We start from the raw sequence: 56,301 nt of genomic DNA, 5'->3' as shown, positions 1-56,301 counted from the left end.
CGATGGCACCCTGGACCAAAAGGCACTGCGCCGCGCTGCCGGCAGAACGTCGCTGGACTTTGCCGGCAGGGAAAGCGTGGAGGCCATGAAGCGGGAATGGCGTGACGAGGGCCTGAGCCGCCTTGCGGCCCGAAAGCGGACACGGGACTTCATCAATACCACGCTTCTGTCCGACGCGCGCCGCCGGGCAGAAGGCGTGCATGCGCTCATGCGTGAGGCGTCTCTTCCGGGCAGCGGCTTTGTCTATGACAGGACGCGCGGCATGGTCATGGATACCGGTGCCATCTTCACGCCCACCACCACGCCCGGTTCGCTGATCAACCGGGTCAACGTGGCGCATCCGCTTTCCCTGCGCCTGCGGCTCATGCACAATAACAGTCTCACGGTATGCAATGCGGGCCAGGGCTGCTATCAGGTCCTGCTCAAGGGGGGGCTTGCCGCATCCATCGGGGCCACCATGAAAAGCAGCATCCCCGGAAGTGCTGGCAAGGCCGTGGTGGGCGGCAACATAGGCCACAGAAGCGAACATGGCCTGGCCCTGACCTTTTCCAGCGCCGGAGATTGCGAGGCCTTTCTCAACGTCTTCATGCGCCCGGATTCCGGGATGCACCTGCATTCGTCGGAGCGCCCCGACATGTCCACACTGCTGGCCGCCACGCAGATACGCTTCATCGACGGCAGCACCGTTTCCGCCGATGTGTCCACCGGCATTACCTCGACGCTGTTTCAGACAGCGCTGGGGCACGGTTCTGTGGCCTCGCTGGCAGGCACGGCCTCGCTGGCTCTTGCCGGCGAGATGACGCGACAGGTGGAGCAGAATGCCTGGGGTGAAACCACCACCTTCAGCCTCAAGGGGCGTGCATCGCTGATGGCCAGTGCTTCTGCGGGCCTGATACACGACACGACCATGTTTTCCAGTCGCAAGACCACCGTGGCACGGAGCCTGTCGCTGGACCTGGAACAGCGCTTCAAGCTGGCCACCGGGCCGAAGGGCCTGCAAACCTCCTGCTGCGCGGAGACGGAATGCCAGGTCGGTTCGTTGCAGGGGGGGATCACCCGGGACGTGGCGCGCCTTCTGCTGCTGCCCTCCGCCGTGCGCCAGCGCATGGAGCAGGACCCGGTGTTCTGCAGCGCGTTTGAAAAACTCCTGCGCGGCCTGCCGCCGACGGCCAGGCTTACGGTACACCGCGATCTGAAGCCCGCCGTGCTGGAAAAGGCGCGCGGCCTGTTCATCAGGGCACGCATGGCCACGGATGACACTACCCGTGACGTTGCGCTGAGGGCGGCGCACGATCTGCTCGCCTCCCTGGATTCCTACACGGCCACGCGTTTGAGCGTCAAAAATGTCACGCCCGCCGGCATTGCCAGAAACTGGTCGCCCGGTCTGGGCATATTCCAGTATGCGCGCCATACGTCGCTGGCGCGTTTTCGTACCGGAGAAAGCCTGAATATCCCGCTGCCACAGGCCGAATAATACCGCAACAACAGGAATCTGCCATGTCTTTGTCCACGGTGAATGCCCTTCTTGCCCAGGCCCTGCCCGGCGCCGGACTGCCCGCTGTTTCCCTCAATGCCTCGGGCATGGCCGAAATTACGGTGCGCGGTCTTGCCGTCGCGCTTGAGTACAGGGAGGCGGAGCAACGGCTTGTGCTCTATTGCAGCCTGGGACGGCTGCCCGCCGATGCCTCGTCCGGTCTCTGCGAATTTCTGCTGGAAACTAGCCTGTTCGGCGCCAGACTGGGGGGAGGCCATCTGGGCCTCTATCCCCCCACACGGACACTGCTGTTTTCCGTCAGCCTTGCAGAAGCTGATCTGACACCAGCCCGCCTTGGCAATGCCCTGCAACGCTTTGCGGAACAGGCGGCCAGCCTGATTGCCGATGTGGAACAACACCTGACAGAGCAGCGTGATACAAGCGACATGGCATCATTTGCCGGAACCATGCTCTGGGTGTGATTCCTGGATGCGGGCCTGCGGAGCCGCCGGAATCTCCCGGCAGACCTCACCCGGCGCGACCGGTGCGGAAGCGGCCAGCGGGAGCTGCCAATACTTTGAACTGCTGCGCCAGGAGCAGGAAGAATACAGAGTTTTTGACGGAAATGATATCGTGGCAGATATGACCCGCTTTCACAGTACACACTTCTTGCCGGGCGTCTCCGCAAATACCGATGGGAACAACATGGTGTCATGTGATGGGAACGGCAATCCCGCCCTGTATGTGAAACGCTTTTCGGAAAATTACGCCAGCATGAAAACAGAAGCGGGAAACAGTCACGGCAAGGTCTTTGAGGATGACGGCAACCGGGTCTGGATATGGGATGTTGTGGCGCCGAAATGCTTGCAGCTCAGGGAAAGATTCTTGCAGGGCAAGAGCTGGTAGGTGCTGCTGTTTGCCACAAGGGAGTTTTTGGCCTGACGGCAACGCTGGCAGGTTGTTCCCCCCCAAAAAAAGCCGGCACGGTCTCCGCTGCGGGAGGCCGTGCCGGCATGCGTCAGGTCAGGGGAGCAGGCTAGCCGGCCCGCTTCACAAGGTCTTCGTACAGGGCGTCATTCAGGTCGATGCCGTCGCGCAGGTGCTGCTGGCGCAGAGCGAGGCGGCGCGAGCCGGACAGGCGCACGCCGTCCTGGCCCAGCATATGGGCGCACAGTTCTTCCAGGTGCGCGCCAAAGCCGGCGTTGATGCGGGCAGGGGCAATGAGGATGCCCGACTGGCCGATGGCCGGGGCCGGACCGTCCGCCGTAAAGAAGGAGCTGGCCTGGAAGGCGTAGTTGGCGCCGGGCAGGGCCGCGGCCAGAATTTCCACCATCATGGCCAGGGCGGCGCCCTTGGCATCGCCCACGGGGATCATGGTGCCCTTCATGGCAGCCTCGGGGTCCGTGGTGGGCTTGCCCTGGGCGTCCAGCGCCCAGCCTTCGGGGATGGGCTTGCCCTGCTGTCTGGCGTTCATGATCTTGCCGCGGGCCACCTTGCTCAGGGACATGTCCACCACGATGGGGTCCTTGCCGTCACGGGGGCAGCCGAAGGCAATGGGATTGGTGCCGAAGGAGGCCCGGCAGCCGTTCCACGGAGCCATGGCCGCCGGCGTATTGGAAAAGATCAGGGCCAGAAAGCCCTTGCGGGCAGCTTCTTCGGCATAGAGGCCCAGCACGCCGCAGTGATGGGAATTATGCACGCCAAAGAAGGCAATGCCCATGTCCTGCGCTTCTTCCATGGCCGCATGCAGGGCCTTTTCCATGGCAGGGAAGGCATAGCCGTAGCCGGCATCCACCATGACGGTGGCCGGCGTGGGGCGGGTGACCACGGGGGTGGCATCGGCCTTGACCTTGCCGGTGCGGGCCTGGTCCACATAGAAGGGAATGCGCGAAAAACCGTGCGAGGGCATGCCGTCCAGTTCCGCCCGTACCAGGGCATCCACTACGCAGTGCGTGGTGGCGTCGGGCACACCAGCCTTGCGGAAGACATCCTCACCCAGTTTGCGCAGATTTTCTACAGTCAGATGCATGTTACGCCTCCAGCGCTTCAATAACTTTCTGTGCGATGAGCGAACTCACGCGCTTGTTGGATTCGCGGGTAACGCCGCCGATATGGGCCGTCATGTAGCAGTTGGGCGCCTTGCCGATGGCCGTATCGGCGGGCATGGGTTCCTTTTCGTACACGTCCAGCATGGCGCCGCCCAGCTGACCGCTGGTCAGGGCGGCGGCCAGGGCGTCATCGTCAATGACACCGCCGCGCGAGCTGTTGATGATGCAGGCTCCCTTCTTCATGAGGGCCAGGCGTTCCGCACTCATGAGATGGCGGGTATCGGGCGTCAGCGGCACATGCAGGGTCACGAAATCCGCCACGGGCAGCAGGTCTTCCAGGGTGCTGCGGCAGACGTTGTATTCCTTCCAGCTCGGATGATCGGCGGGCAGGAAGGGGTCATAGGCCACGAGTTTCATGCCGAAGGCCTGCGCACGGCGGGCCACTTCGTGGGCAATGCCACCAAAGCCCACAATACCCAGGGTCTTTTCGTAAATTTCTCCGCCGATCATGCTGTTGCGGGGCCAGAGGCCGCCGGCCACTTCGGCGCTGCGGGTATAGCAGCCGCGGGCCATCATGAGCAGGCCGGCCATGACGTATTCGGCCACGGAAACATTGTTGGCGCCCGTGGCCGGGATGACCGTGATCTGGCGTGCCTTGCACTGATCCAGGGCGATATTGTCAAGGCCCACGCCCAGGCGGCCCACCACGCGCAGCTTGCCGGCAGCAGCCAGCAGGGCGTCCCGGACCTGCGTCCGGTTGCGGACGATGAGGGCGTCGCAGTCCTTCACTTCGTCGGCAAGTCTGGCGGCGTCATCCACCAGGGTGGCATCATACACCACGGAATAGCGCTTTTGCAGTTCCGTAACAGCGCCTTCATCCATGAATTCGGAAATAACGACTTTCGTCATGGGAATCTCCTTTACAGCTGTATGAAAAAGGATCCGGACCTGTGAAGGGTCCGTAGGCATCAGAAGGCGGTATGGTCACCATACCGGAACCCGAAAATCCGGCCGGGAAAGGGTCCCGGCCGGAAGGCGGGCAAACTGCGTGTCAGTGTTGTCCGTGCATGGCGCACTGCCCTAGAACAGCAGGCCCACCGGCGTAGGCACATTGAGCAGATTGGTGAAGCACAGCCAGATGAGCAGGCAGAAAATGACGGCAAAGAGCACGGCCATGAGCAGGCGTACCGGCAGCGGGCGCTTGCTGTCTCTGCCGCTGAGAATGAGCGTGATGGGGATGATGTAGATGCAGGTGGCCGAATAGAAGCCCAGCACGTTGATAAGCACGGCATAGACAAGGGCGGCAATGGTGATCTGCACCACCCCCTTCCAGGCCACCGGTTCGTCATCGCCACGGGCAGCCGCCTTGCGGCTGCGGCGCAGCAGCCCCTTGATCACGAAGTACAGACCACCGAGGCCGATAAGACTGGTAAGGACTTCGGGGAAGATGGCGCTGACGCCGGAAAGCCCTTCGTACTGCAAACCAAAGGCCGCGGCAATGCCTATGCAGGCCAGACCGGCCAGCAGATCGCACCACCAGGGCTGTCCGGCGGGTTCGGCCGGTGTACGGCCCTCGGCCAGGAGCTTTTGGCGATTCTTGCGGTTCTTGCGCAGCAGCATGATGGGCGTCAGCAGGGAAAGGCACAGGGCCAGGATGAGGACCTTGTTGATGCTGCCTTCCAGCATGACCTGGGGCAGACCGCCGCTGACGGCCCGGGACAGGTCAAAGCACTTGCCCAGGTTTTCCTCGATCATGGGACCAAGAATGACGCCCAGGGCCATGGCGCCCGTGTCCAGATTCACCTTGCCGGCAAAGAAGCCGAAAAGGCCGAAGACAAAAACCACCCAGATATCCAGCGGACTGTTGCTGATGGCATAGGCGCCGATATAGGCCAGCACCACAATGGCAATGGCCACCAGGGTCAGGCGGATGCTGAGCAGGCGGGCCATGCAGCGGCAGAGCACAAAGCCCACGGGAATCATGAGCAGGTTGACGACAAACTGGGAGAAAATGAAGGTATAGGCCAGCTCGCCGGTGGCGGTGAAGATCTTGAATCCGGGCTGGATGCCGTGGGCCATGAGGGCGCCCAGGATGACCGCCGCCACGGCACTGCCGGGGATGCCCAGGGTCAGCATGGGAATGAGCGAACCGCCGATGACGGCATTATTGGCACTTTCCGAGGCGGCGACGCCATCGATGCAGCCCTTGCCGTACTGGTCGGGGTTCTTGGACCAGCGCTTGGCCTCGTTGTAGGAAATGATGGACGCAATTTCACCGCCGGCCCCGGGCAGCATGCCTACTCCGGTGCCGATGATGGAGGAACGTACCAGATTGACCTTGCATTTGCTGGCCAGATAGCGGATCACCCGCAGAAAGTTGCCCTTCTGCGGTTTGTATTCTGCAATATAGGTCTTGTTGGTGCCGATGAGGTAGAGCACCTGGGAGAAGGAGAACAGACCGATCATGCAGGGGATGACGGAAATCCCCTGAATGAGGGAATAGGTGCCGAAGGTGAAGCGGGGCGATCCCGTATTGGGGTCCAGACCGATGGTGGAAACCAGCAGACCGATGGCCCCGGACAGGATGCCCTTGCCCATATTGTCCGGCGTCATGACCGCAATGGTGGACAGACCGAACAGGCAGAGCCAGAAGTTTTCAGGTCCGCCGAACTGCAGAGCAAAGCGGGCCAGCGAGGCCGCCAGACAGAGCAGAAAGATGGTCCCCACGATGCCGCCGAAGGCCGAGGACAGTAGCGAGGTATACAGGCCCACATCCGCCTGCCCCTTCTGGGTCAGTGGCCAGCCGTCAAAGGTGGTGGCCACGGAAGAGGGCGTGCCGGGCGTGCAGATGAGAATGGCGGAATTGGCGCCGCCATAGATGGCCCCGGCGTAGATGGCCCCCAGCATGACCAGGCCGCTGGTGGGGTGCATGACAAAGGTGGCGGGAACCATGAGGGCCACGCCCATGGTGGCGGAAAGGCCCGGCAGCGCACCGATGATGATGCCGCCGGTAAGGCCCAGCAGCATGAGAACAATGTTGAACGGATCTATAAGATTGAGCAGGGAGGGAACAAGAAATTCAGTCATGGCAGCCTCGAGCGTCTGTCGTCAGGTGAAAATGCCGTGCCTCTTGCAAGGCACGGCATGTATTTCTTGTTATACAGGGTACGACTACTTTCTCTTCAGCAGACCTTCTTCCTGCAGATAGGTCTTGATGATGCCGTCCTGCTTGTCGATATAGGCCTTGAGGGCATCGGCATCCAGGTATTCGGCAGGCTGGCCGGCCTTCTTCATGTCGGCCAGGTATTCGGGATCTTCACAGATCTTCTTGAAGATGGCGCGAAGTTCCTTGAGGATTGCGGGGTCCACACCCTTGGGCGCGGCAAAGAGGCGGCGGATGTCAGACACGATGTCGATGCCGTCTTCCCGCAGGGTGGGCACCTTGGGCAGGAAGTCGTTGCGCTTTTCGGCGGCCACATTGAGAATGCGGAATTCGTCGATGGAGCGCATCACGTCATTGATGTTGCCCAGAATGAAGTCGATTTCCCCGCCGAGCAGGGCGGCATTCTGGTCAGCAGCGCCCTTGTAGAACACGGGCGACAGCTTGACGTCAGGCAGCTTGCGCTGCATTTCCAGGTACATGAGGTGATGACCGGACAGCGGCCCCACCAGACCCACGCGCAGCTTGCCGGGATTCTTCCTGGCATAGTCCAGGATTTCGTGGGTGGTCTTGAAGGGGCTGTCCTTGCGCACGGCAATGCACTGCGGGTCATTGACCACCTGGCAGATGTAGTCAAAGCTGTCCGAAGTAAAGCGGGCATCCTGACCGTAGTACTGCAGGATCATGTGCGGCAGGTTCAGGCCGCCGATGGTGTAGCCGTCCTTGCGGGCATTGGCTATTTCGGTGAAGCCGATGATGCCGCCAGCACCGGGCTTGTACACAAACACCCAGGGCTTGGGCGCATACTTGTCCCAGTATTTCTGCATGATGCGGGCCTGCACATCACTGGAACCACCGGCCGTGAAGGCAATGATCATGTTGACGGGCTTGTCGGGATAGGCAAGGGCATTGCCGCCCGCCGAGACGCCCATCAGGAACAGGAAGACAACGAGCCAAATGAAACGCTTCATGGAAACCTCCAATGTTGTTGCCAGCCATGGTCACAAACCAACCATACCCCGGAGGATACGGTAGTCCCTGCAATATCTCAAGGGGAAAAATGCCGTAATCACTGAAAAATATAAAAAATCCCGGCTGGTTTGGGCACGTCGGGCTGCGCAATCTGCCGGAAGGGCAGCCGGATGGCCAGTCAAGGAGCGAAGGCCGGAATATGCGGGAACGGGCAATGACGGAAGCCGGCATGCGGAAGGAACATGCCGGCTGTTGCTGCCGGGGAGATGTCGCAGGAGGCCCGGCTTCTCCCCTCTGGTGGCGGGATCAGTGCCTGCGCTGGAGTCTGTCCCGCAGGATGATGGCCGCCAGATTCATGCCCAGCACCAGCAGAATGAGGACCAGGCCCGTGCCGTACTGCAGGGGGCGGGTTTTTTCGATGTCCGTGCCGGCCGTGGCCAGCACGTACATGTGATAGGGCAGAGCCATGACGGCGCTGAATACCGAGTCCGGGGTCTTGGGCGTGGAAAAGACGGCCGCCGTGAACATGATGGCCGCGGTTTCGCCGGCGGCACGCGCCACCCCCAGGATGGCGCCGGTGAGCATGCCCGGCAGGGCGCAGGGCAGCACAACCCGCAGAATGGTCTGAAAGCGGGCCGCCCCCAGGGCCAGCGATGCCTCGCGATAGGTGGCGGGCACGGCGCGCAGGGCTTCCTCTGCCGTATTGATGATGACGGGCAGGGTCAGCACGGCCAGGGTCAGCACCCCGGAAAGAATGCACACGCCAAAGCCGCAGAAGGTGACAAAGAAGGACAGGCCGAAGAGGCCGAAAACCACGGAGGGCACGCCCGCCAGATTGTTGACGCCCAGGCGCACGTAGCCTGCCAGGCGGGACCTGCCGGCGTATTCGTGCAGATAGACGGCGCTGAGCACGCCCAGCGGAAAGGCCAGCAGCAGGGACCCCAGGGACAGGATGGCCGTGCCCATGATGCAGGGCAGGATGCCGCCCTCGGTCATCATCCTGCGGGGAGGCTCGGTGAGAAATTCCCAGGACAGGGCCGGCAGGCCCTGCACGACGAGGAAGACGCAGATGCCCACCAGAATGAGCACATTGGCCGCGGCCACCAGGCGCAGCATGCCGAACATGGCCTTTTCGGTGAGGCGGCGGCGAAGGGCGGATGCCCGCATGACGGCGAGATTTTCAGGGGAAAGGGAAGACATGGCGGCTCCTGTATTCCGATCTAGAGGCTGGAGGAACCCGCCTGCCGGTGCTTTTCGGCAATGCGGGAGGCAATGACGTTGAAGGCCAGCGTCAGGAAGAACAGCACAATGCCGATGGCGAAAAGGGCATGGTAATGGTCGCTGCGGAAGGGGGCTTCGGCCATTTCGGCGGCAATGGAAGCCGGCATGGGCCGGACGGGGTCCAGCAGCGACGTGGGAATGATGCCGGCGCCGCCGGCGGTCATGAGCACCACCATGGTTTCCCCTATGGCGCGGGACATGCCCAGCATGACGGCCGTGCCGATGCCGGAAAGGGCGGCAGGCACCGTGACCCGGCAGATGGTCTGCCAGCGGGTGGCCCCCATGGCCAGCGAGGCTTCGCGCAGGGTGCGGGGCACGGCGTGCAGGGCATCCTCGGAAACGGAACAGATGGTGGGCACGCTCATGATGGCCAGCACCAGCGAGGCATTGAGCAGATTGAGGCCCGTGGCGGCGCCCAGGGTTTCCTGCAGGAAGGGCGCCAGTACCACCATGCCCAGAAAGCCCAGGACCACCGAGGGCAGGGCGGCCAGCAGTTCCACAAAGGGCTTGACGATGCGGCGCACCATGGCGGGGGCTACCTCATTGAGGTAGATGGCGGTGAGCACGCCCAGCGGTACCGCCAGCAGCGAGGACAGGGCCGTGACGGCCAGCGAGGCCACAATAAGCGGCAGGATGCCGAAAAGTCCGGGATCTTCCGTGGGGTACCAGAGCGAACCGAAGAGAAAATCCGTGAGCGAGTAGTGAGCAAAGAGCGGCAGGCCCTCCAGAAAGAGAAAGAAGACAATGCCCGCAAGGGCAAGCAGGGAACTTCCTGCCACAAGGGCAACCGTACCGCGAAAGCATTTTTCCTTGGTGGCTATCAGCATAGGTGCTCCGGTTTTGCCGGGGATGGCGGAGCAGCACGCTCCGCCCGGCAAGGGAGATACGGGGAATGCCTCCGGACCCTGCCGGGCGGTCTGGCCGCACCGGCCGGCGGCCCCCCTGCCAATGGGGGGCGCTCCACGGGGCTTCCTGACGGGAACAGTACGGGCCGGGGCCGTGCCCCGACCCCCTCTGCCCTTTTCAGCCTAGCGGCTCAGCGGTACGTAGCCCACGGCCAGCACGTCCTTCTGTCCCTTGTCGGCAGCCAGCAGGTAGTCCACCAGCTGCTTCACGCCGCCCTTGGGGGCGCCGTCGGTGACCACGTAGAGTTCACGGGCGATGGGCCATTCCTTGCTCAGGGCCGTCTTGGCCGTGGCGGAAACGTTGTTGACCGTGAGGCCCTTCACGCTCTTGTCCAGATAGCCCAGGCCCACATAGGCGATGGCATTGGGGTTCTTGGAAACGGCCTGCACCACAGCGCCGTTGGATGCCTGCATGAGCGCAGAGGGAGCCACGCGGACCTTGCCCATGACCAGTTCCTGCCAGCATTCAAAGGTGCCGGAGGAGGTATCGCGGCTGATGACCACGATTTTGGCGTCCTTGCCGCCCAGGTCCTTCCAGTTGGTGATCTTGCCGGCATAGATGTCGGCAAGCTGGGCCACACTGAGGTTGCTTACCGGATTCTGGGGGTGCACCACGGGCACGATGGCGTCAACGGCAATGGCCGTGGTCACCGGGGAAACGCCGTTTTTCTTGGCAGCGGTCATTTCCTTGTCCTTGACGTGGCGGGAACTCATGGCCACATCGCACTGCTTTTCCAGTAGGGCCTTGATGCCGTTGCCCGAACCGCCGCCGGAAATGGTGAGGTGCATGTCGGGATGCGCCGCCATGAAGGATTCGCCGGCCTTCTGCATGACGGGCAGCACGGTGGTGGATCCGTTGATGACAATATCCTGCGCCCTGGCAGGCACAGCGAGGCAGCACACAGTGGCCAGCGCGGCCAGAACCTTACCGAAAGACATGGTCTTTTTCTCCTTGATGTCAGGTGTTTTGCGCGGGGGAACGTCCCTTGCGCAAGGCTCTTTTGCGCTGCCAGTGTTACGGATTTGCGTCACGCCGGCGACACTCTGGCGACAGGAAGAAATTCTTTTGCCTGCCGGCGGCAGGCTGACAACAGGGGAAAACAGGGGTCTGCTGCGCTTGTCACCATATCGTAACATACCCATCATCGTTATGGCGCACAGCGGGGATTGACTGTGCCCACGCAAGGAGGCTGATTGTGGCAACCATTCTGGTGGTAGAGGACGAGGCCGATATCCGGGAGCTGGTACGTTTCCATCTGGAGCGCGAAGGCTATGCCGTGCTGGAGGCTGCCGACGGGCCGGAGGGCCTGGAAAAGGCGCAGACGGCGCTGCCGCAGTGCGTCATTCTGGATGTGATGCTGCCGGGCATGGATGGGTTTGAGGTCTGCCGCCGGCTGCTTTCCGGAGCCAGCACGGCACAGATTCCTGTGCTGCTGCTGACGGCCCGCGGCGAAGAGGTGGACCGCGTGGTGGGCCTGAGCCTGGGGGCGGACGACTATGTGGTCAAGCCCTTCAGCGTGCGGGAGCTGATGCTGCGGGTCAAGGCCATCCTGCGCCGCACGGAACAGGGGCAGCGTGCCCCATCCCTGAGCCGCAACGGCATTGTGCTGGACGGGGTGGCCCATACGGTGAGCGTGGATGGCGCCATGGTCAATCTGACGGCCACGGAATTCCGCCTGCTGGAAGACCTCATGCGGCATCCGGGGGCGGTGCGCACCCGCGAGCAGCTGCTCAATACGGTATGGGGCTACAGCTTTGAAGGCTATGCCCGCACGGTGGATACCCATGTGCGGCGCCTGCGTCAGAAGCTGGGAGCCAGGGCGGACATGGTGGAAACGGTGCGCGGGGTAGGCTATCGCCTGCATGCCTGACGGCACGCTGGAAGGGACCTTCGGGTCCGGGTAAACGGAGTCTGGTGGAATGATGAAGCGTTTCTGGTCGTCCTTTCGGTTTCGGGTGTTCTGCGCAGTGCTGACCGTGGCGCTGACCTCGGGCATCCTGGGCTTGTTTTCCGTCCGCCTGTTTCTGGAGGACCGGCAGCTGGAAGATTTCCGCACTGTCATGATGCGCCATACGCAGCTTGCGGCTGCCCTTCTGGATGAAAGCCCGGACCTGGCACGGGGCATGGCACGGGTGGAACAAAGTTTCGGCAACTGGCCCATGCGCTGTTCCGTGGTGGATGCGCAGGGCAGGGTGCTGCTGGAAAGTTCCCACGGGCTGACGCCTGAAAGCATGGACAATCACAGTGACCGCCCGGAAATGCGCGAGGCGGCGACTTCGGGGTCCGGCTTTGCCATCCGGCACAGCGGTACCCTGGGGCAGGACTTTGCCTATGCCGCCAGCGCCCTGAGCGACGGGCGCATCCTGCGTCTTGCCCTGCCGCTGCCCGTCCTGCGGGACGCCATCAATACCCGGCTGGCGGTACTCTCTCAGGTGGCGGCTGTGGCCGCTGTGGTGGCCATTGTCATGGCCGTCCTTTTTTCCGGCGCCTTGCGACGTTCCCTGCGTTCCATGATTGATATGGTGGAGGCCATTTCCCTGGGCAATTTCCAGCGGCGCCTCTGCCGTTTGCCGGGGCAGGAATTCGCGCCCCTGGTGGAGGCTGTCAACCGCATGGCCGGCAATATCGAACGCGAGGTGCGCCACTCGGCGGATCAGGCGGCCCAGCTGGAAGCGGTGCTGGATACCATGAGCGACGGCGTGCTGGTGCTGGGGCCGCAAGGGCAGATACGGCGCTGCAATACGGCGCTGTCCCAGTTCTTTCCCCTGGTAAGCCAGAAGCTGGGCGCTCAGGTCATCGAGGCCATCCCCCATCCGGCCATGCAGGAAGCGGTGGACAGCCTGCTGGCCGTCAGGGCGGACAGCGCTGAACGGGAATGGCAGCGCCAGCTCATGCTGGAACTGCCCTCCGGGGTCAGTCTGGCGGTGGTGCTGTCACGCTCCGGGCTGGCCGAGGACAGGCTGGGCCTGGTGGCGGTCTTTCATGACGTGAGCGCCTTTGTGCGCCTGGAGCGCGTGCGGCGGGACTTTGTGGCCAATGTCTCCCATGAGCTGCGCACGCCGCTGACGGCCATACAGGGATCGGCCGAAACCCTGCTGGAACTCAGCGAAACGCCGCAGGCCCGCCGCTTTGCCGAAATCATCCACAAGCATGCCTGTGCCCTGGCCCGCATGGTGGAGGATCTGCTGCAACTGACCCGGCTGGATGCGGCCTCGTCCATACCACTGGAGGCTGTGGACGTGCCGCCTGTGCTGGAACAGGTGCGGGACCAGTGCCGCAGTGCGCTGGAGGCCCGCCACCTGACGCTGGTCTCGCACGTGCCCCCAGCGTGTCAGGTCCGGGCCAATGCCCGCCTGCTCATGCAGGTGCTCCGTAATCTGGTGGAAAATGCCTGCCGTTATGCCCCCGCTGACAGCGCCATCCGTGTTTTTGCACAGCAGGAGGACGGAAAGTGGCGCTTCCGGGTGGTGGATGACGGCCCCGGCATTCCGGCGGCGGATCAGAGCCGCATCTTTGAACGCTTCTATCAGGTGGAACGGCATCGCAGCCAGGGCGGAACCGGGCTGGGGCTGGCCATCTGCAAGCATGCCGTGGAGCAGTGCGGCGGAACCATCGGCGTCCGCAGCCCTGCGCCGGACGGCAGCACATCCTTTGAATTCACGCTGGCCTGTGCCGGAGAAACGGCCTCTGCCGAGGAAGAAAACGCATGAACCCCAGTCTTTCGGCCCGCAAGATCAATGTTTTTTATGGCAAGAATCATGCCCTGCATGATGTGGACCTGGATTTTTACGCCGGCAAGGTAACGGCTCTCATCGGCCCGTCCGGCTGTGGCAAGTCCACCTTTCTGCGCTGCCTCAACCGCATGAACGATCTGGTGCCCAATGCCCGCGTGGAGGGCAGCATCATGCTGGACGGGCAGGATGTGAACCGGCCCGCCACCGATGTGGTGGCCCTGCGCCGCCGGGTGGGCATGGTCTTTCAGAAACCCAACCCCTTTCCCAAGAGCATTTTTGAGAATGTGGCTTATGGCCTGCGCGTCAACGGCATCTCCGACCGCCGGCTCATTGAGGAAAAGGTGGAAACCTCCCTGCGGCGGGCAGCCCTCTTTGACGAGGTGCGGGACCGTCTGGACGATTCGGCCCTGGGCCTGTCCGGCGGACAGCAGCAGCGCCTGTGCATTGCCCGTGCGCTGGCCGTGGAGCCTGACGTGCTGCTCATGGACGAACCGGCCAGCGCCCTGGACCCCATTGCCACGCGCAAGCTGGAGGACAGTATCCAGGAACTGCGCGATGGTCTGACCATCATCATCGTGACCCACAGCATGCAGCAGGCGGCGCGCATTTCTGACGAAACGGCCTTTTTCTACATGGGACGGCTCATCGAGCATGGCCCCACCGACACCATCTTCACCCGGCCGAGCCAGAAACAGACCGAAGACTATATTACCGGCCGCTTCGGTTAGGTCGCATACCCGGCAGCAGAAGGAATATTGCCATGAAACAGGAAAAACAGTTTCCCGGTCAGGCCATTGCAGGGCTGCGTACCCGCCTGCTGGTCATGTTTGCCACGGTGGGCATTGCCCTTGACGAGAGCTTTCGCGCCCTTGACGAAACCACGCCGGCCCGTGCGGCAGCGGTCATTGACGGGGATACGGCCATTGATGAGCTGGAAGACGAGATTGACGAACAGGCCCTGTGCGTGCTGGCCCGGATTCAGCCCGTGGCCCGCGATCTGCGCTTTGTGGTGGGCGCCATGCGCATGGTGGGTGACCTGGAACGCATGGGGGACGAGGCCGTGAACATTGCCGAGCAGGCCATCCTGCTTCAGGACCTGGGCCAGCACCCCGCCATGCTGGAGGAGCTGCGGGAAATGATGGCCCGGACCCGCGCGGCCTTTGCCCTGGCCGAGGGCGCCTTTCGCGACAATGACGGCAATGTGGCCCTGCGCATGCGTGACGAGGATGACGATGCCGTGCAAAGCGAGGTGCTGGTCATCCAGCGCCTTATGGAACGGCTGACCAGCACCCCCACCTGCGACCCCCACTGGGTCATGCATCTGATTCTGGTGGTACACAGCTTTTCGCGTATCTGGCGCCGGGCCGTCAACGTGGCGGCCCACGTGCACTTCATCACCCAGGGCACCAGCCTCAAGCACGGGGGCGACAGCTGCCGCTAGACGTTTTGCGCCTGGGGAAAGGGGCCGCTTTTCTCCAGGCGCTTGTTTCCCGGCATGCCGTGGTCTGGCAGGCCAGACAGACCGGCCAGACAGAGGCAAGGCGGCAGACTGGCTTGATGAGAAAAGGGCGTTCCCGCTGCGGGAACGCCCTTTTGGCGCTATGTATGGAGATAGGGAGCCGTATCCACCCCGTGCCGGATAACGCCGGGCAGCGCCGGCCGGAAACCGGGGAAGCATCAGGCGGCCGCACGGCTCGCCCTGCGCGCGCATGGCACCTGCGCCGGTGGGGCTTGTGTGCTCCCGGGTGCGTGGCGTGGCAACTAGAAGGGAACCTTGTCCATATCGCCGTCCAGCGGACGGTTGACCTCGGACGGGAAGGGGGACCCCATGTCTTCATCCGGCATGGCCTGCTGCGGGGCCTGGCGGCGGGGCGCCTGCTGGCGCGCCTGCTGGTAGCCGCCGCCCTGTCCGCCATGGCTGCGGCCGCGGGGCTGCGGCGCCTGGGAGTAGTCGTCCTCGTAGCCGCCGGCATTGTCGCCGCTGCGGTCGCTGCGGCGGTCCAAAAACTGCACGCGCTGCGCCCGGATTTCGGTGGTATAGCGATCCTGGCCGTTCTGATCCTGCCATTTGCGGGTTTGCAGGCTGCCTTCCACATAGACGAGGCTGCCCTTGCTCAGATAGTTGGCGCAGTTTTCCGCCTGGCGGGGCTGAAACACGGAAACCCGGTGCCATTCGGTGCGTTCCACCTTGTTGCCGTCGCGGTCCACGTAGGATTCGTCCGTGGCCACGCTGAGGCTGGCAATGGGGGAACCGCTCTGGGTGTAGCGCAGTTCGGGGTCCCGGCCAAGGCGGCCGATGAGCATGACTTTGTTCAGCATAGAAGGCTCCTTTTCTGTCCTGCCCGGAGGGCGGACGGCAATGGCGGCATGGCCGGTGTGGCGGCGGCTGCCATCCTAGCGGTTTCTGTTGCCGAAAAATGGCAGCCAGCGCCGGCGTGGGGCATGGCCGCCGGGCAGGACGGCATCCAGCTGGGAAAGCTGTTCCTCCAGCCTGTCGCTACAGGCATTGGCCGCAGCCGGCACATTATCTGCGCAGCTCTGGCGCAGGTCCGCCAGGGTCGCGCGCAGGGCAGCAAGCAGGTCCGCCGTCCGGGAATGTTCCGTCGCGTCGCTGCGTCGGGCGGCAGCCTCCGCCACCTGAAGCAGATCATCCAGCTGCACGGGCTGCGGGGTGTCGTTTCCTGCGGCAGGGCCAAACAGCGCGGGCCAGAGGCGGGGCAGCAGGTCCGGATTCCAGAACACGGCCACGGTTTCCAGCAGCAATACCGGCGGCCGGGCCGTTTCGGATGTCTGCCGTTCCTCTGGATTGTGCAGCAGGGCTTCCCGCTGGTCAAGGCAGTGTTCCAGCTCTCTGGCAGCGGCCTGGGCTGCCACCGTCTGCCAGGCTCCCAGGTGTTCTTCCAGGCAGAAGAGCGCCCGCAGGAGCGGACCGGCCTCGGTGAGGGAAAGGCGCAGAACCTGCGGCAGCCGGCGGGCCATATCCTGCCCGCGAAGCGGCTCGTCCGCCGCAAGGCAGCGGACGAGGCCGGGCCAGCGCTGTTGTGCGGCATCCTGCCGGGTGACCGCCTGAAGGCGTATCTGGAGCGCCTTGCCCACGGTGGTCTAGTGTTCCGTCCACTCGGTTCTGACCCGCATGATCACGTCCTGAATGGCGGGCAGCTGATCCTGCGGGCAGACGCCGATGAGCGGGGCGCCGGCATCGATATTTTCGTTATACTTGAAGTAGACGGCGTAGATGACGCCTTCCGGGCCGCTGTAGTACAGGGGCACCTCGCGCTTCATGCGTGACATGATCATGAGTTCCATGCCGTCACGCACCACCACGGAATGGCTGTCCGCCGCGCGGATTTTCTTGTCCACTTCCGGGGTGAAGTAATACTTGGCCCGTTCCGGCGCCGTGAACAGGGAAAGGGCCTTCTTGAGGATGGCGTGCTCCACCTCGTCACGGGTCAGCATGTGGCGGATGACCATGAGCGGCGTGCCCGCCTCCACAAAGTGCCCTTCCCGTTCCGCATAGATGCGGCTGATGATGCCTTTTTCCAGGGCCAGAATGGGCTTGGGGTTGTGCTCGCGTTCCAGCGTGGCCAGCAGGGTGCCGGGGCGTTCCTTCCACTGCCCCTGGGGGCCGAGCACTTCCTGCCCCTCCGTGACGCCGGCAAAGGTGACCGTGCCGGTATGCGGAGTTTTGACAACGATTTCCCGGTAGGGGGAAGCCTTTATTTCATCCAGCAAAGCGGAGATATTGATCATGGTGCGTCCTGCGGCGAGCTAGCGGTAGTAGAGATTGCGTCCGCCGATGGTCATGAGGGCCTGCTTGAGATTGGCGCGGATCTGGCGCCGGTCCCAGATGCCCTGAATGTGGCCGCGCGAAAGCGCGTGGTAGCAGCGGTGGTACTTGGGCGGAATGTCCATGCCCGTGGTTTCCTTGATGACGCCCGGCCCGGCAAAGCCGATGTTGGACGAGCGCACCGCAAACTGATAGGGCGAGCAGCCCAGGAAGCTGGCCACCGGTCCGGCAAAGGAATTGGTGTCGTACAGCACCAGGTACAGGCCGCCGGATTCCACATAGCGGCGCACGGCCACGGTGCAGCGCGGCATCTGGATGACGCCGTTGGTGCCTTCCTGAATGCGGATGCCCGCCGTGCCGTGCACATAGGCCAGGAAGGGATAGCGCTTTTTCTGGGCGCGCTGGGCAGCTTCCACAAACTTGTAGCCTTCGGCCGCGCCCACGGAGCCACCGCGGAAGGTGCCCATGAGCATGGCCACCACCACCTTGATGCCGTCAATGCGGGCTTCAAAGGTCATGCAGCCGCTCTTGGCGCCGGTCTTCTGCTGGGCCTGGGCGATGCGCTCCTCGAAGCCGGGGAAGTTCAGGGGATTGCCGGATTCGATTTCGCTGTTGAATTCATAGACGGAATCCACGTCAAAGACGTTCTTGACGTACCATTCCGGCTCCATGGGAAAGTGATGGCCGCAGTGGCTGCACACGCCCGCAAATTCCGCAAAGAGGTCCGGTCCCCAGAGGTCCAGGCAGCCGTAGGATTCGCTGTTGGGGCAGGTGATGGTGCGGTCGATCTTGTAGCGCGGGGAAAGATAGTTCCACTTGCGGCGCCGGGAATCGTCGGACCAGGTGGACAGGGCCGTGAGTTCCTGGGCCGTGGTGTCCCGCGCCTGCACGCCGGGCAGCCGCCGGGTGAGCTTGTGCCAGGGGCTGAGCAGGCGGTTCTTGAACATTTCCACTTCATTGCCCATTTCTTCCACAAAGGTGCTGATCTTGCGCTGATGCTTGCGGTAGAAATCGTACTTGAAGTGCATCCACGGCTTGCTCAGCCAGTCCTGCAGGGCCGCCATGTTCTTGGCCATGAAGGGCCGCTTGTCCTGGGCGGCTTCGCGGGAAAGGCGCAGGAATTTCAGCTGGCGCTGTTCCACCATGCGGTCCTTGGCCGTGGCATTGAGGCCCCAGCGGATGAAGCGTTCGTCCAGGTTGATGTCGGCATTGCGCACGCGGGCCACGGCCAGGCTGCGGAAGACGGGCCATTTGCGGTTGGACAGCACCACCTCGTCCGTGGCGCGCAGCACTTCCTGCCGCAGGGAGCGGAAGAAGTCGAAATGATAGGGGCGGGCGCCCAGCGGGGGTTCCTGCACAATGCGGTCAATGTAGCCAAAGGCCAGATTGTCCTGTGCCGTGATCTTGAGATTGCTGGCGCAGTGCTCGATGAGTTCGGGGGTGGCCCGCTGGCCGGCCTTGAGGCGGCCTTCGATGGCGGCCGCACCTTCGGGCGAAATGACCGAATAGTAGCCGTGGGAGAGCATGAGCCGCCGGTCTGCCAGGCCGATGGCTTCGGCGCCGCCGGAGCCGCCTTCGGAAATGACGGCAATGACAGGCACACGCAGACCGGCCATGCCGTAGATATTGCGGGCAATCTGCTGGGCCGCGCCGGGATTGTCCTCGATGGGGAAGGAGCCGGGCGTAAAGATATAGGTATGGATGGGGATGCCCTCGGTTTCGGCCACCTGCATGTAGTGCAGGGCCTTGGCATTGCCCCAGGGCTTCACGGAACCGCCGTTGCGGAATTCCGCGCCGTGGCCCTTTTCCTGCCCGATGACCATGACCGACTGGGTATAGGTCTTCTTGCCGCGGCGCCGGGTGATGATGGCGCGGGCAATGAGCATGCTGGGGTCAAGGCTGTATTCGTCCTGGCCGCCCACTTCGGTGAAGTTGTCGTAGACGTTTTCCAGGATGTCGCGCAGGCAGATGCGCTGCGGGTGCCGCACGATGCGCACCTTGTCCATGGGCGTCACGGCATTTTCCAGCCGTTTTTCCACAAAGGCAAAGAGTTCTTCCAGCGAGGAAGCCTCGCTGTAGGGGTCCTTTATCTCGTCATGCAGGGCACGACGGCTGAAGTCGGCAAGTTTTTCTTCCAGAAGTCGTATATCTTCCTCATGCTTGCCGGCAAAGATGTCGCGGGCATAGGTCAGGCGGTCGTTGAGACCCTGGATGCGTTTTTCGATACTGTTGTCCATTGCTTCTCGCACATGCCGCAATGCGGACTTTTTCGCGTGTTCGACCGCGCCGGGCGCGGTGTGGTGCGGATCAGAAACGGAGGATGCGCTCCGTATTGGCCCTGAGGAAGTTCACGTTGGACTTGAGTTCCTCTCCCGCATTGTTGCGGCCTTCCAGCTTCAGGCTGTCCAGGAAGGCCCGGCCCCGGCTTTTGACCTCTTCCAGGTCCTTGCCCCAGATGATGGCCAGGGCGAGGTTGGGGTCAAATTCCGTGGGGATTTCGTAGGGCTGGTCCGTGGGCACATGGGTAAGCATGGTGAGCCAGGGCTGGTCCTTCCACTGGAAGCGTTCAATGCGGCCCACCCACGGCGTGAAGCGGCTGTCGGGGTCTTCGGCGATGAGGCGGTATTCTATGCCCACGCCTTCAAAGACAATGTCGTCCTGCGTATAGCCCAGGGGCTGCCCCAGGCCGATGCGGATCTGCTCGGCCAGCAGGTCCACGTCCTTCACCTGGGTGCCGTCGCGGTTGATGCGGGAAATGCAGGCAGAAACGCCGTTTTCCACCTGAATGCGGGTATTCACTTCCATGAGGAAGGGTTCACCCTTGCGGGTGACGATCCATTCCCAGGTGCCCACGTTGTCATAGCCCACCTTGCGGGCCATGGTCAGGGAATAGCCCACAATGTCCGACAGGACCTTGTTGGCATCAAAGGAATAGGTGATGGGGCCGGGGGCAAAGCCCGGGGCCACTTCCACGCGCTTTTGCAGGCCGGTGGACTGGATGGAGCAGTTGCGCGTGCCGAAATGCACGGGATTGCGCCCCGAACGGTCGGACACGATCTGCACTTCCAGGTGGTTGAAGTCCATGATGCGCTGCTCGATGAGCACGCCCTCGTCCTTGAACTGGCGCATGGCATAGTTGCGGATGCGGCGGTAGACGGAGCGGAAGTTGTCGATGTCGTACACTTCCTCGATGCCCATGCCGCCACCGCCGGCCGATGCCTTGACCAGCACCAGCGGGCGCTTGATGCCCTGCTGTTCCTGAAATTCGAACACGCTGCGGGCAATGCGCTCGGCCTCCATCTCGTCATAGATGGGCCGGTCGGAACCGGGCACGGTGGGGACACCCAGGCTGCGGGCCAGGCGCTTGGTGTTGATCTTGTCGCCCAGTTCGCGGATGATCTTCCACGAGGGGCCGATGAAGATGAGCTTGCGGTCGCGCTTCATGACGCGGCGGGCAAAGCGGAAGTCCTCGGCAAAGAAGCCGTAGCCCGGATGCACGGCCGTGCAGCCGGCTTCATCGGCCACGGCCATGAGTTCGTTGGCGTCGTGATAGGACGAGACACGGTAAAGGCTTTTTTCGCCGCCCTGTTCGCGGGCCAGGCGCACATGGCCCGAGGCCGCATCTTCGGCGGTATAGATGGCGGTAAAGGCCACGCCCAGCTTGCGGCAGGCCCGCATGATGCGCATGGCAATCTCGCCGCGGTTGGCCACAAGCACCTTGTGGCTGGACAGCGGCATGGCGTAGAGGTCCTGTAGCGTTTGCAAGATGCACTCCTGCTTGGCCGCGCACGCCGCTTGAACTGCGGCGCTGGCCGGGATATGATACGCGCGCAAAAACGCCCCCGTGCCGAAGCCGGGGTCGTTCTGGCGGTAAGAGGAAAAAACACTTGGTGATTGGCGGGTATTTTATGCAAAATTCTTCAGAAGTCCAGTCTGCTGTAACTGCTTTGAAAAAAAGGCTTTCTTTGTCGGAAAAAGCGCCATTTTCCCAGGCTGCGCATGTGGGGCTGATCCTGGGCACGGGCCTTTCGGGGCTGGTGGCGGCTCTGCACGATGTGGTGCGTGTGCCCTATGCCGAGCTGCCGCATTTTCCCGTGTCCACGGTGGATTCGCATGCCGGGGTCTTTGTGCGGGGGCTTCTGGAGGGCGTGCCCGTTCTGGTGCAGCAGGGGCGCTGCCATCTGTACGAGGGCTTTTCTCCGGCCCAGGTCTGCATGGGCGTGCGGGTCATGGCCGGCATGGGGGTGGATACCCTGATCATCACCAATGCCGCCGGCGCGCTCAATCCGCAGTTTGACGCGGGCACGCTCATGTGCATGACCGACCAGATCAATTTTACGGGCCGGACGCCGCTGGCCGGTCCCAATGTGGACGAGTGGGGGCCGCGCTTTCCGGACATGAGCTGCATCTTTGATCCGGCCCTGCGTGCCCTGGCTCTGGACAGTGCGGCCCGTCTGGGCATCCGCCTGGAGCGTGGCGTCTACATCGGCGTGCACGGGCCGCAGATGGAAAGCCCGGCCGAAACGCGCATGTTCCGGCAATGGGGCGCCGATGCCGTGGGCATGAGCACCGTGCTGGAGGTGCTGGCCGCCCGGCATCTGGGCATGCGGGTGCTGGGCATTTCCTGCCTGTCCAACAAGAATCTGCCGGACTGCATGCAGCCCGCGCCGCTGGAAGAGGTCATCGCGGTGGCCAGCCGGGCCGGCCGGCAGCTGGAACGCCTGCTCATGGACATGGTGACAAAACTCTAAAAAGTGCGTACATCTTCGGCCCGCCCCGCGGGGCACGGCACCTGCGTGCCTTGTGTCCTTGCGGTTTGCGTCATGGTGACGAGACCGGAACAGCCGTTTCCGGCGGGTGCGGCCAGTTGCCACAGGGGCGCCCGGCCCCGTCATGCTGCTGCGGCAGATGCGGACCACGCCATGCGGGCGCGTTTTGTGGGCTTTCTAACGGGTATCAAGGGTTTTTTATGGAACAGAATGCTTTTCTTCGCAATGTGGCCATTATTGCTCACGTCGACCATGGCAAGACCACACTGGTGGACGCCCTCTTTCGTCAGAGCGGGGTGTTCCGCGCCGATCAGCAGGTGGATGACCGCGTCATGGACAGCATGGACCTGGAACGCGAACGCGGCATCACCATTGCCGCCAAGAACTGCGCCGTGCACTGGAAAGGCGTGAAGATCAATATTATCGACACCCCCGGCCACGCCGATTTCGGCGGCGAAGTGGAGCGTTCCCTGTCCATGGCCACCGGCGCCATCCTGCTGGTGGATGCCTCCGAGGGGCCGCTGCCGCAGACCCGCTTTGTGCTCAAGAAAACGCTGGATGCCGGCCTGCCCGTGGTGGTGGTCATCAACAAGATCGACCGCAAGGATGCCCGGACGGACGAGGTGCTCAACGAAATCTACGATCTGTTCATCGATCTGGGTGCCAATGACGAACAGCTGGAATTTCCGGTGCTCTATGCCATCGGCCGGGATGGCGTGGCCATGTATCATCTGGAAGATGAGCGCAAGGACCTGTCGCCCCTGTTCGACACCATTCTGGAGCGCATCCCCGGTCCTGTGTATGACCCGGACGAGCCGTTCCAGATGCTGGTGGCCGATCTGGACTATTCCGACTATCTGGGCCGGCTGGCCGTGGGCCGCATCATGCACGGCACGGTCTACGCCAAGGAATCCCTGGTCTGCATGGGCGAAGACGGCCAGCCCGTGCCCCTGCGCGCCACCCGTCTGCAAGTGTACGACGGCCTCAAGCTGGTGGATGTGGAAAGCGCCTGCCCCGGCGACATCGTGGTACTGGCGGGCATCGAAAACGTGACCATCGGCGACACCATCTGCACCCGCGACAATCCCCGCGCCCTGCCGCGCATCCGGGTGGACGAACCCACGGTATCCATGCGCTTCGGCATCAATACCTCGCCGCTGGCCGGCCGCGAGGGCAAGATCGTGCAGAGTCGGGCCATCCGTGACCGTCTGGCCAAGGAATGCCTGCGCAATGTGGCCGTGCGCCTGGAAGATACGGCGGACAAGGACGCCTTTCTGGTCAAGGGCCGTGGCGAATTCCAGATGGCCATCCTCATCGAGACCATGCGCCGCGAAGGCTTCGAACTTTCCGTGGGCCGGCCCGAGGTCATCCTCAAGAAGGATGAAAACGGCAAGGTTCAGGAACCCATCGAACACCTGTACGTGGACTGCGACGAAGTCTTCATGGGCGTGGTGACGGACAAGCTCAATCAGCGCAAGGGCCGCATGCTCAATTGCACCAATAACGGCACCGGCCGCGTGCGCCTGGAATTTTCCGTGCCGTCGCGCGGCCTCATCGGCTATCGGGACGAATTCCTCACCGATACCAAGGGCACGGGCATCATGAATTCCTATCTGGAAGGCTACGAGGAATGGCGCGGCGACTTCCCCACCCGCTTCACCGGCTCCATCGTGGCTGACCGCGCGGGCAATGCCGTGGCCTATGCCCTCTTCAACCTGGAGCCGCGCGGCACCCTCTTTGTGGAACCCGGCGATCCGGTCTATGAAGGCATGATCGTGGGCGAGCACAACCGCGAGAATGACATCGACGTCAATGCCACCAAGGAAAAGAAGCTCACCAACCTGCGTGCCGCCGGCAAGGACGAGAATGTCATCCTGACGCCGGTCAAGAAAATGACGCTGGAACATGCCCTGCACTTTGTGCGCGAGGACGAGCTGGTGGAAGTGACGCCCCAGTCCATCCGCCTGCGCAAGGTGGAGCTTTCCGCCCAGAAGCGCTACCAGATGGCCGGCGCGCGCAAGAAGGGCTAGGCTTCCCCGGCCTTTCGCTGGAACAGACCGCGCCAGCAGGGCCTTGCGGGTCCCTGCCGGGCACATTTCACAGAAACAGCCCTTTCCCGTTGGGGAAAGGGCTGTTTCTGTACCTGTGCGGGACAAACGGCGCAAGGCATGGTTGTCCCGCCTGAGCATCTGCCGCTCTCTACGGTTTGACGTAGGCAAAGCCGCTCTTTTGCAGGCGCACGACTTCCACCAGACCGGCAGGCACGATTTCCACGCCGGGCCAGAGGTCTTCCTGCGTCAGGCTGTTATCATTGAGGGCATTCTGGCAGAGGCGGATCACAAGCCCGTTTTTCATGAGGGGCTGCGCCACTTCCCACAGGGCGGTCTGCTGCCGGGTAAACAGGGTCACGGCACCGCCGTTGCCCACCATCACCAGCTGAAAGGTCTCGCCGGGCAGGGCGTTCTGGTAGTTGCGGGCATTCTTGAGGGCAAGGGCCAGTCTGTCGGCATCCTTGAGATCCACATGCAGGCAGAGATCGTAATTCATGCTGTCTCCTTGGGCTGAAAGAAAGGGTGCCCGCAGAGCATAGCCCGGCTGAAGACTTTTTCCAAGCCGCGCTTGCGGCCTGTACAGGGACAGGATACAGTGCCACCATGCGTTTTTCTTTCCGGCCTGTTGTCCTGCTTGTGCTGCTCCTGCTCGCGCCCCTGCTGGGGGCGTGCGGTCTGGTGCAGCTGCTGGAGGAGCGTCCCCAGAAAACGGAAGAACAGGAGGCAGGATGGACGGCGGACCCCGTGCCCTACACGGTACAGGTGGTGGTGGAAAAGCCCGTGCCGCGGCCCGATGTGGACCATGACCGCCTGCAGGCCGAAGCCCGGGCCGTGAAACAGGAAGTGGATGCCGCCCGCGCCGAACGTGACCCCTATGCCCATCCGCTGGAAACGGACGAGCAGAACGAGGACAGCGGGGAGCAGGCAGCCGCGCCGGCGGCGTCGGCCGTGGATCCTGACGCTCCCGACGCTTCCGATGCCGCCGCAGGCGGCAACCGGCGGCAGCAGGACCGCTTTGCCCGTGCTGCCGAGGACCTGCGCGACAAGATGCTGGCCGCCAGTACCCTGGAGCAGCTGCGCAAGGAACCGCCTGACGGTCTGCTGGCGCTGGAGCGCCGTGCCCGTCTGGACCAGGAAGCTGCCGAAAAGCTGCTGCACTCGCAGGGCTATTATGAAGGAACGGCCTCCTTTCAGGTGGATGGTTCGGTCCGCCCGGCCCGCGTGCTGCTGCGTCTTGTTCCCGGGCCGCGCTATGTGCTCGGTCAGGCCGTGGTGCGCTATGAGCCGGCGCCGCATGTGCCCGAGGCCTTCCGCAACGGAACGCGGCGTGCCCAGTACAGCGGCCTGCAGGGCCTGCTGGGCCGGGAAGCCCGCGAACCTGTGGCGCCGCCGCGCTTTCCGCATCGTCTGCGGCTGGAGCCGGGCAAGCCGGTAACGGCCGAGGAAGTCCTGGCCGCCGTGGACCGTGTGCCCCAGTATCTGCGCCGCCAGGGCTATCCGGTGGCTGCGGTGTCCCGCACCCGCTATACCCTTGACCGTCAGAACCGCACCCTCAATGCCGAGGTGGTCATCAACGCCGGGCCGCCCGCCCTCATGGGCGAAATCCGTCTCATGAGCAAGAGCGATGTTTCCGAAGCCTATCTGCGGCGTCTGGCCTACTGGCGTCCCGATGATGAGCGCTGGAACAGCCGCCGGGTGGCCAATTACGGAGACCGCCTGCGCGGGCTGGGCCTGTTCAATGCCGTTACGCTGACCCCGGCGCTGGACGAGTGGAAGGCTGCGGGGGGAGATGTGGCCGCGCTGCCGCTGCTGCTGAAGGTGGAGGATGCTCCGCCCCGTTCCGTGGGCCTGGAGGCCCGGTACGATACGGACAGCGGCTTCGGCGTGGAGGCGGACTGGGAAAACCGTAATCTGCTGGGCAATGGCGAAAGCCTGCGCCTGGGCCTGCCCGTGACCACGGAAAAGCAGGGCATGACGGCGGAATTTCTGAAGCCCGCCTTTCTGCGTTCCGGCCAGAGCCTCAATGCCCAGGCGTCCCTGCTGCATGAGGATACCGATGCCTACGAGCGGCGCGGCCTGGCGGCCAAGGTCATGCTGGAGCGGCGCGTCAACCGCTACTGGCATGTGGGGGCCGGCGTTCTTGGCGATGGCGGCCAGCTGGCCGAGGACGGGCACGGCATGCGGCTGTACAGTGTGCTTGGCCCGCAGCTGACCATCCGGCGCGACAGCCGCAACAACAAGGTCAGCCCGTCGGCAGGCAGCGTGGGCAAGGTCCGGGTGAATCCCGTGGCCGGATATTATGACCAGCGTTTCACGGCTGTGGTGGGCGAGGCGGAGTGGATGGGCTATTACGCCCCCATGCGCAAGCCCAACGGGCGGCCGGATGACAGTCTGGTGCTGGCCGCGCGGGCGGCGGCAGGCATGATGGCCGGCGTGCCCCTGCACGCCATGCCCGGTTCCATGCGTTTTTACGTGGGCGGGGCAGGTTCCGTGCGCGGCTATTCCTATCAGGCCCTGGGACCGCGCAACAGCAAGGATGACCCCGAGGGCGGGCGCTCCTATCAGCTGGTCAATCTGGAAGCTCGCTTCAAGCTCACGGACAATCTGGGCCTTGTTCCCTTTCTTGATGGCGGCATGGCCTATCGGGACCAGTACCCCACGCTGGACGACCTGCACTGGGGCGCCGGTCTGGGCCTGCGCTACTATACGCCTGTGGGGCCGCTGCGCCTGGACGTGGCTACACCGCTCAATCCGGTGGAGGGCGACCCGCCCGTACAGCTCTATATCAGCATAGGACAATCCTTTTGATGGCCGAACCTTCCCGGGACATATCGCCCCTGCCCGAGGCCGCTTCCCCGGCACAGGCAGCCCCCCCTGCACCGCCCCGTCCGCGGAAGCGGTGGCGCCGTCCGCTGCGCTGGCTGGGACTGCTGCTGCTTGTGCTGGTCCTGCTGCTGGGCGGCAGTCTGGGCTGGTTGTGCAGCGGCAGCGGGCAGCGCTGGCTGCGGCATACCCTCAACGAGGTGCTGGCCGACAGCCTGACGCCTCTGGGCCTGTCGCTGGAAGTGACGGCCCTGGACGGTCTGCCCTTTGCGCCGCGTGTGGGCCTGACGGGGCGGGACAGCCGGGGCCTCTGGCTGGAAGTACCGGACCTGGAGCTGCGCTGGGGCCTGTCCCTGAGCCGGCCTGCCCTGCGGGTGGATGCCCTGCGTCTGCACGGGGGGGGCCTGTACCGTCTGCCCCTGCTGCCCGAACCGGAGGCGGCACCGCCGGAGGTGGCGCACAGTGCCGGCGCCGTGGCCGATGCCGTCTGCGCCGGTATGGCCCGTGTGCTGGACGTGCTGGCCTCTCTGCCGCTGCCGCCGGTGGAGCTGCGCGGACTGGAGCTGCGGGAGGTGGCCCTGCCGGCCATGTGGCTGTGTGTGGAGCCGCCGTCGGCAGAGGGCGTGCCCCAGGTGGATGTGCACCAGATGCCGCGGCTGACCCTGGAGGGAACGCTTCTGGCGGCCCTGGGGGCCGAAGCGCAGGTGGATATGGCCGTGCAGCTGGCGGTCAGCTGGCCGCGGGAGGCTGTGCGGCGTGCCCTGCTGCGGGAAAGCCGGCCGCCCCTTGCCGCGGAGACGGCGGCAGCGGGGGTGGACGCGCCCACGCTGCTGGCGGCGCTGCTGCCGGTTTCCTGCCTGGGGCAGGGCGAGGTGACGCTGCGTTTGCAGGCCCGGCACACCACGGACAGCTGGCAGCTGCGGCTGGAGCGCTTGCAGGTACAGGCCGGCATGACGAACGCTGCCCTGAGCCTGGCGCTGGACCTGCCTGACAGGGTGGAGCAGTGGAATGCGGCCCGCATCCGGCTGGAGCTGGATGCCGGCGTCCGGCCGCTGCCCGCGCCGGATGTGGTGGCAGCGCTGGAGGAGCCGGCCCGGCCGGAACAGCCTGCCAGCCCGGCAGAACGGCCGGCAGGGGCGGCGGCTCCTGTTGATGCGGGGACCGCCGAGGGAGCCGATGCGGCGGCCGCCGAAGGGGCCAGTGAACAGGGCCAAAGGCTGCCGGACAGGCTGTCCCTGTCCTGGGGAAATCTTTTTGCCGGTCCCACACGGGCCTGGCTGCTGGTGGACGGGCCGCTGTATGCGCCGCGTCTGTCCCTGCGGGCAGACAGCCCCGGCCTGCGCTTTGCTGAGGCGGCCATGCCGGCGCCGGAGGCCGCAGGCGCTGCCCCGGTTGCCGCGACCGGTACCTCGACCGGTGCCGGCGGGGCAGATGCCAAGGCCGGGAGCATGGCGCCGCGTTCTGATCTTTCCCGCATTGCGGTGGCGCTGGAAAGCTATCCCCTGCGCTGGCGGCAGGGGCTGGAGGGGCTGCCGGCCCATGCGGCTGTGCAGGCTTCTGTGGAATGCAGGGGCACGCCGCTGGAGGCCCGTTTTCGCCTGCTGGCCGGTGTGGGCAGCCCGCAGGGGCGTCTGGGCGAAGGCGAGCAGCAGCCCTTTGCCGGTTTTCTGGCCGTGGACGATGTGCAGTTGCGGGCCGCCGGTGCCCGTCTGGACGGACAGTGGCTGCTGGCCTTCCGGCGGGGCGCTGAGGATGCTGCCGGCGTCGAAGAAACGGCGGCGGCTGAGGCCCCTGTGCCGGATATGGCAGGCCCGGCAGAACGCCGTCCGGCGCCCGGGGAAGACCCGCTGCTGCGCCACCTGCGGGCCGTGCTGGAGAGCCTGCCCTACATGCGCGGGGCGCTGTTCGGAGAAATCAGGGACTGGCAGGCCCTGTCCCGTCCGCTGAGTCTTGTGCTGCCGGATGTGCGGGCCGAGGGCGCCGTGACCCGTCTGGAAGTGCGGGCCAGCCGTCCGGCGCCTGCGGAGGCGCCGCACTGGCATGTGCGCCTGGATGCGCCGCGGGGGGCCCTGCGCTGGGCCGGCGGCACGGCCCTGAGCTGGACCGGGCTGAGCGTGGATGCCGACCTGGAGACCGCGGGGGCGCTGCGTCTGGAGGCGGATGCCCGCGTGGCGGGCCTGGATGTGCCCGGGCAGCATTTTGCCCGGGGCCGCGTGCAGGGCACGGGCGCCTTGTGCGGGCCGCTTTCCGTATCCGCGACCGTGGCGGGAGACATGAGGCTGGACAGCCGCCTGCGCTGGGAGCCGGGCCGGCTGCGGCTGGAACGTCTGCAATTTTCGCTGCCCGGACAGGGCATTGGCCTGCGCCTGGCGGGCGAGGCCCGGCTGGAATATGGTGCCGATGGCTGGAGCTGTCACAATGTGGACCTGCACATTGCCCCGGCCGGCCGGCTGCGGCTGGAAGGGAGCCTGGGGCCGGACAAGGTGCGCGCACGCCTGGCGCTGGAAAAGACATCCCTGCAAGCCTGGCAGAAGGTGTTGCCAGCGCTGCCTGCCGGCAGTGTGGGACTGGATGCCCGGCTGGACGGGCAGCCCGCCCGTCCGCAGGGGCAGTTCTCGCTGACGGTGGACGGACTGAGCGTGCCGGGAGCGGCGCTGCCGCCTCTGGACCTGCGCTGCCAGGGCAGCCTGCGGCCCGGCGGGGACTACAGCCGCCTTCAGCTTTCCCTGGATGTGCCGGAGGCAAGCCGCCGGGCACTGGGGGCGGACCAGGTGGAGGCCCGCCTGCGCCTGCCGCTGGCCTTTTCGGCGTCGGGGGTGCCGTCGCTGCCGCCGCAGGCCGCGCTGGAAGGCCGGCTGCGCTGGCTGGGCCGCGTGGGGCCGCTCTGGCAGCTTGTGCCCATGGCGGACCGCCGCCTGCACGGCCAGCTGGATGTCCGGCTGGATGCCTCGGGCACGGTACAGGCCCCGGTGGTGGCCGGTGCCGTGCGTTTGCAGCAGGGGCGCTTTGAGGATGTGGCCCTGGGCGTGCTGTTGCAGGACATAAACCTGGCGGTGGAGCTGGACAAGACTGCGCTGCATTCCGGCCTGGATGCGCTGGGCAATGTCCGCGTGCGCGGCTCCTTTACCGACGGCCACAAGGGGCGGGCACAGCTGAACGGTGAACTGCGGGATCGCGGACGGCAGGTGCGTCTTGAAGGCCAGCTGGCCGATCTGCGTCCCCTGCGCCGCCGGGACCTCATGGTGGACCTGTCGGGAACGTTCGGTATGTCCGGCGCGCTCCTGGGGCCGGATATCCGGGCCGATATTGTCATCAATACGGGAGAATTACGCATCGACCGCCTTTCCACCGGCAGCAGTATCCCCACCCTGCCCATTGACACGGGCACGGCACAGGCAGCCAATATGCACCGGAAGGTGCCGCGCGGCTCCCTTGACGTGCGGGTGCGCACGCCCGGCCGTTTTGTGGTACGCGGGCGGGGGCTGCAAAGCCGCTGGCAGGCCGATGTGCGTATTACCGGGCCGCTGAATGATCCGCAGGTGCTGGGCAGCGTGGAAGCCGTGGAAGGGCAGTTCAGCCTGCTGGGGGCGCAGTTCCTGCTGCACCGCGGCGTGGTGCGCTTTGCCGGCGGAGCGCCGTCCAATCCCCTGCTGGACGTGGTGCTGCGCCATGAAACGCCCGATCTTACGGCGGACGTGCGCCTGGGCGGCTCGGTGCAACATCTCAAGCTCAGCCTGTCCAGCACGCCGTCCCTGCCCCAGGAAGAAATCATTTCCCGGATCATGTTCGGCCGCAGCTCCAACGAGCTGGGCCGCTTCGAAAATCTGCGCCTGGCCGCAGCCGTGGCCGAACTGGCCGGCTTTGGCGGAGACAGCCTGAGCGTGCTGGATGTGGCGCGCAAGGCGCTGGGGGTGGATGTGCTGCGCGTGGGATCGTCGCACCGGGGCTTTTCCGATGATCAGGGGGATGACGAAAGCTCCCTGCAGGCTGGCAAGTATATTGGCGAGCGCCTGTATCTGGGCGTGGAACAGGGCCTGAAGTCGGACAGCACCGCCGTGGTCATCGAATTGCAGCTGACGCCGCGCAGCAAGGCCGAGGTCCGCACCGAGCAGAACAATACCTCTGCCGGTGTCCGCTGGAAGTACAATTACTGAGCCGCTGCGCAGGCAGGCGGTCTGCCCGGCTGGCGTCTGTCAGTCTGGGGGGCGGCGCATGCCATGCCGCGCCGGGCCGGGGGCATTGGCGGCCTGTGCCGGGGCCGGTGTTCCCGGGGCGTTGCCGGTTTTTCCGCAGGTGTGCGGGGGGATGGCCTGTTCCGCTCCTCAATGCCGGCAGCGTGTTCCGTCTTTGCCGGCGTCCGGCAGCCTGGGAAGACGGCTGCCGGCCTTTTCTGGCGGGTGGGCGCGGTGTGTGCCCATCTGGCAAACCCTGTGTCGTGACGATGCCGTGGTACAGCGCCGGGGGCCGGGCCTGGCGGTTTGCGGGAGAACGGTTCATGCGGGAAGGGCAGCACGGATCATTGGGGCGACGCATTCGTCCGGCCACATCGGGCGACTGGTCTGCGCTGGCGGCGCTGTGGCGGCGCAGTGTGGAGGCCACGCATCCTTTTTTGGCGCGGGAAGACCTGGAGGCCATGGCGGCGGCCATGCCGCGCCGCTATCTGCCGGCCATGCACCAGCTCTGGCTGCTGGAAGAGGACGGCAAGGCGCACGGTTTCTGGGGCGGCTGGGCGCAGGGCGGGGTGCTGCGCGTGGAAATGCTCTTTGTGGCGCCGGAAGCCTTTGGCCGGGGCGTGGGACGCGCGCTGCTGGCCCATGCCTGTGCAGGGCGGCAGTACGTCTTTCTGGATGTGAACGAACAGAACCTGGGGGCGCGGGCCTTTTATGCCCGCTGTAGCTTCCGGGTGTACGGGCGTTCGCCGCTGGACGGGGACGGACGGCCCTATCCGCTGCTGCATCTGCGCTGGGACGCGCCCTCCTGAAGGCGTCGGCAGAAGCAAGACACGGCGGGGGATATGTTCTGCGGAACGTCCCCCGCCGTTTTGTCAGTTTTTGTGCCGCAGCCGGCTCAGCAGCTGCGGACCGGTCATGACCAGCAGCACAGCGGCGCAGATGATGCCCACGCCGGCGAGCACGGCGGGTGTGCAGGGTTCCTGAAAGATGACGATGCCCACACTGACGGCGGTCAGTGGTTCCATGACGCCCAGGATGGACGTGAGGGTGGAGCCGATGCGCTGCACGGCCAGCACCAGGGTCAGATTGCTGATCAGGCCGGTGATGAGGGCCAGGCCAAGGGCGTTTCCCGCTTCTTCCAGGCTGGCCAGGGGACGCAGGCTGCCGCAGATCAGGGCATAGATCAGGGCAATGAGCGCGCCGAAGGCCAGCACCCAGAAGGTGACGGAAAGGCCCGTGAGCCGGGGATGATGGAAGGTGTGCAGGCTGACGATATAGACCGCATTGCACAGGCTGGACAGCAGGGCCAGCCCCAGGCCCAGCAGGCTGAGACTTCCCGTGCCACTGTGATGGCCGCTGAGCAGGTAGACGCCCAGCACCGCCAGGGCAATGGCCGAGGCCGTGAGCCAGGAAAAGCGCTCGTGGAAAAAGATGACCATGATGCACATGACCTGCACCGGATAGAGAAACTGTATGGTGGCTGCCGTGCCGCTGGGAATGTAGCGGAAGGACCAGAAGAAGAGCAGGGCGGCCAGCAGGTAGAGCAGGCTGGCGCCAAAGAGGCACAGCAGGCTGCGCAGGGGGGCCAGAATGGCGTCGCCCCGCCAGAGCAGCCAGGCCCCCAGCGCCATGGCAGCGATGAGAAAGCGGTAGAAAAGCGCGCATTCGGCGGCCATGCCCCCCTGAATGAGCGGCAGCGTAAAGAAGGGAATGAGGCCAAAGGTGGCCGATGACAGCAGGCCGAAAAACAGGCCCATGACGTTCCTCCATGACAGGACGTGGCAGCAGGCGCGAAAACAGCGGTATGGGGCAGACAGGGCGCGGCTACCGGGTGGCGGCACTGTGCCGCAAAACCGGAAGTGACGCAAGCCGGAGCAGACAAAAAAAGGCCGCAGCACAAGCACTGCGGCCATATTTCTGCACAGCAGAAAAGGGCTTACTGGGCTTTTTCCAGAATGACTTCCGCGTCGGGATGGGCCTGGCGCATGGCTTCATGCATGGCGGCGGCATCGGCAAAGGCCCGGAAGGGGCCGACCATTTCCGAGGTTTCCATGCCCCGGAAGCGCACAAAATAGGCCAGATCATCGGCCAGGGGCCGTCCCTGGGCATCGCTGACCACTTCCAGGCTGACCTTGCCCACGCCACGGCGGCGCATGTCTATCTGATCTGCCGCCGCATAGGAAAGGTCAATGATGCGCCCGCGAATGAAGGGGCCGCGGTCCGTCACACACACCATGACGCTTTTGCCGTTCTGCTGATCGGTGACGCGGACCACCGTGCCAATGGGCAGGGTGCGGTGCGCGGCCGTGAAGGTATACATGTCATAGCCCACACCGCTGGCCGTGGGGCCATTATGCAGATCCGTGCTGTAGTAGGAGGCCTTCCCCAGGATAAATTCGGAACTCTGGGCGCGCTTGAGCCAGATGTCGCGGGTATCCGCGGAGGTGGAAGGGGAGGCGGGGGCCGCTGTGGAAGAATGTGCGGCAGGGGAAGAGGCGTTCTGGTGAGTGGTGTGGCCGGCTTTGCTGTCAGCGGCGGCCGTGGTGGGAACCATGGGAGCGACAAGGGCCAGACAGGCCGTGACGGTCGCCCACATGGCAAGCCTGTAAACAAACTTCATGGGGACTCCTTGGCTGGGGTACAACAGGTGTGTCTTTCGTCCAAGGACGAAATGGCACAGGTCGCCCACGGGCGACCCACTCCGGTCCTCGTCGGGGACAGATGACCGGGGTTTGCCTTTACGGGTATATCTCCTCCTCAAGTACCCAAGACTATGCCCTATTCCATTGGGGGCTGTCAAGGGAAAATTGTTTTTTAAAACAGTATGTTATGCGCAGACCTGCGCGAGGAACGGCCCAAATGGCCCCGCAGGACGGCCAGAAACGCCCCGGGAAAGGCCGTTCTGGCGGTCCGTACAGCGCGGCTTTTCGAAGGATAAGCGGGAGGAAAAGTGGCAGGAAAAGGGCGGCAGAAGGGCCGCCAAGGCAGCCGCAGGCAGGGCCGTCTGCGGCAGGCAGCCTTCACCCGGAAGCGTCCGGCGGCTGTCGTCACGACCCATGCGGCAGGCGCGGCAGGGGAAGACGCGGAGGAGCTTCCGCTCCTCCGCGTCCTGGCTGTCGGTTGGTTTACCAGTCCAGGGTAACCTTGAAGGCTGTGGCCAGTTCTTCCACGGGCACGCTGGCCAGGCAGGACGTGCCGCTGTACAGGTCCAGGTTGCCCGTATCCGTAACCGTGCCGATGCGGCGGCAGAGCTGCCACTGTCCCAGGGCCTCCAGCAGATCGGCATGCTGCGGTGCCACGCTGACCACCAGACGGCTGGCCGATTCGCTGTAGAGCAGCTCGGTGCGGTTCATGGCTTCCAGGGCCGGAACCTTGTCCAGGTCGATGCTGGCGCCCAGGCGGCCGCCGATGCACATTTCTGCCAAGGCCACGGCCAGACCGCCGTCGGAGCAGTCATGACAGGCCGAGATGGCCCGCCGGCGCATCATGGCATGCACGGCACGATAGCGGGGCAGGGCCGTGGCCACGTCCACCTGCGGCACGCGGCCGCCGCGCAGCCCCAGTTCGTCGGCCGCTTCGCTGCCGGCCATTTCGCGCCAGGTACCGCCCAGCAGGTAGATGATGTCGCCGGGGCGCTTGAAGTCCGAGGTCTGGGCCAGGGTCACGTTATCCATGACACCCAGAACGGAAAAGAGCACCGTGGGCGGAATGGATATCTTTTCGCCGCCGCCGGTATAGTCGTTTTTCATGGAGTCCTTGCCGGAAATGCAGGGCACGCCATAGGCCAGGGAGAACTGGCGCAGCGCCCGGCAGGCACGCACCAGCTGCGCCAGCTTGTAGTGGCCGTCCGGGGTCTTTTCGCTCTGCACCGGGTCGCACCAGCAGAAATTGTCCACGCCGGCCATGCGGTCCGGATTGCCGCCCACGGCCACGGCGTTGCGGATGGCCTCGTCCATGGCATTGGCCATCATCCAGTAGGTGTCGTAATCGCTGAACTTGGGGCAGATGCCGTGAGAGATGACCAGGCCGGCATCGGATTCCAGCAGGGGGCGCAGCACGCCGGCATCGGCCGGGCCATCGCGCTTGACGCCGCACAGGGGCTTGATGGCGCTGCCGCCGCGCACTTCGTGGTCATACTGGCGGATGATGTATTCCTTGGAGCAGATATTGAGGCGCGACAGCATGCGCTTGAGGAAGGCCCCCTGGTCAGCATCGGCCACATCCACCGTGATGTCATGGAATTCCGGAGCTTTCCAGCGGGCTTCCAGATGCAGCTGGGGCACGCCGTCGTGCATGAAAGCCATGGGCAGCGAGGCCACGATGCGGTCGCCGTAGCGCACTTCAAAGAAGCCGCTGTCGTCATAGGTGCCCAGGGCCGTGGCCTCCACATCCATGCGGCGGGCCAGCTCCATGAACTGGTCCAGCTTTTCCGGGGGCACGGCCAGGGTCATACGTTCCTGGGCTTCGGACAGCAGGATTTCCCAGGGGCGCAGGCCGTCATACTTGAGGGGTGCCTTGGCGATGTCCAGCACGCAGCCGCCCGTATCCTCGGCCATTTCCCCCACAGAGGAGGACAGGCCGCCGGCGCCGTTGTCCGTGATGGCATTGTACAGGCCCAGATCGCGGGCGCGCATGATGAAGTCATACATCTTGCGCTGGGTGATGGGATCGCCGATCTGCACGGCCGTGGCCGGGGACCCCTCGTGCAGTTCCTCGGACGAGAAGGTGGCTCCGTGGATGCCGTCCTTGCCGATGCGCCCGCCGGTCATGACGATGACGTCGCCCTTGCAGGCCTTCTTTTCCCAGCCGGGGCGGCCGTTGATGTCCGTGGGGATGATGCCCACGGTGCCGCAGTAGACCAGGGGCTTGCCCAGGTAGCGCTCATCAAACACCAGGGAGCCGTTGACCGTGGGAATCCCGGATTTGTTGCCGCCGTGTTCCACGCCTTCGCGCACGCCTTCCAGCACACGGCGGGGATGGAGCAGCCGCGGGGGAAGTTCCTTGTCATAGAAGGGAGAGGCAAAGCAGAACACGTCCGTATTGCAGACCAGTTCGGCGCCCATGCCCGTGCCCATGGGGTCGCGATTCACGCCCACAATGCCCGTGAGCGCGCCGCCGTAGGGGTCCAGCGCCGAGGGGCTGTTGTGGGTTTCCACCTTGATGCAGGCATCATAGCCGTCAATGAAGGAAATCACCCCCGCATTATCCTTGAAGACGGATTTGCAGTAGTCATCGGCGCCCATGTTTTCGCGCAGCCTGGCCGTGGCATCGCGGATGCAGGTTTTGTAGAGGTTGTTCACCTCTTCCGTGCGGCCGGTGTCTTCATCGGTATAGCGGATGCGGGAGGCAAAAATCTTGTGCTTGCAGTGCTCGGACCAGGTCTGCGCCAGCACTTCCATTTCCACATCCGTGGGATCGGCGGGCAGATGCAGGGCCTGGCGGCGGCTGCGTTCGTCCGGCCGGGCAAACTGGTCGCGGATGCAGTGCATTTCGGTGAGGGTCAGCGCCCAGGTATTGTCGCGGCTGGCCTGTTGCAGGGCCGCGTCATCCATGCCGGACAGGGGGATGGTTTCCACCGTGTCATTGGCCTGCCCGGTGACCTGGGCTGCCTGCGCCTCGAAACCGGGGCTGGCCTGCCATTCCTCGCGGCTCTTGATGCGGTAGCGCTGGATGAGATCGTTGCAGAGCAGGGAGCGGGTGAGATTTTCCACCTCGTCGCGGGAAAGGGGCTTGTCCGGCAGGCATGCCATGCGGTACTGCACGGAGGTATAGACGCGCAGGCTTTCGCGCGGCACTTCCAGCACCATGGCCGCCGTATCACGGGCCGTGCGGGCCTCGTTATCCGTGACGCCGGGGCGAAAGCCCACTTCCACGAACCAGTCCGGCAGGGGATCGCATACGGGCAGGGGCGTGAGGGAGGCATCCTGCAGGATGGGGTCATGCCAGATGCCTTCATCCACCAGGCGGCGCACCTGGGCGTCGCTCAGGCCGTCCACGGTATAGACCTTGATCTGGCGGATGCCCGCCAGTTCCATGCGCAGCGCCTTGAGCACATGCAGAAGGGTCTTGCGTCCCTGGGTATCGGTCAGGGCCGGATGCAGGCCAGTTTCCACTCGGTACAGCATAGCGTCCTCGTTGTTGCCGCCGGTTTCCCGGCAGGATGACTATTTCTTGCGGTCGCGTACGTAGTTGGTCATTTCGCGCAGCACGTCCTGCTCCCGGCACTGGGGCAGACGGTCCAGCGCCATGAGCGCCCTGTCCAGATAGTCCTGCGCCTCATCGCGCGCTTTGGCGTCAAAGCCCTGCCGGCGAATGGCCTCGCCGATGCGGCTGGCGTCTTCCTCGCTGAACAGGCCCTTGGCAAAGGCCGTGTCAAAGCTGGTGCGTTCCGCCGGGGAAAGATGCTGGCGGTAGAGGCGCAGGGGCGGGGTGAGCTTGCCCTCGCGCACGTCGCCGCCGGAAGGCTTGCCCGTAACGGCACTGTCGGCAAAGTCCAGGGCGTCATCCACCAGCTGAAAGGCCATGCCCACATTTTCGCCGTAGTCGGCCGCGGCGGCCACCTGCATGACATTGCCGCCGGCATAGAGCGCGCCCATTTCGCAGGAAGCCCGGATGAGCCAGGCCGTCTTGCCGCGGATGATGGCATCGTAGGTTTCGGCCGTGACGTTCACCTGATGCTGCGAGGCGATTTCCAGGATTTCCCCGGCAGCGGTCTGGCTGGTGGCAGCGGAAAAGCAGCGGCACAGGGCCGGGTCGTCAAAGCGGGCCACCAGGCCGTTGGCCGTGGCCAGCAGGGCGTCGCCGGCCAGGATGGTGGGCGTGACGCCGAACAGGGTATGCGCTGCGGGATGGCCGCGCCGGCTGTCGGCATTGTCCAGGACGTCATCGTGCAGCAGGGTGGCCGCGTGCAGCATTTCCATGCAGACGGCCAGCTCGTAGACCCTGTTGTCCGTACAGCCCAGCAGGCGGGCCATGAGGACCACCAGCAGCGGACGCAGGCGTTTGCCGCCCGCGTCGAAAATATGCCGGGCCACGGGCTGCACCGAGGGATGCAGCGCCTTCACGGCATTGTCCAGGGCCTTGTTGATGGGGGGCAGTTCCATGCCCAGTCGGGCTTTGAGCAGTATCATGATGAGTGTCTATACAAGGTTGAGGGTGGGCAGGATGCGGCCCAGTTGGCGCAGGGCGCCGGGAAAATCCTGTTCATGGGCGGCGCGTCTGCCCGTTTTGTTGGACACGCAGCGCACTTCCAGGCAGGGCAGATGGGCACGGGCCGCCGCATAGGCCACGGCAAAGCCTTCCATGTTTTCCAGGGCCGGGGCATGGGCGCGCCACAGTGCCGCCGCGCGTTCGTCGCTGCCGCTGACGCCGGCCACGGTAAGGGAGCGCAGCGGCGGGGCCGCCAGATCGCCCCGGGCCGTCAGCCCCAGGGCCGGGGCACTGTCCAGCGGCAGATGCTGGAACACGGTTTTCCCGCCGTCCTGCCACTGGGGAAAGGCAAAATGTTCGGCAGAAACCTGATGCCCGTCATGCAGGCCGTATTCGGGCCAGATTTCTTCGCCAACAGGGCAGAGCTGCCCCAGCGGCCAGCGTTGCAGGTCAAAGCTGCCGGCCAGCCCGGCCAGGATTACGCCGCGCAGGGGCTGCTGCCGGAAGGCGCAGCTGGCAAGGACCTGCCCCATGCCCAGTGCCGCATTGACAGGCCCCACCCCTGTCACGCAGGCCAGCATGGGCTGGCGGGTTCCCGTGACGGCAAGGGGTTGTTGCAGCGGCAGGCTATCGCCACACGGCAGGCAGTCCCGCGGCAGCAGGGCCAGCAGTTCTTCCCGGGTGGCGGCACAGAGCAGGTACACGGCCTAGAGTCTCCAGTAGTCCATGCCGGAAGCGCGCATGGCAACGGGATCAAAGAAAGCCTTCACGTCCATGAGCAGGGCATTGTCCGCGTCCACAAAGCGGCTGCGCAGTTCCTGCGGCGTCATGGCGGCATATTCCCTGTGGCCCACTGTGAGGATGATGGCATCCAGACCGGTGAGGGCATCCAGCGGCAGCAGCGTCTGCCCGTAGACCCGCAGGGCTTCGGCGGCGTCGGCCTGCGGATCATGCACCAGCGGTTCCACGCCGTATTCGCGCAGCTCGCGGATCACATCCACCACCTTGGTATTGCGCAGGTCAGGTACATTTTCCTTGAAGGTAAAGCCCAGAATGCCCACACGCGCCCCATTGACCTGGCGCCGGTGACGGATGAGGCGCTTGACCACGCTTTCGGCCACGTGCTTGCCCATGCTGTCATTGATGCGGCGTCCGGCCAGGATGACTTCGGGGTGAAAGCCCAGCTCTTCGGCCTTGAAGGTCAGATAGTAGGGGTCCACGCCGATGCAGTGCCCTCCCACCAGACCCGGCCGGAAGGGCAGGAAATTCCACTTGGTCCCTGCGGCTTCCAGAACCTCGATGGTGTCGATGCCCATGCGCTCGAAGATGATGGACAGCTCGTTCATGAGGGCGATGTTCAGGTCGCGCTGCGTGTTTTCGATGACCTTGGCGGCCTCGGCCACCTTGATGCTGGAGGCACGGTGGATGCCGGCCTTGACCACGGAGCCGTAGACCTGCACCAGCAGGTCGGCCGTGGCCGCATCGGAACCGGAAACAATCTTGGTGATGCTGGCCAGGGTATGCACCTTGTCGCCGGGATTGATGCGCTCCGGCGAATAGCCCACGGTGAAGTCCGTGCCGAAGGTGAGGCCCGATTCCCGTTCCAGAATGGGCACGCAGATTTCCTCGGTGAGGCCGGGGTAGACCGTGGATTCGTAGACCACCACAGCGCCTTTTTGCAGATGCTGTCCCACGGTGGTGGTGGCGCCGACCACGGGCGTGAGGTCCGGGGCGCGGTGATCGTCAATGGGCGTGGGCACGGCCACGATGATGACGGAAGCCTGCTCCAGGTCTTCGGCACGGCAGCTGTAGCGCAGGTTGGCAGCGGCCAGGTCCGCGTCGCTTACTTCATGGGTATGGTCATGCCCGCCCAGCAGCTCTTCCACGCGGCGGCGGCTGATGTCAAATCCCAGAACGGGCATGTGCCGGGAAAGGGCCACAGCCAGCGGCAGCCCCACATAGCCAAGGCCCACCACGGCCAGGGTACGTTTGCCCTCGGTCAGTTCGCTGAAATGAAACATGCTTCTGTCCTTTACAGTTCCCGTGTCCTGCGGCACCATGGCGGCATGAACGAAGGGTTTCCGCTTTTTTTCTGTGCGCTTGGTCTGGCCTTTGCCCTGGAGGGTATCCTCTGGGCAGTGTTCCCGCGGCAGGTGCAGCGCGCCATGCGCTATGCCCTGCGGCTTGATCCCGAACGCCTGCGCTGGTGGGGCTTCATGGCCCTCTGTCTGGGGCTGGGCCTCGTGGCCGTCACCCGTTAGGGCTGCCTCCGGCCTGCCCGGCCTGCTCGGGGGCGAGGACGGCCGCGGCCGTCCTCCAGAAGGTGGCGCGCGTCTTACGATTGTCCGTCGGAGTCCGCGACGCGGGGCCTGCTGGGGACAGGCGTGGCCACGTAGCGGGCTTTTTCCGCCACATGCAGGCAGACGATCCCCGACGTGAGCCGGCGGTACCAGGCGCGGGCAAAGCCGGCGTCACGCAGTTCCTGTTCCAGCACCGCAGCGCGTGGAAAGGCGCGGATGGTTTCGGCCAGATAGGCATAAGCCGCGTCATCGCCGGAACAGAGCCGCCCGATGCGCGGCAGTACTTTGTTCAGATACCAGTTGTACAGTCCCCCCCAGATGCGTTCCTCGCCGGAACCGAATTCCAGGATGCACACCCGTCCGCCGGGAACCAGCACGCGCAGCATTTCGGCAAAGGCGTCCTGGCGCGGCGTGATGTTGCGGATGCCAAAGGCCATGGTCACGCAGTCCACGGAGGCATCGGGCAGCGGCAGGCGTTTGGCATCGGCCGCCACGGGCAGGATATGTGCGCCTTCCGGCCGGCGCAGCTTGGGCAGGCCCTTGCGCAGCATGGGCGGGCAGAAGTCCATGGCCGGCACGGTCACCTGCGGCCAGCGGCGGCGGATGGCCAGCGAAACGTCCAGCGTGCCGGCAGCCAGGTCCAGCACCCGCCCCGTGGGACCAGGCCGCACGGTATCGGCCAGCACGCGGCGCCAGTAGAGGTCTATGCCGCAGCTCAGCAGATGATTTCCCAGATCATAGACGCCCGCAATGCGGCCGAACATGCCGGCCACGGCGGCGTCGTGATGTCTGACGTTCATGCCCTGTCCTCCCTTTCCTGCGGGCAGGCGCGGATGGTCTCATGCACCACGCGGAAGACAGCGGGAAAGATTTCCGCAAAATTGCCGGGAGACACCGTGCGCGTTTCAATGAATTTGGCCGTCAGTTCCTTGGCGACCTGCAAGGCTTCCTTGCTGTCCTTGTCCATGGCGTCCTCGCTGAAAAAGGCAAAACCCGTCCCTGGGGAATGGTCGTGACCCACAGCGGGTACGTGCCGGACGGGAAAGGAACGAAAACGGTCAGCCCCCGCCCCTTTTTTGAAAAAATGTGCCGACGCAGGTACCCCCGGCGTCGGGAAGAGTTATTTTATGCGCTCCGCGTCTGATTGGCAAGGTTGAAAGCTGCCCCCCGCTGCCGCTGCCCGGCAGGCAAAACGGCCCGGGCGGCCCGCCGTGCGCTGCCCCTCAGCCCTGACGGTCCGTTTCTTCCGGCATCAGCTGACGGAGTTCCTCGCGCAGGATGCGGGCCGTGGCGGCCGCGGCGGCCTTTTCAATATGTTCTTCGGCCATCAGGGTATCCAGGCGCCGGCTCAGGGCGTCCAGCTGCTGTTGCAGGGTCCGGCAGGTCTTTTCCAGACTGGCCAGCCTGTCCGCCAGTTCCGGCGGAAGGGCAGGGGCCGCGGGGGAATCCTGCGGATCGGCAGGGGGGCGGGGGGCGTCTGCGCTTTCTGGCGCGGTGCCGGCTGCCGGCAAGGGAGCAGTTGCACCGGACGGTGCCGGTGCGGGCAGCTGGGCGTTCAGGGCGGGATCGTGCAGCACCACCGCACGGGACCGTGACGGGGGCGTCTGCGCCGGGTCTGCCGGTGCCCCGGAAGGCGTCGGCGTGGCGGAAGCTGTCCCCTGTTCGATAAGGTCCGTCAGGTCAATGATGGTGTCATTTTCCGGTGTCATGAACAGCCTCGCGGTTGGGGACTCTGAAACAGCGGGCAATGCTGCCCGGAAACGTGAAGCACGGTAGCAGGTTCACGGTGGAAAGGCAAACGGGGCGGCTCCTGTGCCGGCGGGCATAAAAAAAAGCCGCGACCGGAGTCGCGGCTGGATGGGCCGGGGAGTGGCCTACGGATGGCACTTGGACTTGGCGCAGCCGGTCAGCTCCTTCTTCATTTCGGGCTTTTCGGTGGCCATCTTGGTGTGGCACTGCAGGCAGGACTGATGCTTCACGTCCTTCTTGCTGTGCACCACATAGTACAGGCTCTTGGTGCCCTTCTTGCCCTGCAGGTCGTCATGGCAGCCGGCGGTGGCGCACTTGCCGAAGTTTTCCTTGCCGTCCACGGGATGGTGGCAGACCACGCATTCCACCGTCTTGTGGGTGCTGTGGTTGAACTTCACCGTCTTCTTGGGGTTGGAACCCACCATATCCAGGCCGTCAGCGGGAACGGCAGGGGCGGCAAAGGCCGGCGAGGCAAGGGCCAGCGCCAGCAGAGCGGCCGGAATACACGCGAACTTCATAAACACTCTCCTCTTCAGTTTGCATCACCACGGGCGACCTCCACAGGCGCACCCTTACCAGAAGTGGTTCATAGAAAAATTTACGCCAGCGGGCAAAGTGTGTCAATGCGTATGCGCAACACACTGTTGTCCTCGGATATGCGGAAAGGCGGGGCAGCGGCACTGCCGGAGGGAAGGCGGAAGAGACCTGCGGGGGAGGAGATACCCGGGGAAAGCCCTGGAAAATGCGGGCCGGGATGCCGGGGGCGGGGCATCGGATGGAAGCCCGCCCCCGGTGATGGGGCGTTTCCCTAAAACGTCACCTTGCGGGCGGCGTCCAGGGCCTTGCTGAAGTCGTCGTCGGTATGGGCAAAGGAGACCATGCCGGTTTCAAAGCCCGACGGCGCAAGATAGATGCCCTGCTGGCGCATCTGCTGGTAGAAGGTGGTAAAGAGCTTCTGATCGCAGGCCTTGGCCTGGGCAAAGTTGCGCACGGGCGTTTCGCTGAAGTAGGGGCAGAACATGGAGGCAATGGTGGGCACCTGAATGGGAACCCCCTTGGCGGCCAGAATGGCGGCCAGTTCTCCGGCAAAGGCCGCGGTGCGGGCTTCCAGGGCCGCATAGTCCTGCCGGCGCAGTTCGCGCACCGTGGCAATGCCGGCGGCCATGGCCAGAGGGTTGCCGGAAAGGGTGCCGGCCTGATAGACCTCGCCGCGCGGGGCCACGTGTTCCATATAGGTGCGTTTGCCGCCAAAGGCACCCACGGGCAGACCGCCACCGATGATCTTGCCGAAGGTGGTAAGGTCGGCATCAATGCCGAAGCGGGCCTGGGCACCACCGAAGGCCACGCGGAAGCCGGTAATGACCTCGTCAAAGATGAGCAGGCTGCCGTGCTGGCGGGTCAGGTTGCGCAGGCCTTCCAGAAATCCGGGCACGGGCAGCACAAGGCCCATATTGGCGGCCACGGGTTCCACAATCACGGCGGCAATGTCCTTGCCGTATTCGGCAAAGAGGGCTTCCACGGCAGCAAGATCATTGTAGGGGGCCAGCAGGGTGTCGGCCACCACGGCGGCGGGCACGCCGGGCGTGCCGGGAATGGAGAAGGTGGCTATGCCGGAACCGGCAGCGGCCAGGAAGGGATCGGCATGGCCGTGATAGCAGCCGATGAACTTGAGCACCTTGTCCCGGCCGGTGACGCCCCGGGCCAGGCGCAGGGCGCTCATGGTGGCCTCTGTGCCGGAATTGACCATGCGCACCATTTCCAGGCTGGGCATGTCGGCCACCACTTCCTCGGCCAGGGTCACCTCGTCGGGGCAGGGAGCACCGTAGCTGGTGCCACGTCCGGCGGCCTCGCGCACGGCAGCCGTGACGGCCGGGTGATCGTGGCCCAGAATCATGGGGCCCCACGAGAGGACAAAGTCCACAAAGTCATTGCCGTCCACATCGCGGATGTGGCAGCCGTGGGCTTCGGCAATGAAAAGGGGCAGGCTGTCCACATTGTGGCAGGCGCGCACGGGGCTGTTGACCCCGCCGGGAATGACGGCGCAGGCCTTGTCAAAAAGATGGCGGGAGGTGCTGTTGTCCATTGCGGCTCCTTAAAAGTAGGTCATGGAGATTTTTTTGAGTTCCTTGAGGCTCCTGAGGATGATGTGCTCACCCAGCGGAGCGCTGGCGGCCATCTGGTCCACCACGTCCAGGCATTCCTGGTCGCTGCGGCCGTGAATCATGGTATAGAAGGTATAGGGCCAGTCCTCTGCCGGGCTGGGACGGTAGTAGGCGTGGGAAATATGCGCGTTTTTGGCGGCAATGCTGCCGCATTCCTCCACCTTGTCCTCCTCCACCTTCCAGGCCACCATGGCATTGTGGTTCCAGCCGGTACGCTGGTGCTTGATGCTGGCCCCGAAACGGCGGATGGCGCCCTCGTCCTTGAGCTGCTGGAGCAGGGCGAGCACGTCGTTCTCGCTGCTGCCGGTCTGTGCGGCAATGTCGGCATAGGGGGTGAGGCTGTCGGGCAGGTCTGCCTGTACGATGCGAAGTATGGCTCGTTCCGTTTCGTTGAAGTTGCGGCTCATGGGACTCCTTGCACGGGCGCTGCCGTGCTGGCTGCGGAATGAAATGCCGCGCCGGACGGATGACCGGCGCGGCGTGAAGACGGAAATCAGCGGCGCGGAGCCTTCCAAAGGCGTGGCGCTAGCGGCTGATGGAGCGGGCAAACAGCTCCTGAATGGCCTGGCGGCCGTTGGCTTCCAGGAAGCGCGTGCCCGTGGCGGCAAAGTGCGGATATTCGATGACCGGATCGGTCACCGGCACCCAGGCATCCTTTTCCCAGAGGAACCAGCCGTCGCGGGGCTGGTCAAAGACAATGAGCGGTTTGTTGCAGATTTTGGCAAATTCCGCTCCCCAGCCCGTGCCGCCCTTGACGGTGTCATCGGGCTGAATGGCGCCCACAACGATGATCTGGTTACCGCTGCTCACCTGCCAGCAGATGGACTGGAGCACCTTGCGGAACAGGGGGGCGCGCGTATATTCGCGATTCATCAGTTTGGACACATAGCTCAGGCTCACATCCTTGAGGGCCAGTTCCTCGCTGGTGAGCACACGCACACCGCGGCTGCGTTCCATCTGATGGCCTTCAAAGCTGTAATTGACCTCTTCGACGCCCCAGCTTTCCGCCAGTGCCCCGAAAAACTGCTCCGTTCCGGCAGCACCGCCGCTGTAGAGCACACATTGTTTGGGGTCGAGCATAATGCCTCCTGCAGAGTTGCGCCCTGTCGGGCGGTAGTGACGGCCTATATCATGGCAGAAATCGTCCATGACGGCAAGGCATCCCGCCGGGGCACAAGGGCTTCCGCCCCCAAAACAGGCGGAAGCCCTCAAGCAGCAGAACGTGCGCCTAGCGGCTGTAGGTGACCTCCAGGCTGGCCGTGCCCAGCACCTTGCCGTAGCGGGAAAAGCCGGCCATGGCGGGCAGGGTTTGGGGCGTGATGCCAAGATGGTCCACGCTCAGGGCATAGAGGGTGATGATGTAGCGGTGCGGCTTGTCGCCGGGGGGCGGGCAGGCGCCGCCGTAGCCGGGCGTGCCGAAGTCGGTGAGGGATTCCACGCTGCCGGCGGGCAGGGCCTTGCGGGCGCTGGCATCAAGGCTCAGGGAACGCGCGCTGGCCGGAATGTCGGAAACCACCCAGTGCCACCAGCCGCTGCCCGTGGGCGCATCCGGGTCATAGATGGTCAGGGCAAAGCTCTTGGTGCCGGCGGGCGGATTGCTCCAGACCAGTTCCGGCGAGATGTTTTTGCCGGTGCAGCCAAAGGCATTGAAGACCTGATCCAGACCCATGGTGCCGCCGTTTTTGAGCTGCGGACTGGACAGGGTGAAGGTGCCGCCGGCGGCAGCCGGGGCGGCAAGGGCAAGAACAAGGGTAAGGGCCAGAACGGTCCGGGACAGGATGTGGTATGATTTCATAGTGTTTTACTCTGTTTTGTTCTGTGAAAAAATACCCCGGAGGCATCCCCGGGGCTGTCCTTACGCCTTAGTAGCGGGGAGGACGGGGCGCACGCGGCTTGGCTTCATTGACGCGCAGCGTGCGTCCGCCGAAGTTCTGATTGTCCAGCGCTTCGATGGCGGCCGCAGCATCGGCATCATCCATCTCGACAAAGCCGAAGCCACGGGCACGACCGGTTTCACGATCGTTGACCAGCTTCACGGAAAGGACATTACCGTATTCGGCGAAGAGGTCACGGACCTGTTCTTCGGTGGACGACCAGGGAAGATTCCCGACATAAATGGACTTGGACATGAAGAAACACCCTCTCAAAAAAACAGTCATACCGCGCTCACCCCAGCAAAACCCATTGCCGGCACGCGGCCGTTGTTTGGACAAAAGCATGCTTTGCGCGGCTTGTCAACGCGGCGTTTGGGCTGCGCCGGCCGAAAACGGCCCCCTGATGTGCCTTTTGGACGGACCGGTGAGGAAAAATGCGGGCGGCATTTTGCCTGTATCTCAAAATTACAATATTTTTCAATAGGATAAATAAAAAATCGTTTGAGCGTTCAAGCAGTTTTTTTGTGACAAAATTCTGTGGGAAAAGATGCACGGTTTTCTGTGGTTTTTGCCGCAGTGGGCTATAGCTGGCCCCAGCGGCTGGAAACGGGCGGGCGTGCCGGGCAGCCGCCGGGTGTGCTGTGTGCGTACTGAGGGGCAGGTATGGGGGACGAGACGAGGGCTGCGCGTGCCTGCCGCCCGTGCGCCGGTGTGCATGGCAGGGGGAAGCCGCCAGCAGGCAGGGAAACGCAGAGCGCCCCGCAGGCCGTGCGGCTGCGGGGCGTTATTGCATATGGCAGACCGGGTGCCGCAGGGCGTGTGCCGACGTGCGGCCGCCTGCTTCGCTGGGCTGCCGGATGGGGGCGTTACGGCGTCTGGCCGGCGGCCGTTTCGGAGGGCGGCGGCATCCAGTCCGGCGCCATGTCCTCAAAGGAGGTGTAGGGAGAAATGTACATGAGTTCGGCCACACCCACAGGCCCGTTGCGCTGCTTGCCGATGATGATTTCGGCCACGCCCTTGGTGGGGCGCTCGGCCGGCTTGCTGTACCGGTAGACATCGTCCCGGTAGACAAACATGATGACGTCGGCATCCTGCTCGATGGCGCCGGATTCGCGCAGGTCAGACAGCATGGGCCGCTTGTCCGAGCGTTCTTCCACCTTGCGGTTGAGCTGGGAAAGGGCCACCACAGGCACGTCCATTTCCTTGGCCAGGCTCTTGAGGGCGCGGGAAATTTCCGAGATTTCCAGTTCGCGCGAATCCACACGCCTGCCGGCGCGCATGAGTTGCAGATAGTCCACCACCACAAGCCCCAGGCCCTTTTCGCTCTTGAGCCGGCGTGCACGGGAGCGCAGTTCCAGGGTGGAGAGGGCGGGCGTGTCATCAATATAAATGGGCGCATTGGAAATGACATCAGCCGCCTGGGAAAGATTGGCCCATTCCTCATCCGTGAGCAGGGCCGGGCGGCGCATCTTGGATACGTCCACCTTGCCCCAGACGGCCAGCATGCGCTGCACCAGCTGTTCCTTGCTCATTTCCAGGGAAAAGATGCCCACGGGCACCCCCTGGCGGATGGCCGCATGCAGCGCCATGCACATGGCAAAGGCGGTTTTGCCCATGCTGGGGCGGGCCGCCACGATGATGAGGTCCGAGCGTTGCAGGCCGGCGGTGAGCTTGTCCAGGCGGGAATAGCCGGTGGTGACGCCGGTGATGAGGTCCTGCGTGCCGGCCATGCGCGACAGATTGTCGAAAACGCGCGCCACCAGATCGGAGGAATGGGAAAAATCCCGCCCCGTGGTGCGCTGCGATATGGCAAAGACGGCCTGCTCCGATTCATCCAGCAGGGCGGTCACATCGCGCGAGGCATCATAACAGTTGCCGATGATGCCCGAACAGGCCGTGATGAGCTGCCGTTGCAGGGCCTTGTCGCGCACGATGGTGGCATAGTATTCGGCATTGGCGCCGGAAACCACGGCCTGCGCCAGTTCGCCGAGGTAAACGGCGCCGCCGGCTTCTTCCAGCTCGTTGCGGTTGCGCAGCTGCTCGGCCAGGGTTACCAGATCGATGGGGGCGTTTTTGCGGTACAGGTCCAGGATGGCCCGGAAGATGGCTGCATGCGAGGGCAGGTAGAAGTCCTCCTCCCGGAGCATGTCCACCATGATGTGCAGCACATCGGGCCGCATGAGCACGCCGCTGAGAACGGCCTGCTCGGCTTCCACACTGTGGGGAGGAACCCGGCGCAGCAGGTCGTTTTCGGCGCTGCGGGCCGCATCGGCCGTGTTCCGGCCCGGAGCGGCGGAAAAAGAGGCGCCGCCCCCGGCCTTGCGGCCGGAGGCGGCGTTCGTGGCGGATGGGGAAGCCATGCGCACCTTATTCGGCGGCTTCGGCGGCAGCTTCTTCAGCAGGCGCTTCGGCGGGGGCTTCTTCAACCTTGTCGGACACCACCTTCACGGGCACGGTGGCGATGATGTCGGCATGCAGGCGCACGCGCACGGGATGTTCGCCAAGGGTGCGGATGGGGGCATCCAGCAGGATGCGGCGGCGGTCCACGTCCACGCCCAGGGCGGCAAAGGCATCGCCGATGAGGGCCGTGGTCACGGAGCCGTACAGCTTGTCGTTTTCACCCACGTGCATGGCAATGACCACGTCGAGGGCTTCCAGACGTTCACAAAGAGACTGGGCATCGGCACGCAGGGCATCCATACGGGCCTGGAGCTTCTTGCGTTCCAGTTCAAAGACCTTGAGGTTGGCTTCGGAAGCCACCATGGCCAGGCCCTGGGGCAGCAGATAGTTGCGGCCATAGCCGGGCTTCACGTTGACCACGTCGCCAAGATTGCCGAGATTTTCCACGTCGGCGCGAAGAATCAGTTTCATATGCGCCTCCTTAGATCATGCTCTTTTTCTTGACGCCGGAATCATGGGTGGCGGTGTAGATGAGCAGGGCCATCTGACGGGCACGCTTGATTTCGGTGGTCAGCAGACGCTGATGATGCGCGCAGGTACCGGTGATGCGGCGGGCAATGATCTTGCCGCGTTCGGTGATGAAGTCGCGCAGGATGTCGGGGCGCTTGTAGTTCAGGGGCAGATCCTTGTCCGCGCAGAAGCGGCAGAACTTGCGGCGGGGGGCAAACTTTTTCTTGAAAGCCATTACGCAACCTCCACTTCATCAGCCAGCTTGACGGTCACGAACTTGAAGATGCCGTCGGTGATACGGATATTGCGCTCCAGTTCCGCCACGAGCGGGGCAGGAGCATTGTACACCAGACGCACATAGTAGCCGCGCATCTGCTTGCGCACGGGGTAGGCCAGATCGCGCATGCCCCAGTGGTCCACTTCTTCCATGACGCCTTTTTCGCGTTCCACCACAGCGGTGAGGGCGCTGAGGATGCCCTCACGGTTTTCGGCGGAAAGCTCCGGCGAAAGGAGGAGCAGGGTTTCGAATTTCCGCATGGTTATCTCCTTTTGGACTTGGCAGCCCGCACCCTGGGATGCGAGCAAGGAACAGTTTGTATAGCGACGGGCCGCGGGCCTGTCAAGAGCTTTGCCCGCAGCCGACGGGGGCAGCGCCGGAAGCCGACGGTGTGCTTGCAGACGTTTTGCCCGCAGGGGTCGGGCAGCCGCAGCGGAGCGCGGGAAACGCGCACGGCCGGGGCCGTCCCGGTGCCGTTTTCTGCCCTAGCAGGGAGGCTGCGCCGCTGACGGCGGGGATCAGATGACATAGAGGCGCTGATTGACCTCGCCCAGCAGGCAGAGCAGCTCGTAGGGCAGGATGTCCGCCAGACGGGCCAGTTCTTCCACAGTGACGGGGGTCTGTCCGTCTGCGGCCTCGCCACCCACAAGCCAGGCCGAATCGCCGCGCTTCACTTCGGGGATGTGGCTTACATCGGCCATCATCATGCTCATGCAGACGCGGCCCACCACGCGGGCGCGCCGTCCGTGCAGCAGCACATCGGCCCGGTTGGACAGGGCGCGGGGATAGGCCGTGGCATAGCCGCAGGCAAGGACGGCCACGGTCATGTCATGGGGGGCGGTGAAGGTGCGCCCGTAGGAAATGCTCTGTCCGGCCCGCAGCTCGCGCACCTGCATGACCGGGGCGCTCACGCTCATGACCCATTCCAGACCGGCGCCGCGGGCTTCCCACGGGCCGCCGGCAAAGGGATTGCCCCCGTACAGGGCAAAGCCGGGACGGCAGACCTCGAAATGTGCCTGGGGCAGGCCCAGGGTGGCGGCGGTATTGGCCAGCGAGCGCTGGAGATCGGGCCAGCGCTGGCGCAGCGGCTCGCAGCAGCGGCGGAAGCGCTCCACCTGCGCCAGGGAAAAGGCCGCATCCTCCGGATCGTCGGCCGACGGCATGTGCGAGATGGCCAGCACCGGGCGGATATGCGGCAGGGCGTCCAGGGCGCGCACCAGCACGGGGATGTCCTTTTCCTCAAAGCCCAGGCGCCCCATGCCCGTATCCAGCTTGAGGGCCACGGTAAGGGTCTTGCCCGTACCGGCGGGCAGGACCTCGGTGGCATTGTGCAGGTCTTCAAAGCAGGTCAGAACCGGCGTGAGGCCGGCATCGGCGGATTGTGCCCATTCATTGGCGCACATGGCTCCCATCAGGGGAACGATGAGCTGCCGGTAGCCCTCGTCACGCAGGGCAATGCCCTCGCTTACCGTACCAACGGCAAAGCGGCGGGCGCCCACGCGGTCAAGGGCACGCGCCACGGGCAGCATGCCGTGCCCGTAGGCATCGGACTTGATGACAGGCAGCAGGCGGGCGGGATCACCGCAGCGGGCAAAGTTGCGTTGCAGGGCGGGAAGGTCAATGTGACAGGCGGACGGGGTGAAAATGCAGGTCATGCGAAGCTCCGCGTCGTTCTGGACGGCGTAAGGGAGATACATAGCAATATGCGCCCCGATAGACAAGAAAAAGTCTAGACCCGCCGGCGGACAGCTTGCATCCCGGGCCGCCTGCGGCTACCCTGCCGCTCATGACATCCTACGCTCTGCATATCCAGCACACGGACGGCGCGGCCCGTGCGGGCATCCTGCATACCGCGCACGGCCAGATTCCCACGCCCATCTTCATGCCCGTGGGCACGGTGGGGTCGGTGAAGGCCGTGGCGCCGGACGATCTGACGGCCATGGGCGCGCCCATTATTCTGGGCAATACCTATCACCTCTATCTGCGGCCCGGCCATAAGCTGGTGGAGCGCCATGGCGGGCTGCACGGCTTTGCCTCCTGGCCCGGGGCCATTCTCACGGACAGCGGCGGCTTTCAGATTTTCAGCCTCAATTCCCTGCGCAAGCTGCGGGAAGAAGGGGCCGAGTTCCGCTCCCATCTGGATGGTTCCCGCCATCTCTTCACGCCGGAAAACGTGGTGGACATCCAGCGCAGCCTCAATTCCGACATCATGATGGTGCTGGACGAATGCGTGCCGCACGGGGCGGACTATGCCTATACCGACAAGTCCACGGCCCTGACCACGCGCTGGGCGTTGCGCGCCCGCGCCCACTATCCGGCGGGTACGGCGCACAACCTGCTCTTTGCCATCACGCAGGGGGGCTTCTTCAAGGACCTGCGCCGGCGGTCCATTGAGGAACTCTGCGCCCACGACTTTGACGGCTTTGCCATCGGCGGGCTGTCCGTGGGGGAACCCAAGGCCGTCATGTACGACTTTCTCTATGACATCGCCCCGCAGCTGCCGGCGGAAAAACCCCGTTACCTCATGGGCGTGGGCACTCCGCTGGACATTGTCAACGGCATTGCCGCAGGGGTGGACATGTTCGACTGCGTGCTGCCCACGCGCAATGCCCGCAATGGCACGCTGTATACCTCGCAGGGCAAGATCAACATCAAGCGCAGGGAATTTGCCGATGACGACGGCCCCCTGGACCCGCAGTGCTCCTGTTATACCTGCCGCACCTTTTCCCGTGCCTATTTGCGGCATCTCTACGTGAGCAAGGAGCTGCTCGCCTTCCGCCTCAATTCCCTGCATAATCTGACCTATTTCCTCGACCTGGTACGCGGGGCGCGTCAGGCCATTCTGGAAGATCGCTATACCGATTTCCTGGCCCGCATTACGGCCCTGTATCCCGACGAGGCGGCACTGGCGGCGGCAGGTTCCGGCCTGTAGCCTCTCCGGCCGTCTGCCGCAAATACGACGGGGAGAACAGGCCCGGCCTGTTCTCCCCGTTGGCATGCTGTCTTTCCGTGTCAGCGCAGGGTGGGGCCGCGCCCCGTAAGCAGCTGAAAATTGCGCCCGGCCCGCTGGGTACTGCCCAGCAGGGTCCGGGTCAGGCCCAGATAGTCCGTTTCATTGGTCTGGCGCAGGTAATCGGCCTGCAACGCGGCCCCCTGGGCGCTGTTGCGCTGGCTCCAGGCGGACAGTTCGGCATTGTGGGCCGTGCGCAGTCCCTGTTCCCGCAGGGAAAAGGCATCCAGCGCCCCCTTTTCCGCCGTGTCCAGGGTCAGGTCCAGCTGACTGCCGGCATCCACCTGCGCGCCGGAGGCGCCGGCAGCGGCTCGCTGCCGGCCGATGAGGCCGGCGGCTTCCTGGCGTTTGCGCACGGCAGCCTCGTAGCTGTCCTGCCGGGCCTGCCGGGCCTGCGCCTCGTCCTGCCGGGCGTTTTCTTCCGCAATGCCGGCCTGTCGCTGGGCCAGTTTGGCCTGGTATTCCTGCTGTTGCCGGGCCGTTTCGGACTGCCGGATGGCGCCGTAGGCGCCTGCGGCCGTGCCGGCCAGGGCCACGGCGGCTCCCAGGACGGCGGCCGTGCTGCTGGCAATGGCCATCAGCGTACCTCCTTGTGCCAGATGCTTTCGGTATGTCGTGCCCCCAGGCGCCGGTACAGGGCATGGCAGGGGCGCGAGGCCGGCGAGCTGAACTGCATGACCGCCACCCCGCGCTGGCGCAGGGCTGTTTCGGCGTGGCGCAGCAGGCGCAGGGCCGTAAGACCGCCACGGACCTCCGGCGCAAGGTAGAGACCATCCAGCGCGGCCAGCAGCCTGCCGGGGCGATGGGGGCAGGGGCAGATGGTGAAGGCGGCATAGCCCGTCAGGCGGCCTGCCGTGCGTACCGTGCTGATGTGCAGCATGCCCAGGGCTTCCCAGCGGGCATACTGTGCCGCATCAAAGGGCTGTTCTTCCGGCCCGTGCAGGGAGGCTTCCACCTCGTTCCAGTGGGCGCGGGTCAGCGGCAGGGCCTCCTGCCGCACGTCTTGCAGACATTCTGTACCAAATTCCATGAAGAGCTGCCTCCCGAAAGGGGTTGGGAAAGCGGCATCGCCGGTATGGCGCAATGCCGGCCTCAGTTCTCGCCAAAGTCCACATCCAGGACGATGGCGGCCAGATGAAAGGGCAGGGGCCTGTCCTGCACCAGCCAGAGGGTGGCGCCTGCCTCCTGCGCACCGCCGGGCAGACAGTCCACATCGCCGCTGAAGGGCGCGCAGGCACTGCCCCACTGTTCCGGCAGCACGGGCAGGTCGTAGAGTTCCTGGCGGGATGGCCCGTATTTGCCGCCCACACTGCGATGGAAGCGCACGGTGCATCGCCCGTAGGCACGGCGCCGGCCAAGGGTACTGCCGTTCTGCACGCTGCCTTCCGGGGGCAGGGGGGACAGTACCGAGACATAGGGCAGGCCCGCATGGACAAGGCGGGCAGCGTAGGGCAGGTGAATGGCGCCATCCTGTACCACGCAGCCTTCCACGGGGCTGCCATCGGCCAGCACGGCCACGGCCGCCCCTTCCAGATGCTCCAGACCGGTAATGTGATCAGTGGGCTGCCCGGCCCGGAAGCTGCGGCCGCAGTCCACAAAGAACGCCTCGTCAATGGCTTCTCCCTCGCTCCACTGTGTGGCCATCCGCTCGAGGAAATAGCGCGTGCTGCCGGCAATGCTCCGTTCCGTGACCAGAAACAGCTCGTCATGATCCGTGCCGGAAAGGGAGCAGACCGAAAGCACCCTGCCGTCCGTGGGATGCCGGCTCCAGCCCCAGATGTCGTGTTCCTTCATATAGGTAAAGGCCAGCAGCAGGCCGTCGTCCCGCACGATCCAGACCACGGAGCCGGGGGTCTGCTGATAGGCCCACTGGCGCAGCAGGTGTCCTTCGAAAAGGTGCGGGGCAAGGATGGAAAGATCATTGCCCGCATAGCCGTCCTTTTCCAGAGAATAGAAGAGATCACGCACATGGGCGCCATGGCGCTGCACATGCAGAATGGAGTTGCCGATGATGATGGGCGCAAGACCCGCGCTGCCCCAGAAGGACTGGGCCGTGATGCTCACATTGGACGGCGTGATGGGCGCGCCGTCACCGCTGGCCTTGTATTCGCTGCCCGACGTGCCCAGCAGCAGATCGCCGAAGCTGGCAGCCCAGGCAATGGCATCGATGCTGCCGGAGGCAATGAGGTATTCCACGGGGTCGTCATCCTGCAGGGGGCGCGACTTGCGGAAGTTTTCAAAGTCGCCGCTGCGGGAAAGATAGAAGGCCTGCGGCGTCTTGCGCGTGCCTGCCAGCACCATGCGCTGCTGGTGAAAGGCCACCACGCCCGGATAGTTGCCGTCGGCAAAGGGGTCCCAGTCTTCGCGGGGAGTATCGGCCGTATCGGCCTCGTAGTTGTTGTCGATGAAGGACGTGCCGGTGCTGATGCCGATAAAACCGTAGTATCCGGCTTCCTCCCGGTAGATATTGTATTCCACGGCATCCGGTACCGCCTGCCAGGACAGGGTAACGCAATTGCCCTGCACCCAGTCCGAGGGGTGACGGGCATTGCCCACCTCCACGGGAGCAGACGCCAGGGAAAGGCCCCCGTGGCTGTCCACGGCAGCCACCTTGTAGCGCAGGGTATAGGACCCGGTGGAGCCGGAAAAACTGGCAGACGGTGTGTCGGGTGCCGGCAGGGAGGTATTGAGCTGCACGGCGGCGAGTGTCCACCAGTAGCCGTGACAGCAGATGGCGGGCTGTGCCGCGTCCGGCTGGCTGTCCTGCCGGATGAGCTTGTGCAGAGGATGGGCGCTGTGGGCCAGATAGACCGTGTCCCCCACCTGCGCAAAGGAAATGTCCAGCAGTTCCTCCCGGCGGTAGGGCGTGGGCAGGCTGGTGCCGGAATCCTGGGGATCAAAGCCCTCTGCCGTGGCCACGCGCAGCCCCTGGTCGTGCAGCACCAGCACAAAGTTCTGTCCGGCGTCGGCGCTGAAACTGAAGGGCAGCAGCACGCTTTCTCCGTCCAGCTCGGCAAGGCAGCGCGTCCCGGGGCGGCGCCGTACATCGCCATGCAGGCCGGGGAGCATGTTTTCCATACAGGCGACAGAGGTGCTGTAACGGGCCAGATCGTGGCGGGCAGAAAGAATGGGCGCGATTTCACCGCCTGTGAAGTTCTGGAGAGCAATTCGCATGGCATGTCCTCTCAGCGCAGTTCCGGCGGCAGCTGCCTGCCGGTGCGCTCGCTTTCATAGGACTTTCGGCAGTGTTCCCTGTCGCCAAACAGGGCGGCCAGCCTGTCCAGCCAGCGGCAGGGCCAGTGTCGCACCCCGGCCACGTGCCAGCGCCAGCAACGGCTGCTCAGCGTCTCGTCCGCCCAGACAATAGGCAGATTTGCCCCCGGCACACAGGTCAGCAGCAGCGCCGCCATGAGACCGCCCAGACAGTGCAGCACCTGGTCCAGCGAGACCACGGCCTGCCAGGCGTTGTGACGGAGAATCTCCCGGCGGGTCATCAGATGGCCTCCAGCTCTTCCACGGTCTGCGCGGCGGCCGCGGCGGCCTTGCGCTGTCCGCCCTCAGCCATCTTCGAGGCCTTGTGGTTCAGGGCAGCGGCATAGATGGGCAGGAAGGTTTGGGCCGTCAGGTTCAGGATGACCAGCTCGCCCTTGCTGTCCGCCGTGTGCTTGCGGTAGGCGTTCCACGGCGTGGACG

52 protein-coding genes (2 of these 52 only partly in view) are annotated in these 56,301 nt (G+C 64.5%); 14 read left to right on the top strand and 38 right to left on the bottom strand.

Going from position 1 to position 56,301, the window contains the following annotated elements:
• The 3 genes in view from Q0J57_RS02410 to Q0J57_RS02400 are tightly spaced (at most 23 nt apart) and all read left to right on the top strand, a layout consistent with a single transcriptional unit that may run on beyond the window.
• Positions 1–1,474, top strand: the final stretch of a protein-coding gene (locus Q0J57_RS02410; protein WP_297216656.1) for a hypothetical protein. 2,942 nt of this gene lie to the left of the window's left edge; only the last 1,474 of its 4,416 coding nucleotides appear in the window; the start codon falls outside the window, past its left edge; the stop codon is at positions 1,472–1,474.
• Between the two features lie 23 nt (positions 1,475–1,497).
• Positions 1,498–1,956: a type III secretion system chaperone gene (locus tag Q0J57_RS02405; protein ID WP_297216654.1), complete on the top strand. Its 459-nt coding sequence runs from the start codon at positions 1,498–1,500 to the stop codon at positions 1,954–1,956.
• Positions 1,957–1,963: 7 nt separating this feature from the next.
• Positions 1,964–2,380, top strand: coding sequence for a hypothetical protein (locus Q0J57_RS02400; protein WP_297216652.1), 417 nt, complete (start codon positions 1,964–1,966; stop codon positions 2,378–2,380).
• A gap of 130 nt (positions 2,381–2,510) precedes the next feature.
• Here Q0J57_RS02400 and Q0J57_RS02395 read toward each other — a convergent pair whose 3' ends face one another.
• The 7 genes from Q0J57_RS02395 to Q0J57_RS02365 all read right to left on the bottom strand — a co-directional run bounded on the left by Q0J57_RS02395 (position 2,511) and on the right by Q0J57_RS02365 (position 10,779).
• Positions 2,511–3,503 carry an Ldh family oxidoreductase gene (locus tag Q0J57_RS02395; protein WP_297216650.1) on the bottom strand — a complete coding sequence of 331 codons (993 nt, stop codon included), beginning with the start codon at positions 3,501–3,503 and terminating at the stop codon, positions 2,511–2,513.
• A gap of 1 nt (position 3,504) precedes the next feature.
• Positions 3,505–4,431 carry a hydroxyacid dehydrogenase gene (locus Q0J57_RS02390; protein ID WP_297216649.1) on the bottom strand — a complete coding sequence of 309 codons (927 nt, stop codon included), beginning with the start codon at positions 4,429–4,431 and terminating at the stop codon, positions 3,505–3,507.
• Between the two features lie 171 nt (positions 4,432–4,602).
• Positions 4,603–6,609, bottom strand: a complete 2,007-nt coding sequence (locus Q0J57_RS02385; protein WP_297216647.1) for a tripartite tricarboxylate transporter permease — start codon at positions 6,607–6,609, stop codon at positions 4,603–4,605.
• A gap of 84 nt (positions 6,610–6,693) precedes the next feature.
• Positions 6,694–7,653, bottom strand: coding sequence for a tripartite tricarboxylate transporter substrate binding protein (locus Q0J57_RS02380; RefSeq protein WP_297216645.1), 960 nt, complete (start codon positions 7,651–7,653; stop codon positions 6,694–6,696).
• Between the two features lie 307 nt (positions 7,654–7,960).
• Entirely contained in the window at positions 7,961–8,854 is an 894-nt protein-coding gene (pstA, locus tag Q0J57_RS02375) for a phosphate ABC transporter permease PstA (protein ID WP_297216643.1), read from the bottom strand.
• Between the two features lie 20 nt (positions 8,855–8,874).
• Complete coding sequence (pstC, locus tag Q0J57_RS02370; RefSeq protein WP_297216642.1) at positions 8,875–9,762, bottom strand: phosphate ABC transporter permease subunit PstC; 888 nt, start codon at positions 9,760–9,762, stop codon at positions 8,875–8,877.
• Positions 9,763–9,963: 201 nt separating this feature from the next.
• Entirely contained in the window at positions 9,964–10,779 is an 816-nt protein-coding gene (locus tag Q0J57_RS02365; protein WP_297216639.1) for a phosphate ABC transporter substrate-binding protein, read from the bottom strand.
• Between the two features lie 251 nt (positions 10,780–11,030).
• Here Q0J57_RS02365 and Q0J57_RS02360 point away from each other — a divergent pair, with 251 nt between their 5' ends.
• From Q0J57_RS02360 to phoU, 4 genes are read left to right on the top strand one after another with little or no spacing between them, the layout of a single operon-like run.
• Positions 11,031–11,711 (top strand): response regulator, encoded by a 681-nt coding sequence (locus tag Q0J57_RS02360; RefSeq protein WP_297216800.1) that lies wholly within the window; start codon positions 11,031–11,033, stop codon positions 11,709–11,711.
• A 49-nt stretch (positions 11,712–11,760) separates the two neighbouring features.
• Positions 11,761–13,551, top strand: coding sequence for an ATP-binding protein (locus Q0J57_RS02355; protein ID WP_297216636.1), 1,791 nt, complete (start codon positions 11,761–11,763; stop codon positions 13,549–13,551).
• A complete protein-coding gene (pstB, locus tag Q0J57_RS02350; RefSeq protein ID WP_297216633.1) occupies positions 13,548–14,303 on the top strand; it encodes a phosphate ABC transporter ATP-binding protein PstB in 756 nt (251 codons plus the stop codon). The genes Q0J57_RS02355 and pstB overlap by 4 nt, the downstream gene beginning before the upstream one ends.
• A 32-nt stretch (positions 14,304–14,335) precedes the next feature.
• Complete coding sequence (gene phoU, locus Q0J57_RS02345) at positions 14,336–15,016, top strand: phosphate signaling complex protein PhoU (protein WP_297216630.1); 681 nt, start codon at positions 14,336–14,338, stop codon at positions 15,014–15,016.
• 320 nt (positions 15,017–15,336) lie between these two features.
• Here the strand turns inward: phoU and Q0J57_RS02340 are convergent, their stop codons facing one another.
• From Q0J57_RS02340 to Q0J57_RS02320, 5 genes are all read right to left on the bottom strand, one after another.
• Positions 15,337–15,894, bottom strand: coding sequence for a single-stranded DNA-binding protein (locus Q0J57_RS02340; protein WP_297216628.1), 558 nt, complete (start codon positions 15,892–15,894; stop codon positions 15,337–15,339).
• A gap of 75 nt (positions 15,895–15,969) precedes the next feature.
• On the bottom strand, positions 15,970–16,671 hold the full coding sequence (locus Q0J57_RS02335; protein ID WP_297216626.1) for a hypothetical protein: 702 nt from the start codon (positions 16,669–16,671) through the stop codon (positions 15,970–15,972).
• Between the two features lie 6 nt (positions 16,672–16,677).
• Entirely contained in the window at positions 16,678–17,325 is a 648-nt protein-coding gene (locus Q0J57_RS02330) for a biotin attachment protein (protein WP_297216623.1), read from the bottom strand.
• 18 nt (positions 17,326–17,343) lie between these two features.
• Complete coding sequence (locus tag Q0J57_RS02325; protein ID WP_297216621.1) at positions 17,344–19,599, bottom strand: carboxyl transferase domain-containing protein; 2,256 nt, start codon at positions 19,597–19,599, stop codon at positions 17,344–17,346.
• 70 nt (positions 19,600–19,669) lie between these two features.
• Positions 19,670–21,100, bottom strand: a complete 1,431-nt coding sequence (locus Q0J57_RS02320) for a biotin carboxylase N-terminal domain-containing protein (protein WP_297216797.1) — start codon at positions 21,098–21,100, stop codon at positions 19,670–19,672.
• Between the two features lie 170 nt (positions 21,101–21,270).
• Between Q0J57_RS02320 and Q0J57_RS02315 the strand changes: the two genes are divergently transcribed.
• Positions 21,271–22,113 carry a purine-nucleoside phosphorylase gene (locus Q0J57_RS02315; protein ID WP_297216618.1) on the top strand — a complete coding sequence of 281 codons (843 nt, stop codon included), beginning with the start codon at positions 21,271–21,273 and terminating at the stop codon, positions 22,111–22,113.
• A 218-nt stretch (positions 22,114–22,331) separates the two neighbouring features.
• Positions 22,332–24,161 carry a translational GTPase TypA gene (gene typA / locus Q0J57_RS02310; RefSeq protein WP_297216615.1) on the top strand — a complete coding sequence of 610 codons (1,830 nt, stop codon included), beginning with the start codon at positions 22,332–22,334 and terminating at the stop codon, positions 24,159–24,161.
• Positions 24,162–24,330: 169 nt separating this feature from the next.
• Here the strand turns inward: typA and Q0J57_RS02305 are convergent, their stop codons facing one another.
• A complete protein-coding gene (locus tag Q0J57_RS02305; protein WP_297216612.1) occupies positions 24,331–24,678 on the bottom strand; it encodes a DsrE family protein in 348 nt (115 codons plus the stop codon).
• A gap of 107 nt (positions 24,679–24,785) precedes the next feature.
• Between Q0J57_RS02305 and Q0J57_RS02300 the strand changes: the two genes are divergently transcribed.
• From Q0J57_RS02300 to Q0J57_RS02290, 3 genes are all read left to right on the top strand, one after another.
• The gene (locus tag Q0J57_RS02300) at positions 24,786–26,990 is read left to right on the top strand and encodes a BamA/TamA family outer membrane protein (RefSeq protein ID WP_297216609.1); all 2,205 of its coding nucleotides are present in this window, start codon (positions 24,786–24,788) and stop codon (positions 26,988–26,990) included.
• Positions 26,990–31,159 (top strand): translocation/assembly module TamB, encoded by a 4,170-nt coding sequence (locus Q0J57_RS02295; RefSeq protein ID WP_297216606.1) that lies wholly within the window; start codon positions 26,990–26,992, stop codon positions 31,157–31,159. The genes Q0J57_RS02300 and Q0J57_RS02295 overlap by 1 nt, the downstream gene beginning before the upstream one ends.
• A gap of 341 nt (positions 31,160–31,500) precedes the next feature.
• The gene (locus Q0J57_RS02290) at positions 31,501–31,986 is read left to right on the top strand and encodes a GNAT family N-acetyltransferase (protein WP_297216604.1); all 486 of its coding nucleotides are present in this window, start codon (positions 31,501–31,503) and stop codon (positions 31,984–31,986) included.
• Positions 31,987–32,049: 63 nt separating this feature from the next.
• On the opposite strand, the gene Q0J57_RS02285 is transcribed toward Q0J57_RS02290, so the two are convergent.
• The 6 genes from Q0J57_RS02285 to Q0J57_RS02260 all read right to left on the bottom strand — a co-directional run bounded on the left by Q0J57_RS02285 (position 32,050) and on the right by Q0J57_RS02260 (position 40,347).
• A complete protein-coding gene (locus Q0J57_RS02285) occupies positions 32,050–32,934 on the bottom strand; it encodes a DMT family transporter (protein WP_297216601.1) in 885 nt (294 codons plus the stop codon).
• 179 nt (positions 32,935–33,113) lie between these two features.
• Entirely contained in the window at positions 33,114–33,797 is a 684-nt protein-coding gene (locus Q0J57_RS02280) for a septal ring lytic transglycosylase RlpA family protein (protein ID WP_297216598.1), read from the bottom strand.
• Positions 33,798–34,302: 505 nt separating this feature from the next.
• Complete coding sequence (locus Q0J57_RS02275; protein WP_297216595.1) at positions 34,303–37,302, bottom strand: AIR synthase-related protein; 3,000 nt, start codon at positions 37,300–37,302, stop codon at positions 34,303–34,305.
• Between the two features lie 39 nt (positions 37,303–37,341).
• Positions 37,342–38,307, bottom strand: a complete 966-nt coding sequence (locus Q0J57_RS02270) for a polyprenyl synthetase family protein (RefSeq protein WP_297216593.1) — start codon at positions 38,305–38,307, stop codon at positions 37,342–37,344.
• A 9-nt stretch (positions 38,308–38,316) separates the two neighbouring features.
• Positions 38,317–39,030: a futalosine hydrolase gene (gene mqnB / locus Q0J57_RS02265; protein ID WP_297216588.1), complete on the bottom strand. Its 714-nt coding sequence runs from the start codon at positions 39,028–39,030 to the stop codon at positions 38,317–38,319.
• 3 nt (positions 39,031–39,033) lie between these two features.
• Positions 39,034–40,347, bottom strand: a complete 1,314-nt coding sequence (locus Q0J57_RS02260) for a nucleotide sugar dehydrogenase (protein ID WP_297216585.1) — start codon at positions 40,345–40,347, stop codon at positions 39,034–39,036.
• A 45-nt stretch (positions 40,348–40,392) separates the two neighbouring features.
• On the opposite strand from Q0J57_RS02260, the gene Q0J57_RS02255 reads away from it, so the two are divergent.
• A complete protein-coding gene (locus tag Q0J57_RS02255; protein ID WP_297216580.1) occupies positions 40,393–40,587 on the top strand; it encodes a DUF2065 domain-containing protein in 195 nt (64 codons plus the stop codon).
• Between the two features lie 74 nt (positions 40,588–40,661).
• On the opposite strand, the gene Q0J57_RS02250 is transcribed toward Q0J57_RS02255, so the two are convergent.
• From Q0J57_RS02250 to alr, 14 genes are all read right to left on the bottom strand, one after another.
• The gene (locus Q0J57_RS02250; RefSeq protein ID WP_297216577.1) at positions 40,662–41,426 is read right to left on the bottom strand and encodes a ubiquinone/menaquinone biosynthesis methyltransferase; all 765 of its coding nucleotides are present in this window, start codon (positions 41,424–41,426) and stop codon (positions 40,662–40,664) included.
• Positions 41,423–41,593, bottom strand: coding sequence for a hypothetical protein (locus Q0J57_RS02245; protein ID WP_297216574.1), 171 nt, complete (start codon positions 41,591–41,593; stop codon positions 41,423–41,425). The genes Q0J57_RS02250 and Q0J57_RS02245 overlap by 4 nt, the downstream gene beginning before the upstream one ends.
• A gap of 256 nt (positions 41,594–41,849) precedes the next feature.
• On the bottom strand, positions 41,850–42,335 hold the full coding sequence (locus tag Q0J57_RS02240; RefSeq protein ID WP_297216572.1) for a hypothetical protein: 486 nt from the start codon (positions 42,333–42,335) through the stop codon (positions 41,850–41,852).
• A gap of 165 nt (positions 42,336–42,500) precedes the next feature.
• A complete protein-coding gene (locus Q0J57_RS02235) occupies positions 42,501–42,893 on the bottom strand; it encodes a cytochrome c3 family protein (protein WP_297216570.1) in 393 nt (130 codons plus the stop codon).
• 290 nt (positions 42,894–43,183) lie between these two features.
• The gene (gene hemL, locus Q0J57_RS02230) at positions 43,184–44,458 is read right to left on the bottom strand and encodes a glutamate-1-semialdehyde 2,1-aminomutase (RefSeq protein WP_297216568.1); all 1,275 of its coding nucleotides are present in this window, start codon (positions 44,456–44,458) and stop codon (positions 43,184–43,186) included.
• A gap of 9 nt (positions 44,459–44,467) precedes the next feature.
• Positions 44,468–44,944 carry a winged helix-turn-helix transcriptional regulator gene (locus tag Q0J57_RS02225; protein ID WP_297216565.1) on the bottom strand — a complete coding sequence of 159 codons (477 nt, stop codon included), beginning with the start codon at positions 44,942–44,944 and terminating at the stop codon, positions 44,468–44,470.
• Positions 44,945–45,062: 118 nt separating this feature from the next.
• Positions 45,063–45,617, bottom strand: coding sequence for a hypothetical protein (locus Q0J57_RS02220; RefSeq protein WP_297216563.1), 555 nt, complete (start codon positions 45,615–45,617; stop codon positions 45,063–45,065).
• Between the two features lie 148 nt (positions 45,618–45,765).
• Positions 45,766–46,332, bottom strand: a complete 567-nt coding sequence (locus tag Q0J57_RS02215; protein ID WP_297216560.1) for a YbhB/YbcL family Raf kinase inhibitor-like protein — start codon at positions 46,330–46,332, stop codon at positions 45,766–45,768.
• Positions 46,333–46,399: 67 nt separating this feature from the next.
• Complete coding sequence (locus tag Q0J57_RS02210) at positions 46,400–46,666, bottom strand: RNA-binding protein (RefSeq protein ID WP_297216559.1); 267 nt, start codon at positions 46,664–46,666, stop codon at positions 46,400–46,402.
• 611 nt (positions 46,667–47,277) lie between these two features.
• Positions 47,278–48,771 (bottom strand): replicative DNA helicase, encoded by a 1,494-nt coding sequence (dnaB, locus tag Q0J57_RS02205; protein ID WP_297216556.1) that lies wholly within the window; start codon positions 48,769–48,771, stop codon positions 47,278–47,280.
• A gap of 7 nt (positions 48,772–48,778) precedes the next feature.
• Positions 48,779–49,282 carry a 50S ribosomal protein L9 gene (rplI, locus tag Q0J57_RS02200; protein ID WP_297216553.1) on the bottom strand — a complete coding sequence of 168 codons (504 nt, stop codon included), beginning with the start codon at positions 49,280–49,282 and terminating at the stop codon, positions 48,779–48,781.
• 10 nt (positions 49,283–49,292) lie between these two features.
• The gene (gene rpsR, locus Q0J57_RS02195) at positions 49,293–49,556 is read right to left on the bottom strand and encodes a 30S ribosomal protein S18 (protein ID WP_297216551.1); all 264 of its coding nucleotides are present in this window, start codon (positions 49,554–49,556) and stop codon (positions 49,293–49,295) included.
• Entirely contained in the window at positions 49,556–49,858 is a 303-nt protein-coding gene (gene rpsF, locus Q0J57_RS02190) for a 30S ribosomal protein S6 (protein WP_297216548.1), read from the bottom strand. Before rpsF ends, rpsR begins: the two co-directional genes overlap by 1 nt.
• A 258-nt stretch (positions 49,859–50,116) precedes the next feature.
• A complete protein-coding gene (alr, locus tag Q0J57_RS02185) occupies positions 50,117–51,253 on the bottom strand; it encodes an alanine racemase (RefSeq protein ID WP_297216544.1) in 1,137 nt (378 codons plus the stop codon).
• A 131-nt stretch (positions 51,254–51,384) separates the two neighbouring features.
• On the opposite strand from alr, the gene tgt reads away from it, so the two are divergent.
• Positions 51,385–52,530, top strand: coding sequence for a tRNA guanosine(34) transglycosylase Tgt (tgt, locus tag Q0J57_RS02180; protein ID WP_297216541.1), 1,146 nt, complete (start codon positions 51,385–51,387; stop codon positions 52,528–52,530).
• Between the two features lie 80 nt (positions 52,531–52,610).
• Here tgt and Q0J57_RS02175 read toward each other — a convergent pair whose 3' ends face one another.
• The 5 genes from Q0J57_RS02175 to Q0J57_RS02155 all read right to left on the bottom strand — a co-directional run.
• Complete coding sequence (locus tag Q0J57_RS02175) at positions 52,611–53,186, bottom strand: hypothetical protein (protein ID WP_297216538.1); 576 nt, start codon at positions 53,184–53,186, stop codon at positions 52,611–52,613.
• On the bottom strand, positions 53,186–53,638 hold the full coding sequence (locus Q0J57_RS02170) for a GNAT family N-acetyltransferase (protein ID WP_297216535.1): 453 nt from the start codon (positions 53,636–53,638) through the stop codon (positions 53,186–53,188). Before Q0J57_RS02170 ends, Q0J57_RS02175 begins: the two co-directional genes overlap by 1 nt.
• A gap of 62 nt (positions 53,639–53,700) precedes the next feature.
• Positions 53,701–55,782, bottom strand: coding sequence for a hypothetical protein (locus Q0J57_RS02165; protein WP_297216532.1), 2,082 nt, complete (start codon positions 55,780–55,782; stop codon positions 53,701–53,703).
• Between the two features lie 11 nt (positions 55,783–55,793).
• Entirely contained in the window at positions 55,794–56,102 is a 309-nt protein-coding gene (locus tag Q0J57_RS02160) for a pseudouridine synthase (RefSeq protein ID WP_363315448.1), read from the bottom strand.
• A protein-coding gene (locus Q0J57_RS02155; RefSeq protein WP_297216529.1) for a hypothetical protein crosses the window boundary here: on the bottom strand, positions 56,102–56,301 show its 3' portion. It continues 475 nt past the right edge of the window; 200 of the gene's 675 nt are visible here — the last part of the coding sequence; the start codon falls outside the window, past its right edge; its stop codon occupies positions 56,102–56,104. Before Q0J57_RS02155 ends, Q0J57_RS02160 begins: the two co-directional genes overlap by 1 nt.

It is taken from the genome of uncultured Desulfovibrio sp. (genome assembly GCF_944324505.1).
Classification (GTDB): Bacteria; Desulfobacterota; Desulfovibrionia; order Desulfovibrionales; family Desulfovibrionaceae; genus Desulfovibrio.
Note: the sequence above shows the minus strand (reverse complement) of the source record. Positions and strands in the feature narration are given on the sequence as shown.

Bases quoted from the DNA above. Each gene is read 5' to 3' on its own strand.
- phoU (WP_297216630.1), top strand. From the start codon at position 14,336: ATGAAACAGGAAAAACAGTTTCCCGGTCAGGCCATTGCAGGGCTGCGT.
- Q0J57_RS02340 (WP_297216628.1), bottom strand. From the start codon at position 15,894: ATGCTGAACAAAGTCATGCTCATCGGCCGCCTTGGCCGGGACCCCGAA.
- pstA (WP_297216643.1), bottom strand. From the start codon at position 8,854: ATGTCTTCCCTTTCCCCTGAAAATCTCGCCGTCATGCGGGCATCCGCC.
- Q0J57_RS02240 (WP_297216572.1), bottom strand. From the start codon at position 42,335: ATGACACCGGAAAATGACACCATCATTGACCTGACGGACCTTATCGAA.
- tgt (WP_297216541.1), top strand. From the start codon at position 51,385: ATGACATCCTACGCTCTGCATATCCAGCACACGGACGGCGCGGCCCGT.
- Q0J57_RS02295 (WP_297216606.1), top strand. From the start codon at position 26,990: ATGGCCGAACCTTCCCGGGACATATCGCCCCTGCCCGAGGCCGCTTCC.
- Q0J57_RS02225 (WP_297216565.1), bottom strand. From the start codon at position 44,944: ATGAGCCGCAACTTCAACGAAACGGAACGAGCCATACTTCGCATCGTA.
- Q0J57_RS02315 (WP_297216618.1), top strand. From the start codon at position 21,271: ATGCAAAATTCTTCAGAAGTCCAGTCTGCTGTAACTGCTTTGAAAAAA.
- Q0J57_RS02175 (WP_297216538.1), bottom strand. From the start codon at position 53,186: ATGGCCATTGCCAGCAGCACGGCCGCCGTCCTGGGAGCCGCCGTGGCC.
- Q0J57_RS02320 (WP_297216797.1), bottom strand. From the start codon at position 21,100: ATGCCGCTGTCCAGCCACAAGGTGCTTGTGGCCAACCGCGGCGAGATT.
- pstC (WP_297216642.1), bottom strand. From the start codon at position 9,762: ATGCTGATAGCCACCAAGGAAAAATGCTTTCGCGGTACGGTTGCCCTT.
- Q0J57_RS02170 (WP_297216535.1), bottom strand. From the start codon at position 53,638: ATGGAATTTGGTACAGAATGTCTGCAAGACGTGCGGCAGGAGGCCCTG.
- Q0J57_RS02235 (WP_297216570.1), bottom strand. From the start codon at position 42,893: ATGAAGTTCGCGTGTATTCCGGCCGCTCTGCTGGCGCTGGCCCTTGCC.
- Q0J57_RS02285 (WP_297216601.1), bottom strand. From the start codon at position 32,934: ATGGGCCTGTTTTTCGGCCTGCTGTCATCGGCCACCTTTGGCCTCATT.
- dnaB (WP_297216556.1), bottom strand. From the start codon at position 48,771: ATGGCTTCCCCATCCGCCACGAACGCCGCCTCCGGCCGCAAGGCCGGG.
- Q0J57_RS02215 (WP_297216560.1), bottom strand. From the start codon at position 46,332: ATGAAATCATACCACATCCTGTCCCGGACCGTTCTGGCCCTTACCCTT.
- Q0J57_RS02380 (WP_297216645.1), bottom strand. From the start codon at position 7,653: ATGAAGCGTTTCATTTGGCTCGTTGTCTTCCTGTTCCTGATGGGCGTC.
- rpsF (WP_297216548.1), bottom strand. From the start codon at position 49,858: ATGCGGAAATTCGAAACCCTGCTCCTCCTTTCGCCGGAGCTTTCCGCC.
- Q0J57_RS02270 (WP_297216593.1), bottom strand. From the start codon at position 38,307: ATGATACTGCTCAAAGCCCGACTGGGCATGGAACTGCCCCCCATCAAC.
- pstB (WP_297216633.1), top strand. From the start codon at position 13,548: ATGAACCCCAGTCTTTCGGCCCGCAAGATCAATGTTTTTTATGGCAAG.
- Q0J57_RS02325 (WP_297216621.1), bottom strand. From the start codon at position 19,599: ATGGACAACAGTATCGAAAAACGCATCCAGGGTCTCAACGACCGCCTG.
- Q0J57_RS02390 (WP_297216649.1), bottom strand. From the start codon at position 4,431: ATGACGAAAGTCGTTATTTCCGAATTCATGGATGAAGGCGCTGTTACG.
- Q0J57_RS02400 (WP_297216652.1), top strand. From the start codon at position 1,964: ATGCGGGCCTGCGGAGCCGCCGGAATCTCCCGGCAGACCTCACCCGGC.
- Q0J57_RS02365 (WP_297216639.1), bottom strand. From the start codon at position 10,779: ATGTCTTTCGGTAAGGTTCTGGCCGCGCTGGCCACTGTGTGCTGCCTC.
- Q0J57_RS02275 (WP_297216595.1), bottom strand. From the start codon at position 37,302: ATGCTGTACCGAGTGGAAACTGGCCTGCATCCGGCCCTGACCGATACC.
- Q0J57_RS02165 (WP_297216532.1), bottom strand. From the start codon at position 55,782: ATGCGAATTGCTCTCCAGAACTTCACAGGCGGTGAAATCGCGCCCATT.
- Q0J57_RS02250 (WP_297216577.1), bottom strand. From the start codon at position 41,426: ATGAACGTCAGACATCACGACGCCGCCGTGGCCGGCATGTTCGGCCGC.
- Q0J57_RS02385 (WP_297216647.1), bottom strand. From the start codon at position 6,609: ATGACTGAATTTCTTGTTCCCTCCCTGCTCAATCTTATAGATCCGTTC.
- alr (WP_297216544.1), bottom strand. From the start codon at position 51,253: ATGACCTGCATTTTCACCCCGTCCGCCTGTCACATTGACCTTCCCGCC.
- Q0J57_RS02280 (WP_297216598.1), bottom strand. From the start codon at position 33,797: ATGAAGTTTGTTTACAGGCTTGCCATGTGGGCGACCGTCACGGCCTGT.
- Q0J57_RS02305 (WP_297216612.1), bottom strand. From the start codon at position 24,678: ATGAATTACGATCTCTGCCTGCATGTGGATCTCAAGGATGCCGACAGA.
- Q0J57_RS02300 (WP_297216609.1), top strand. From the start codon at position 24,786: ATGCGTTTTTCTTTCCGGCCTGTTGTCCTGCTTGTGCTGCTCCTGCTC.
- rplI (WP_297216553.1), bottom strand. From the start codon at position 49,282: ATGAAACTGATTCTTCGCGCCGACGTGGAAAATCTCGGCAATCTTGGC.
- Q0J57_RS02245 (WP_297216574.1), bottom strand. From the start codon at position 41,593: ATGGACAAGGACAGCAAGGAAGCCTTGCAGGTCGCCAAGGAACTGACG.
- typA (WP_297216615.1), top strand. From the start codon at position 22,332: ATGGAACAGAATGCTTTTCTTCGCAATGTGGCCATTATTGCTCACGTC.
- Q0J57_RS02405 (WP_297216654.1), top strand. From the start codon at position 1,498: ATGTCTTTGTCCACGGTGAATGCCCTTCTTGCCCAGGCCCTGCCCGGC.
- Q0J57_RS02330 (WP_297216623.1), bottom strand. From the start codon at position 17,325: ATGATCAATATCTCCGCTTTGCTGGATGAAATAAAGGCTTCCCCCTAC.
- Q0J57_RS02290 (WP_297216604.1), top strand. From the start codon at position 31,501: ATGCGGGAAGGGCAGCACGGATCATTGGGGCGACGCATTCGTCCGGCC.
- rpsR (WP_297216551.1), bottom strand. From the start codon at position 49,556: ATGGCTTTCAAGAAAAAGTTTGCCCCCCGCCGCAAGTTCTGCCGCTTC.
- Q0J57_RS02220 (WP_297216563.1), bottom strand. From the start codon at position 45,617: ATGCTCGACCCCAAACAATGTGTGCTCTACAGCGGCGGTGCTGCCGGA.
- Q0J57_RS02260 (WP_297216585.1), bottom strand. From the start codon at position 40,347: ATGTTTCATTTCAGCGAACTGACCGAGGGCAAACGTACCCTGGCCGTG.
- Q0J57_RS02255 (WP_297216580.1), top strand. From the start codon at position 40,393: ATGAACGAAGGGTTTCCGCTTTTTTTCTGTGCGCTTGGTCTGGCCTTT.
- Q0J57_RS02395 (WP_297216650.1), bottom strand. From the start codon at position 3,503: ATGCATCTGACTGTAGAAAATCTGCGCAAACTGGGTGAGGATGTCTTC.
- hemL (WP_297216568.1), bottom strand. From the start codon at position 44,458: ATGGACAACAGCACCTCCCGCCATCTTTTTGACAAGGCCTGCGCCGTC.
- Q0J57_RS02160 (WP_363315448.1), bottom strand. From the start codon at position 56,102: ATGACCCGCCGGGAGATTCTCCGTCACAACGCCTGGCAGGCCGTGGTC.
- Q0J57_RS02210 (WP_297216559.1), bottom strand. From the start codon at position 46,666: ATGTCCAAGTCCATTTATGTCGGGAATCTTCCCTGGTCGTCCACCGAA.
- Q0J57_RS02355 (WP_297216636.1), top strand. From the start codon at position 11,761: ATGATGAAGCGTTTCTGGTCGTCCTTTCGGTTTCGGGTGTTCTGCGCA.